This window comes from Streptomyces sp. NBC_00249 (assembly GCF_026342355.1).
Lineage (GTDB): Bacteria > Actinomycetota > Actinomycetes > Streptomycetales > Streptomycetaceae > Streptomyces.
In genome coordinates, this window is sequence record NZ_JAPEMV010000004.1 from 1 (window position 1) to 56,134 (window position 56,134).

General features: G+C 72.2%; 52 protein-coding genes, 1 rRNA gene and 1 pseudogene (1 of these 54 cut by a window edge). 23 read left to right on the forward strand and 31 right to left on the reverse strand.

What is annotated here, in order from left to right:
• Positions 1-381, reverse strand: a 16S ribosomal RNA gene (locus tag OOK31_RS18240); the annotation flags it as partial.
• Between the two features lie 903 nt (positions 382-1,284).
• Between OOK31_RS18240 and trpS the strand changes: the two genes are divergently transcribed.
• Positions 1,285-2,283 carry a tryptophan--tRNA ligase gene (gene trpS / locus OOK31_RS18245; RefSeq protein ID WP_267088322.1) on the forward strand — a complete coding sequence of 333 codons (999 nt, stop codon included), beginning with the start codon at positions 1,285-1,287 and terminating at the stop codon, positions 2,281-2,283.
• 12 nt (positions 2,284-2,295) lie between these two features.
• Here the strand turns inward: trpS and proC are convergent, their stop codons facing one another.
• From proC to OOK31_RS18270, 5 genes are all read right to left on the reverse strand, one after another.
• Positions 2,296-3,105 carry a pyrroline-5-carboxylate reductase gene (proC, locus tag OOK31_RS18250; protein WP_267088323.1) on the reverse strand — a complete coding sequence of 270 codons (810 nt, stop codon included), beginning with the start codon at positions 3,103-3,105 and terminating at the stop codon, positions 2,296-2,298.
• A 100-nt stretch (positions 3,106-3,205) separates the two neighbouring features.
• Positions 3,206-3,943 (reverse strand): ABC transporter permease, encoded by a 738-nt coding sequence (locus tag OOK31_RS18255; RefSeq protein WP_267088324.1) that lies wholly within the window; start codon positions 3,941-3,943, stop codon positions 3,206-3,208.
• Complete coding sequence (locus OOK31_RS18260) at positions 3,940-4,746, reverse strand: ABC transporter ATP-binding protein (RefSeq protein WP_267088325.1); 807 nt, start codon at positions 4,744-4,746, stop codon at positions 3,940-3,942. Before OOK31_RS18260 ends, OOK31_RS18255 begins: the two co-directional genes overlap by 4 nt.
• A gap of 73 nt (positions 4,747-4,819) precedes the next feature.
• Positions 4,820-5,272, reverse strand: coding sequence for a hypothetical protein (locus tag OOK31_RS18265; protein ID WP_267088928.1), 453 nt, complete (start codon positions 5,270-5,272; stop codon positions 4,820-4,822).
• Between the two features lie 231 nt (positions 5,273-5,503).
• Positions 5,504-5,806: a peptidase gene (locus OOK31_RS18270; RefSeq protein WP_267088326.1), complete on the reverse strand. Its 303-nt coding sequence runs from the start codon at positions 5,804-5,806 to the stop codon at positions 5,504-5,506.
• A 106-nt stretch (positions 5,807-5,912) separates the two neighbouring features.
• On the opposite strand from OOK31_RS18270, the gene OOK31_RS18275 reads away from it, so the two are divergent.
• Entirely contained in the window at positions 5,913-8,036 is a 2,124-nt protein-coding gene (locus OOK31_RS18275; protein WP_267088327.1) for a PQQ-binding-like beta-propeller repeat protein, read from the forward strand.
• A 35-nt stretch (positions 8,037-8,071) separates the two neighbouring features.
• Here the strand turns inward: OOK31_RS18275 and ilvD are convergent, their stop codons facing one another.
• The 5 genes from ilvD to OOK31_RS18300 all read right to left on the reverse strand — a co-directional run bounded on the left by ilvD (position 8,072) and on the right by OOK31_RS18300 (position 13,228).
• Positions 8,072-9,922, reverse strand: a complete 1,851-nt coding sequence (ilvD, locus tag OOK31_RS18280; RefSeq protein ID WP_267088328.1) for a dihydroxy-acid dehydratase — start codon at positions 9,920-9,922, stop codon at positions 8,072-8,074.
• A gap of 155 nt (positions 9,923-10,077) precedes the next feature.
• Positions 10,078-10,776 (reverse strand): TetR/AcrR family transcriptional regulator, encoded by a 699-nt coding sequence (locus tag OOK31_RS18285; protein WP_267088329.1) that lies wholly within the window; start codon positions 10,774-10,776, stop codon positions 10,078-10,080.
• A complete protein-coding gene (locus tag OOK31_RS18290) occupies positions 10,773-11,624 on the reverse strand; it encodes a sugar phosphate isomerase/epimerase (RefSeq protein WP_267088330.1) in 852 nt (283 codons plus the stop codon). The genes OOK31_RS18285 and OOK31_RS18290 overlap by 4 nt, the downstream gene beginning before the upstream one ends.
• A 56-nt stretch (positions 11,625-11,680) precedes the next feature.
• A complete protein-coding gene (locus OOK31_RS18295) occupies positions 11,681-12,361 on the reverse strand; it encodes a bifunctional 2-polyprenyl-6-hydroxyphenol methylase/3-demethylubiquinol 3-O-methyltransferase UbiG (protein WP_267088331.1) in 681 nt (226 codons plus the stop codon).
• A gap of 573 nt (positions 12,362-12,934) precedes the next feature.
• Positions 12,935-13,228, reverse strand: coding sequence for a hypothetical protein (locus tag OOK31_RS18300; protein ID WP_267088332.1), 294 nt, complete (start codon positions 13,226-13,228; stop codon positions 12,935-12,937).
• A 200-nt stretch (positions 13,229-13,428) separates the two neighbouring features.
• On the opposite strand from OOK31_RS18300, the gene OOK31_RS18305 reads away from it, so the two are divergent.
• Positions 13,429-14,094: an HAD family hydrolase gene (locus OOK31_RS18305; protein WP_267088333.1), complete on the forward strand. Its 666-nt coding sequence runs from the start codon at positions 13,429-13,431 to the stop codon at positions 14,092-14,094.
• Here the strand turns inward: OOK31_RS18305 and OOK31_RS18310 are convergent.
• Positions 14,075-15,265: a transcriptional regulator gene (locus OOK31_RS18310; RefSeq protein ID WP_267088334.1), complete on the reverse strand. Its 1,191-nt coding sequence runs from the start codon at positions 15,263-15,265 to the stop codon at positions 14,075-14,077. The two genes, OOK31_RS18305 and OOK31_RS18310, sit on opposite strands and share 20 nt — an antisense overlap.
• Positions 15,266-15,509: 244 nt before the next feature.
• Between OOK31_RS18310 and OOK31_RS18315 the strand changes: the two genes are divergently transcribed.
• Both OOK31_RS18315 and OOK31_RS18320 read left to right on the forward strand, forming a co-directional pair.
• A complete protein-coding gene (locus OOK31_RS18315) occupies positions 15,510-15,683 on the forward strand; it encodes a hypothetical protein (RefSeq protein WP_267088335.1) in 174 nt (57 codons plus the stop codon).
• A pseudogene (locus tag OOK31_RS18320) lies at positions 15,676-15,913 on the forward strand (hypothetical protein). Before OOK31_RS18315 ends, OOK31_RS18320 begins: the two are co-directional and overlap by 8 nt.
• A 445-nt stretch (positions 15,914-16,358) precedes the next feature.
• Here the strand turns inward: OOK31_RS18320 and OOK31_RS18325 are convergent.
• Positions 16,359-17,285, reverse strand: a complete 927-nt coding sequence (locus OOK31_RS18325; RefSeq protein ID WP_267088336.1) for a Ppx/GppA phosphatase family protein — start codon at positions 17,283-17,285, stop codon at positions 16,359-16,361.
• 62 nt (positions 17,286-17,347) lie between these two features.
• Here OOK31_RS18325 and OOK31_RS18330 point away from each other — a divergent pair, with 62 nt between their 5' ends.
• Positions 17,348-18,217, forward strand: a complete 870-nt coding sequence (locus OOK31_RS18330) for a hypothetical protein (protein ID WP_267088337.1) — start codon at positions 17,348-17,350, stop codon at positions 18,215-18,217.
• Between the two features lie 15 nt (positions 18,218-18,232).
• Here OOK31_RS18330 and OOK31_RS18335 read toward each other — a convergent pair whose 3' ends face one another.
• Positions 18,233-20,038, reverse strand: coding sequence for a hypothetical protein (locus OOK31_RS18335; protein ID WP_267088338.1), 1,806 nt, complete (start codon positions 20,036-20,038; stop codon positions 18,233-18,235).
• 243 nt (positions 20,039-20,281) lie between these two features.
• Here OOK31_RS18335 and radA point away from each other — a divergent pair, with 243 nt between their 5' ends.
• Both radA and disA read left to right on the forward strand, forming a co-directional pair.
• The gene (radA, locus tag OOK31_RS18340; RefSeq protein WP_267088339.1) at positions 20,282-21,697 is read left to right on the forward strand and encodes a DNA repair protein RadA; all 1,416 of its coding nucleotides are present in this window, start codon (positions 20,282-20,284) and stop codon (positions 21,695-21,697) included.
• Between the two features lie 159 nt (positions 21,698-21,856).
• A complete protein-coding gene (gene disA, locus OOK31_RS18345; protein ID WP_267088340.1) occupies positions 21,857-22,981 on the forward strand; it encodes a DNA integrity scanning diadenylate cyclase DisA in 1,125 nt (374 codons plus the stop codon).
• Between the two features lie 172 nt (positions 22,982-23,153).
• On the opposite strand, the gene OOK31_RS18350 is transcribed toward disA, so the two are convergent.
• Positions 23,154-23,942 (reverse strand): hypothetical protein, encoded by a 789-nt coding sequence (locus OOK31_RS18350; RefSeq protein ID WP_267088341.1) that lies wholly within the window; start codon positions 23,940-23,942, stop codon positions 23,154-23,156.
• Between the two features lie 160 nt (positions 23,943-24,102).
• Here OOK31_RS18350 and OOK31_RS18355 point away from each other — a divergent pair, with 160 nt between their 5' ends.
• From OOK31_RS18355 to OOK31_RS18385, 7 genes are all read left to right on the forward strand, one after another.
• The gene (locus OOK31_RS18355; protein ID WP_267088342.1) at positions 24,103-24,711 is read left to right on the forward strand and encodes a phosphatase PAP2 family protein; all 609 of its coding nucleotides are present in this window, start codon (positions 24,103-24,105) and stop codon (positions 24,709-24,711) included.
• A gap of 29 nt (positions 24,712-24,740) precedes the next feature.
• The gene (locus OOK31_RS18360; RefSeq protein WP_267088343.1) at positions 24,741-25,715 is read left to right on the forward strand and encodes an A/G-specific adenine glycosylase; all 975 of its coding nucleotides are present in this window, start codon (positions 24,741-24,743) and stop codon (positions 25,713-25,715) included.
• A 206-nt stretch (positions 25,716-25,921) separates the two neighbouring features.
• The gene (locus tag OOK31_RS18365) at positions 25,922-26,482 is read left to right on the forward strand and encodes a SigE family RNA polymerase sigma factor (protein WP_267088344.1); all 561 of its coding nucleotides are present in this window, start codon (positions 25,922-25,924) and stop codon (positions 26,480-26,482) included.
• 38 nt (positions 26,483-26,520) lie between these two features.
• Positions 26,521-27,171, forward strand: coding sequence for a hypothetical protein (locus OOK31_RS18370; protein ID WP_267088345.1), 651 nt, complete (start codon positions 26,521-26,523; stop codon positions 27,169-27,171).
• A 13-nt stretch (positions 27,172-27,184) separates the two neighbouring features.
• Positions 27,185-27,898 carry a two-component system response regulator CseB gene (gene cseB / locus OOK31_RS18375; protein WP_267088346.1) on the forward strand — a complete coding sequence of 238 codons (714 nt, stop codon included), beginning with the start codon at positions 27,185-27,187 and terminating at the stop codon, positions 27,896-27,898.
• Positions 27,899-27,944: 46 nt separating this feature from the next.
• Positions 27,945-29,258 (forward strand): two-component system sensor histidine kinase CseC, encoded by a 1,314-nt coding sequence (gene cseC / locus OOK31_RS18380; protein ID WP_267088347.1) that lies wholly within the window; start codon positions 27,945-27,947, stop codon positions 29,256-29,258.
• An 85-nt stretch (positions 29,259-29,343) separates the two neighbouring features.
• Complete coding sequence (locus OOK31_RS18385) at positions 29,344-30,516, forward strand: LamG domain-containing protein (protein ID WP_267088348.1); 1,173 nt, start codon at positions 29,344-29,346, stop codon at positions 30,514-30,516.
• 83 nt (positions 30,517-30,599) lie between these two features.
• On the opposite strand, the gene OOK31_RS18390 is transcribed toward OOK31_RS18385, so the two are convergent.
• Positions 30,600-31,241 (reverse strand): M23 family metallopeptidase, encoded by a 642-nt coding sequence (locus tag OOK31_RS18390; RefSeq protein WP_267088349.1) that lies wholly within the window; start codon positions 31,239-31,241, stop codon positions 30,600-30,602.
• Between the two features lie 411 nt (positions 31,242-31,652).
• Positions 31,653-34,178: an ATP-dependent Clp protease ATP-binding subunit gene (locus OOK31_RS18395; protein WP_267088350.1), complete on the reverse strand. Its 2,526-nt coding sequence runs from the start codon at positions 34,176-34,178 to the stop codon at positions 31,653-31,655.
• A gap of 451 nt (positions 34,179-34,629) precedes the next feature.
• On the opposite strand from OOK31_RS18395, the gene OOK31_RS18400 reads away from it, so the two are divergent.
• Positions 34,630-35,196 carry an SCO3374 family protein gene (locus tag OOK31_RS18400; RefSeq protein ID WP_267088351.1) on the forward strand — a complete coding sequence of 189 codons (567 nt, stop codon included), beginning with the start codon at positions 34,630-34,632 and terminating at the stop codon, positions 35,194-35,196.
• On the opposite strand, the gene OOK31_RS18405 is transcribed toward OOK31_RS18400, so the two are convergent.
• The 12 genes from OOK31_RS18405 to OOK31_RS18460 all read right to left on the reverse strand — a co-directional run bounded on the left by OOK31_RS18405 (position 35,178) and on the right by OOK31_RS18460 (position 44,393).
• Positions 35,178-35,513: an Lsr2 family protein gene (locus OOK31_RS18405; RefSeq protein ID WP_267088352.1), complete on the reverse strand. Its 336-nt coding sequence runs from the start codon at positions 35,511-35,513 to the stop codon at positions 35,178-35,180. The genes OOK31_RS18400 and OOK31_RS18405 overlap by 19 nt on opposite strands.
• A gap of 166 nt (positions 35,514-35,679) precedes the next feature.
• A complete protein-coding gene (locus OOK31_RS18410) occupies positions 35,680-36,216 on the reverse strand; it encodes an amino-acid N-acetyltransferase (protein WP_267088353.1) in 537 nt (178 codons plus the stop codon).
• A gap of 9 nt (positions 36,217-36,225) precedes the next feature.
• The gene (locus tag OOK31_RS18415) at positions 36,226-36,648 is read right to left on the reverse strand and encodes a BlaI/MecI/CopY family transcriptional regulator (protein WP_267088354.1); all 423 of its coding nucleotides are present in this window, start codon (positions 36,646-36,648) and stop codon (positions 36,226-36,228) included.
• Positions 36,649-36,737: 89 nt separating this feature from the next.
• Positions 36,738-36,905, reverse strand: a complete 168-nt coding sequence (locus OOK31_RS18420) for a hypothetical protein (RefSeq protein ID WP_267088355.1) — start codon at positions 36,903-36,905, stop codon at positions 36,738-36,740.
• A gap of 14 nt (positions 36,906-36,919) precedes the next feature.
• Complete coding sequence (locus OOK31_RS18425; RefSeq protein ID WP_267088356.1) at positions 36,920-37,564, reverse strand: hypothetical protein; 645 nt, start codon at positions 37,562-37,564, stop codon at positions 36,920-36,922.
• Positions 37,565-37,672: 108 nt separating this feature from the next.
• Positions 37,673-37,867 (reverse strand): DUF397 domain-containing protein, encoded by a 195-nt coding sequence (locus OOK31_RS18430; protein ID WP_267088357.1) that lies wholly within the window; start codon positions 37,865-37,867, stop codon positions 37,673-37,675.
• 158 nt (positions 37,868-38,025) lie between these two features.
• The gene (locus tag OOK31_RS18435) at positions 38,026-38,778 is read right to left on the reverse strand and encodes a GntR family transcriptional regulator (RefSeq protein ID WP_267088358.1); all 753 of its coding nucleotides are present in this window, start codon (positions 38,776-38,778) and stop codon (positions 38,026-38,028) included.
• A gap of 149 nt (positions 38,779-38,927) precedes the next feature.
• Positions 38,928-39,737: a type III pantothenate kinase gene (locus tag OOK31_RS18440; protein WP_267088359.1), complete on the reverse strand. Its 810-nt coding sequence runs from the start codon at positions 39,735-39,737 to the stop codon at positions 38,928-38,930.
• A 3-nt stretch (positions 39,738-39,740) separates the two neighbouring features.
• Positions 39,741-40,709 (reverse strand): carboxylating nicotinate-nucleotide diphosphorylase, encoded by a 969-nt coding sequence (gene nadC, locus OOK31_RS18445; protein ID WP_267088360.1) that lies wholly within the window; start codon positions 40,707-40,709, stop codon positions 39,741-39,743.
• A 2-nt stretch (positions 40,710-40,711) separates the two neighbouring features.
• The gene (locus OOK31_RS18450; protein WP_267088361.1) at positions 40,712-42,454 is read right to left on the reverse strand and encodes an L-aspartate oxidase; all 1,743 of its coding nucleotides are present in this window, start codon (positions 42,452-42,454) and stop codon (positions 40,712-40,714) included.
• Complete coding sequence (gene panC / locus OOK31_RS18455; protein WP_267088362.1) at positions 42,451-43,446, reverse strand: pantoate--beta-alanine ligase; 996 nt, start codon at positions 43,444-43,446, stop codon at positions 42,451-42,453. The genes OOK31_RS18450 and panC overlap by 4 nt, the downstream gene beginning before the upstream one ends.
• Positions 43,443-44,393, reverse strand: a complete 951-nt coding sequence (locus tag OOK31_RS18460; RefSeq protein ID WP_267088363.1) for a Rossmann-like and DUF2520 domain-containing protein — start codon at positions 44,391-44,393, stop codon at positions 43,443-43,445. Before OOK31_RS18460 ends, panC begins: the two co-directional genes overlap by 4 nt.
• 109 nt (positions 44,394-44,502) lie before the next feature.
• On the opposite strand from OOK31_RS18460, the gene OOK31_RS18465 reads away from it, so the two are divergent.
• Positions 44,503-45,651 carry a low specificity L-threonine aldolase gene (locus OOK31_RS18465; protein ID WP_267088364.1) on the forward strand — a complete coding sequence of 383 codons (1,149 nt, stop codon included), beginning with the start codon at positions 44,503-44,505 and terminating at the stop codon, positions 45,649-45,651.
• A gap of 490 nt (positions 45,652-46,141) precedes the next feature.
• A complete protein-coding gene (locus OOK31_RS18470; protein WP_267088365.1) occupies positions 46,142-46,609 on the forward strand; it encodes an NUDIX hydrolase in 468 nt (155 codons plus the stop codon).
• Positions 46,610-47,228: 619 nt separating this feature from the next.
• On the opposite strand, the gene OOK31_RS18475 is transcribed toward OOK31_RS18470, so the two are convergent.
• On the reverse strand, positions 47,229-47,438 hold the full coding sequence (locus OOK31_RS18475) for a hypothetical protein (protein WP_267088366.1): 210 nt from the start codon (positions 47,436-47,438) through the stop codon (positions 47,229-47,231).
• A 124-nt stretch (positions 47,439-47,562) separates the two neighbouring features.
• Here OOK31_RS18475 and OOK31_RS18480 point away from each other — a divergent pair, with 124 nt between their 5' ends.
• Together OOK31_RS18480 and OOK31_RS18485 are read left to right on the forward strand one after the other, a co-directional pair.
• A complete protein-coding gene (locus OOK31_RS18480; RefSeq protein WP_267088367.1) occupies positions 47,563-48,687 on the forward strand; it encodes a DUF5937 family protein in 1,125 nt (374 codons plus the stop codon).
• Positions 48,688-48,911: 224 nt separating this feature from the next.
• Positions 48,912-50,465: a M28 family metallopeptidase gene (locus tag OOK31_RS18485; protein WP_267088368.1), complete on the forward strand. Its 1,554-nt coding sequence runs from the start codon at positions 48,912-48,914 to the stop codon at positions 50,463-50,465.
• A gap of 52 nt (positions 50,466-50,517) precedes the next feature.
• Here the strand turns inward: OOK31_RS18485 and OOK31_RS18490 are convergent, their stop codons facing one another.
• Positions 50,518-51,459, reverse strand: coding sequence for a hypothetical protein (locus OOK31_RS18490; protein WP_267088369.1), 942 nt, complete (start codon positions 51,457-51,459; stop codon positions 50,518-50,520).
• 165 nt (positions 51,460-51,624) lie between these two features.
• On the opposite strand from OOK31_RS18490, the gene OOK31_RS18495 reads away from it, so the two are divergent.
• The 3 genes in view from OOK31_RS18495 to pgsB are tightly spaced (at most 49 nt apart) and all read left to right on the forward strand, a layout consistent with a single transcriptional unit that may run on beyond the window.
• Positions 51,625-52,932 carry a CapA family protein gene (locus OOK31_RS18495; RefSeq protein ID WP_267088370.1) on the forward strand — a complete coding sequence of 436 codons (1,308 nt, stop codon included), beginning with the start codon at positions 51,625-51,627 and terminating at the stop codon, positions 52,930-52,932.
• A gap of 49 nt (positions 52,933-52,981) precedes the next feature.
• Complete coding sequence (locus tag OOK31_RS18500) at positions 52,982-55,294, forward strand: cache and HAMP domain-containing protein (protein ID WP_323188229.1); 2,313 nt, start codon at positions 52,982-52,984, stop codon at positions 55,292-55,294.
• Between the two features lie 6 nt (positions 55,295-55,300).
• Positions 55,301-56,134, forward strand: the 5' portion of a protein-coding gene (gene pgsB, locus OOK31_RS18505; RefSeq protein WP_267088371.1) for a poly-gamma-glutamate synthase PgsB. The gene runs 732 nt beyond the window's last position; only the first 834 of its 1,566 coding nucleotides appear in the window; it begins with the start codon at positions 55,301-55,303; its stop codon lies off the right edge, out of view.

Sequence of the window (56,134 nt, forward strand, 5' to 3'; positions counted from 1 at the left end):
CCCCCCCCCCCCCCCCCCCCCCCCCCCCCCCCCCCCCCCCCCCCCCCCCCCCCCCCCCCCCCCCCCCCCCCCCCCCCCCCCCCCCACACACACACACACACACGCCCATGGAAAAAAAAAAATACAACCCCGCACCAACAAGCTGATAGGCCGCGGGCTCATCCTTCACCGCCGGAGCTTTCAACCCCCGCCCATGCGGGCAGGAGTGGTATCCGGTATTAGACCCCGTTTCCAGGGCTTGTCCCAGAGTGAAGGGCAGATTGCCCACGTGTTACTCACCCGTTCGCCACTAATCCACCCCGAAGGGCTTCATCGTTCGACTTGCATGTGTTAAGCACGCCGCCAGCGTTCGTCCTGAGCCAGGATCAAACTCTCCATGAATGTTTACCCGTAATCGGGTGCACACACACGAAAGAGCGGGCGCATCATGTCGGAATATGACCGACGCGCCACAACGTCCTCGCTGTGTTGTTGCCTGCAAGCATCACCCGAAGGCGACCTCACAGGTCTTTTTCAAAGGAACCTCATCCACCGGAGTGGACGGGGTATCAACTTCTGGCGTTGATTTTTGGCACGCTGTTGAGTTCTCAAGGAACGGACGCTTCCTTTGTACTCACCCTCTCGGGCTTTCCTCCGGGCTTTCGTTCTGTTCTGTTCTTCGTTCTTGCGTTTCCGACTCTATCAGAGTCTGTCCCGCTTGCTTTCCAGGTCCTTCGCTTTCGCGTTTTCCCTTTCCGGCGATTCCGACTCTATCAGATCCTTTCGGGCCTGACTCCCAGTCAGCGGGTTTTGCCTTCCGGGCTGTTGGGCCCTTCCGACGAGTGAGACAGTAGCGGATTCCCTGCCCCCGAAGCGAATCGGCGGCTGCGTCCTGGGACGCGGATTCCTCATTCGCAAATACGCATGAAAACGAGACGACAACATGCGTCGTTCGTTCGAACGTGTAGTGCGGGATGGCTGTCCGGGGACCGACCGGGGTCGGCGCTCACTTCGGACAACTCGAAGAACCTTACGGATCGGGCACAGGCGTGTCAACCCCAGGCTGACCCGCCGGAAACCTCATGCCGCGCTCACCCCCCGAGGGCTACGCTCGGTCCCATGACTACGCATGCGCTCACGCTCAGCCTTCGCTGGTGGGCCGCCTGACGGCGGCCGACCTTCCACGCGAGCACGCATGCGCTCACGGCCGCCGCTTCCGGCGGCCGTTTCTGTTTTCTCCCTCCCGGGAGTGGCTCGGTCGCCCGGCGCGGTGGCTCCGACACCACTTGAGGGAGAGCAGGAGACATGACGAGGATCTTCAGCGGGATCAAGCCGAGCGGGCACCTGACCCTGGGCAACTACCTGGGGGCCCTGCGGCAGTGGGTCGCGGCCGACCAGGAGCCCGAGGACGCGCTGTTCTGCGTCGTCGACCTGCACGCCCTGACCGTGGAGCACGATCCGGCCCGCCTGCGGCGGCTCAGCCGGCAGGCCGCGACGCTGTTCCTCGCCGCCGGGCTGGATCCGCGGCGGTGCACCTTGTTCGTGCAGAGCCACGTCGAAGAGCACACGCGGCTGTCGTACCTGCTGGAGTGCACCGCCGGGGACGGCGAGCTGCGCCGGATGATCCAGTACAAGGAGAAGGCGGCGAAGGCACAGGGCGCCGGCGACGGCGTACGGCTGTCGCTGCTGACGTACCCGGTGCTGATGGCGGCCGACATCCTGGCCTACGGGACGGACGAGGTGCCGGTGGGTGAGGACCAGCGGCAGCACGTGGAGCTGACCCGAGACCTCGCGGTGCGGTTCAACCAGCGGTACGGGCACACCTTCACCGTGCCGAAGGCGACGCATCCGGTGGTGGCCGCGCGGGTCATGGACCTGCAGGAGCCGACGTCGAAGATGGGGAAGTCGCACGAGAACGGGGCGGGGATCGTCTACCTGCTCGACGAGCCGTCCGTGGTGCGCAAGAAGGTGATGCGGGCCGTGACCGACAGCGGGGACGGCGGGGTCGTCTACGACCGGGCGGCGCGGCCGGGCGTGGCGAACCTGCTGGACGTCCTGGCCGCCTGCACGGGCGGGGAGCCGGCCGCGCTCGCCTCCGGGTACACGCAGTACGGGCCGCTGAAGCGGGACGTGGCCGACGCCGTGGTGGAGCTGTTGCGGCCGCTGCGGGAGCGGCACGCGGAGCTGGCGACCGACCCGGCGGAGGTGGAGCGGGTCCTGCGGGAGGGGGCCGGGCGGGCCCGGGCGCTGGCACGGCCGGTGGTGGACCGGGCGTACGAGGCGATCGGGCTGCTGGCCCCCTGACTCCCGCGTGGGTCAGCTGTTGCCGGAGGCGAGCTCGCGGCTGCGGTCGCGGGCCGCTTCCAGCGCGGCGATCAGGGCGGCCCGGACGCCGTGCTTCTCCAGCTCGACGATGGCGTTGATCGTCGTACCGGCCGGGGAGGTGACGGCCTCGCGGAGCTTGACCGGGTGTTCGCCGCTGTCGCGGAGCATGACGGCGGCGCCGATGGCGGCCTGGACGATGAGGTCGTGGGCCTGGGCGCGGGGCAGGCCGAGGAGGATGCCGGCGTCGGTCATGGCCTCGACGAGGAAGTAGAAGTAGGCGGGGCCGGAGCCGGAGAGGGCGGTGGCGGCGTCCTGCTGGGACTCGGGGACGCGCAGGGTCTTGCCGACGCCGCCGAAGATCTCCTCGGTGTGCTGGAGGTGCGCGGCGGTGGCGTGGCTGCCGGCCGAGATGACGGACATGGCCTCGTCGACGAGGGCGGGGGTGTTCGTCATGACGCGGACGACGGGGGTGCCGGGGGCGAGCCGCTCCTCGAAGAAGGAGGTGGGGATGCCCGCGGCGCCGCTGATGACGAGGCGGTCGGCGGGGACGTGCGGGGCGAGCTCTTCGAGGAGCTTGCCCATGTCCTGCGGCTTGACGGTGAGGATGAGGGTGTCGGCGCGCTTGGCGGCCTCGGCGTTGCTGACGGCCTCGACGCCGTAGCGGGTGCGGAGTTCCTCGGCGCGCTCGGCGCGACGGGCGGTGACGAGCAGCTTCGAGGCGGGCCAGCCGCCGCGGATCATCCCGCTGAGCAGGGCCTCGCCGATCTTGCCGGTACCGAGGACTGCGACTGTCTGGGTCATACCCGATTCACCTCGCCGAACTGTTCGTGCACGCGTGCATGGTTTGCGTCCTCATCCTTGCACTCGTGCGGGGAACCGCGGCGGGCTGTCCGGACTGCGGTCAAGGGGTGCGGCGGCGGAGGGTGGCGGCGCCGAGGGCGAGGACGAGCAGGGCGCAGGCGGCGACGACGACGGAGTCGCGGACGAAGTCGGCGGTCATGTCGGTGTGGGTGAGGACCTGGGTCATGCCGTCGACGGCGTAGGACATGGGCAGGACGTCCGAGATGCCTTCGAGGACGGGCTGCATGGTGTCGCGGGGTGCGAAGAGGCCGCAGAGGAGGAGCTGGGGGAAGATCACGGCCGGCATGAACTGGACGGCCTGGAACTCGGACGCGGCGAAGGCGGAGACGAACAGCCCGAGTGCGGTGCCGAGGAGGGCGTCGAGGAGGGCGACGAGCAGGAGCAGCCAGGGGGAGCCGACGACGTCGAGGTCGAGGAGCCAGAGGGCGAGGCCGGTGGCGAGGAGGGACTGGACGACGGCGACGGCGCCGAAGGCGAGGGCGTAGCCGGCGATGAGGTCGCCCTTGCCGAGCGGCATGGCGAGGAGGCGTTCGAGGGTGCCGGAGGTGCGTTCGCGCAGGGTCGCGATGGAGGTGACCAGGAACATCGTGATGAGGGGGAAGATCCCGAGGAGGGACGCGCCGATGCTGTCGAAGGTGCGGGCGCTGCCGTCGAAGACGAAGCGGAGCAGGGTCAGCATCAGGACGGGGACCAGCAGCATCAGGGCGATGGAGCGCGGGTCGTGACGGAGCTGGCGCAGGACGCGGGCGGCGGTGGCGAGGGTGCGGGCGCTGTTCATCGCTGTGTCTCCCGGGCGGCTGCGGCGTGGGCGTTCGCTTCGTCGACGAGGCGGAGGAAGCCCTCTTCGACGGTGGTGGAGCGGGTGCGGGTGCGCAGGGCTTCGGGGGTGTCCTGGGCGAGGATGCGGCCCTCGCGCATGAGGAGGAGGTCGTGGCAGCGCTCGGCTTCGTCCATGACGTGGGAGGAGATGAGGAGGGTGGCGCCGCGGGTGGCGGCGATGTCGTGGAAGAGGTTCCACAGGTCGCGGCGCAGGACGGGGTCGAGGCCGACGGTGGGTTCGTCGAGGACGAGCAGCTCGGGGGTGCCGAGGAGGGCGACGGCGAGGGAGACGCGGCTGCGCTGGCCGCCGGAGAGGGTTACGGCGAGGGCGTCGGTGCGGGTGGTGAGGTCGACGTCGGTGATGACGCGGGTGACGGCTTCGGCGCGGCGGTCCCGCGCCTCCCGGCCGGGGTCGAGGATCGCGGCGAAGTACTCGAGGTTCTGGCGGACGGTGAGGTCGTCGTAGACGGACGGGGCCTGGGTGACGTAGCCGATGCGGGAGCGGAGGGCGGGGTCGCCGGCGGGGCGGCCGAGGACGTCGAGGGTGCCGGTGACGTGGGCCTGGGTGCCGACGACGGCGCGCAGGAGGGTGGACTTTCCGCAGCCGGAGGGGCCGAGGAGGCCGGTGATGCGGCCGCGGGGGACGTCGAAGGCGATGTCGTCGATGACGGTGCGGGGGGTGCGGCCGGTGCCGCGGCGGACGGTGAGGCCGTGCGCGTGGACGGCGGGGGCAGGGGGGCCGTCCGGCGGGTTATTCATCATGTGATGAATAATGCTCCTGGCGGTGCCGGGGCGTCAATCAGCCGGGTGGGGTCGGGCCCCGTGGGACCGGGGGCTACTTCTTGCGCTTGGGGCGGCGGCGGGCGGCCGGGTTGCCCGTACGGGAGCTGCGGCGGCGGGCGAACTCGGCCGCGGCCTTCTCGTACTCGGCGCGGTGCAGCCCCTCGCCCGGGGCCTCGGCGAAGCAGCGCAGGAAGTACGCGATGAGGGAGCCGATGAAACCGATCGCCTTCAGGCCCTTGAGGGCGGCCTCGTCGGACGACGGGGCGGGGCGGCGGCTGAAGGACTCCCAGGTCTTGGCGAAGACGATGGCGCTGGCGATCGCGAACAGCACGACGACGGAGATGCTGAGGAAGGGGCCGACGTTGCCGATCTCCAGGCCCTCGTACGCGAAGCGCAGCAGGTACGCGGCGGCGACGGCCCCGAGCAGCGAGCCGGCCGCGACGGCGACACGGCGCAGGGCGTAGCCGTTGTCGTGGTCCACCCAGGTGGTGCCGAAGAACTTGATCGGCTCGGGCCGCGGGCCGGGGGCGGGCTCGGCCGGGCCGCCCTGCTGCTGGCTCGGCTGGTCCTGGTGCTGGTCCCGCTGGTCGTCGTCGCTCACAGCAGCGATTATCCCCCGGCGGGATGCGGGTGCCGGGGGCGTCTCGCGTGGCGGAACGGGTGACCTCGCCCTGGCCGGGCGGTCAGGTGGTGCGGGGGCGCCCGGCGAGGTGTGCCCGGCGGCGCCCCTGACGGGTCAGTCGCAGCGGCCGGCGACGTAGCCGTCGGTGCCGGTCTTGACGTAGGCGTCCGAGATGAACCGCCCGTTGCCGATGCAGTCCCAGATGTCCGTCGTGCCGTACGGGCCGCTGACCGTCGTGCCGGGGCACTGGCAGCGGATCGAGACGCTCGCACCGAGCGGCAGGGTGTCGATGACCGCGTAACCGGTGCCGGGACCGCTGCGGACGTTCACCCGGTAACCCGGCGCGACCTGGAACATCGGCAGACCGGCCGTGGCCGCGACGGCCTGGGCTTGGCTTGATTCGTTCTCAACCGACATGTGAAATCTCCCCCCATGGGTGTTGCACTGCGCAACGCGCGCAGGGTAGCAAGCCCTTGGATGCTCGCACGGGCCATCGACTAGGCTCCGACGGGGGTGGTGAGCGGTGCATTCGCTGCGCGCGGACTACGCGGGGTTTCCGGAGTACGCCGGGCAGTACCGGCTCGAATCCGTGCTCGGCTCCGGCGGCATGGGCGTCGTCCACCTGGCCACTTCCTCGTCCGGGCTGAAACTCGCCGTCAAGGTCGTCCACGCCCAGCACGCGGTGGATCCGGAGTTCCGGGCGCGGTTCCGGCAGGAGGTCGCGGCCGCCCGGCGGGTGAGCGGGGCGTTCACCGCACCCGTCGTCGACGCCGACCCGGACGCCGAACGGCCCTGGATGGCCACCCTGTTCATCGACGCCCCCACGCTCTCCGAGCGGGTACGGGAGCGCGTGCTGGACGCCGTCGAGCTGACGCGGCTCGCCGCCGGGCTGGCGGAGGCGCTGCGGGACATCCACCGGGCCGGGGTCGTGCACCGGGATCTGAAGCCCAGCAACGTGCTGATGGCCCCGGACGGGGTCCGGGTCATCGACTTCGGCATCTCGCGCCCGGCCGACAGCGACCTGCGCACCGAGACCGGCAAGCTGATCGGGACGCCGCCGTTCATGGCGCCCGAGCAGTTCCAGCGGCCCCGGGAGGTCGGGACCGCCGCCGACGTGTTCGCGCTGGGCGCGGTGCTCGTGCACGCCGCGACCGGGCGGGGGCCGTTCGACTCCGACAGCCACTACCTCGTCGCGTACCAGGTGGTGCACAGCGAACCGGACCTCACGGGGCTCCCGGCGCGGCTCGTACCGATCGTGGCCCGGTGCCTGGCCAAGGACCCGGCGCAGCGGCCGACCGCCGAGGCCCTGATCGCCGAGATCAGGACGGTGACGAGCCCGACGGCCGAGGACACCCAGGCCTACATCCCCCACCCCCGCCGGCCCGTGGCCGAGGAGGAGATCACCCACCGGCGGGACCAGCCGGCCGTGGCCCGCGAGGAAGCGCCGCCGAAGCGCGGACGGCGCGGGAGGACGGTCACGGCAGGGGCCCTCGGGCTGCTGCTCACCGCCGGGGCCGCAGGCGGCTACCTGTGGTTCGGGGCCGACGCGCGGACGGCCCGGCCCGCCCCCGAGGTCTCGGGGGTGTCCGCGACGGCAGGGGCCCCCGTGTCCCCGTGGTCGGTCCCCTTGGGCGGGCACACCATGTCCTGCTCGGCCGAGGACGCCGGGCTGTACTGCTCGGGGCGGGGGCTGGCCGCGGCCCGGCTGGACACCGCGAACGGTTCGACGGCGTGGGCCGTCCGTACGAACACCCCGGACCAGCCCGGCGCGACCGCCGTCACCCCCCTGCACGCCGGCGGGGCGGTCCTCGTCGCGGCTCCCGGCGGCGAAGCGCTCCAGGCCCTGGACCCGCGTACGGGTACGGAGCGCTGGCGCCACAAGCTGCCGTCGGGCACCCACGTGGTGGTGGCGGGCCCGCACGTCCTGCTGGTGGCGCCGAACGGGAGCGTCACCGCGCTCGACGCGGCGAACGGCACCCAGCGGTGGACGAAGCGTGCCGAAGCGGGATCCGGCTGGTGGGGCGGCGCCCAAGGGCAGAAGGGCGGGCCCGCCTTCTACACGTCCACCGCCGACGACGCCGGCAGGTCCACCCGGATCTCCGAGGTCGACGCGGCGAGCGGAGCGGAGCGCTGGCAGGTACGGGCGGGGGGCCGACTGCTGCCCTTCGGCACGGCACGCGGCTGCCTCTACCTGCTGGACACCGATCCCAGCGCACACGTCGGCGGGATCGTCCGGATCGACCTGGCGACCCGCACGATCCACCGGGTCCAGCTCTCGGCGCCGCTGTACGACGCACAGGCGACGGTCGAGCCGAACGGGACGGTCTACGCCTCCGGTGCGCAGGGCGCGGTCGTGGCGGTCGACACGAACAAGGAACTGTGGCGGCTGGAGACCGGCGCGGCCAGTACCTCCCGTCCCGCCTTCCTCGACGGGCGGGTGTACCTGAGCGTGTCGGACGGCCGCCTGCTGGCCGTCGACGCGGCCGTCGGGCGGCTCGCCGGACAGACGAAGGCCCGCATGGCCACCGGCCAGGCCACCATCAGCGCCACCCTCCCCGCCCCGGTCGTCTCCGCCGGCCGCGTCCACGCCTCCGCCCCGGACGGCACCGTCTTCGCCGTGGACGCGCGGAACCCCGCCGGGTGGTGAAGCGCCCGGCGGGGTTCCGTGAAGGTGCGTAGGTATCAGCCCAGGCGGCTGACGTCGCGGACCGCGCCCTTGTCGGCGCTCGTCGCCATCGCCGCGTAGGCGCGCAGGGCCGCGGAGACGGTGCGCTCGCGGTCCTTCGGGGCGTACACGCCGCCGAGGGCCGCGTGGCGGGCCGCCAAGACCTCGTCGGAGACCAGCAGCTCGATGGAGCGGTTCGGGATGTCGATCCGGATGCGGTCGCCGTCCTCGACCACCGCGATGTCGCCGCCCGAGGCCGCCTCCGGGGAGGCGTGGCCGATGGAGAGGCCCGAGGTGCCGCCGGAGAAGCGGCCGTCCGTGACGAGGGCGCAGACCTTGCCGAGGCCACGGCCCTTGAGGAAGGACGTCGGGTAGAGCATCTCCTGCATGCCGGGGCCGCCGCGCGGGCCCTCGTAGCGGATGACGACGACGTCGCCCGCCTTGATCTCCTTGCGGAGGATCTTGTCGACGGCCTCGTCCTGCGATTCGCAGACGACGGCCGGGCCCTCGAAGGTCCAGATCGACTCGTCGACGCCCGCCGTCTTCACGACGCAGCCGTCCACCGCGATGTTGCCGCGCAGCACCGCCAGGCCGCCGTCCTTGGAGTACGCGTGCTCGACGGAGCGGATGCAGCCGCCCTCGGCGTCGAGGTCGAGGGTCTCCCAGCGCTCGGACTGGGAGAAGGCGGTCGCGGAGCGCTTGCAGCCGGGGGCCGCGTGCCACAGCTCCATGGCCTCGGCCGAGGCCGTGCCGGAGCGGGGGTCCCACTTCGCCAGCCAGTCCTCCAGGTTGGCGGAGTGCACGGAGGTGACGTCCTTGTTCAGGAGGCCGCCGCGGTGCAGCTCGCCGAGGATGGCGGGCATGCCGCCGGCCCGGTGGACGTCCTCCATGTAGTACGTGCCGCCGGGCGCCACGTTCGGCGCGACCTTGGAGAGGCACGGGACCCGGCGGGAGATCTCGTCGATGTCCGTGAGGTCGTAGTCCAGCCCGGCCTCCTGCGCGGCGGCGAGGAGGTGGAGGATCGTGTTCGTGGAGCCGCCCATGGCGATGTCGAGGGCCATGGCGTTCTCGAAGGCCTGGCGGCTCGCGATGGAGCGCGGCAGGACCGAGTAGTCGTCCTGCTCGTAGTGGCGCTTGGTGATCTCGACGATCGTGCGGCCGGCGTCCTCGTACAGGGCGCGGCGGGCGGTGTGCGTCGCGAGGACCGAGCCGTTGCCCGGGAGGGCCAGGCCGATGGCCTCGGCGAGGCAGTTCATCGAGTTGGCGGTGAACATGCCGGAACAGCTGCCGCAGGTCGGACAGGCGTTCTCCTCGATGCGGAGCACGTCGGCGTCCGAGACGTTCTCGTTCGAGGCGTCGACCATGGCGTCGATCAGGTCGAGCTTGCGGACGGTGCCGTCCACGAGGGTGGCCTGGCCGGCTTCCATCGGGCCGCCGGAGACGAAGACGACCGGGATGTTGAGGCGCAGGGCGGCCATCAGCATGCCAGGGGTGATCTTGTCGCAGTTGGAGATGCAGATCAGCGCGTCCGCGCAGTGCGCCTCCACCATGTACTCGACCGAGTCCGCGATCAGGTCGCGGGAGGGCAGCGAGTACAGCATGCCGGCGTGGCCCATGGCGATGCCGTCGTCGACCGCGATGGTGTTGAACTCGCGGGGGACGGCGCCGGCGGCGAGGATCGCGTCGGAGACGATCCGGCCGACCGGAGCCAGGTGGGTGTGCCCGGGGACGAACTCGGTGAAGGAGTTGGCGACCGCGATGATCGGCTTCCCGATGTCCGCGCTCGCTACGCCCGAGGCGCGCATCAGCGCACGCGCGCCTGCCATGTTGCGGCCGTGGGTGACGGTGCGGGACCTCAGCTCGGGCATGCGATTTCACTCCCCATGAGTGCGGCTGTACGGTCAGCCGCGACTGCGGATATGGCTCGGTTACGAGGCTACGCCCACCGCCCGCGATCCGGACAGCTCGTCCGGATGCCGGGACGCGGGGCTCATCCTTCGGTCAGACCCCGCCCACGCCCGGATCACGCCTCGGTCAGGTAGCGCTGCAGCGTCGGCGCCACCAGGGCCACGATGTCCTCCGGGTCCGCCGACGCCAGCGGCTCCACCTGGACGACGTAACGCAGCATCGCGATGCCGATCATGTGCGAGGCGGCCAGCTCGGCCCGGAAGGTCGGGTCCGGGACGTCGAGGTCGGCGGCGACCCGCTCCAGCACCCGCCGCAGGATCAGCCCGCGCAGCACCTTCGCGGCGGCCTCGTGGGTGAGCGCGGACCGGATCACGGCCAGCATCGGCACCCGGGTCACCGGGTTCTCCCACACGCTCAGGAAGTACCGGGCCAGCCGCTCCCCGATGCCCTCCGGCCCCTCCCCCAGGATCGCCGGAACCACCAGCGCGGGCTCCATCGTCACCTCGACGGCCGCGGCGAACAGGTCGTCCTTGCTGCCGAAGTAGTGGTGCACCAGCGCCGGGTCCACGCCCGCGACCTTCGCGATGCCGCGCACGGACGTCTTGTCGTACCCGCGCTCCGCGAACACCTCGCGGGCCGCGAGCCGGATCCGCTCCTGGGTGCCGGGACCGTCCTCGGCCTCGTCCTGCCGGGGCCGGCCGGGGCCGCGCTTGCGCCGCGGGGGCTCGACGGGCTCGGCGGGCTCGGCGGGCTCGGCGGGCTCGGCGGGCTCGGCGGGCTCGGCGGGCTCGGCGGGCTCGGCGGGCTCCGTCATGACCGGCGCCGCTGCGGGGCCGGCTTCGTCCGGGCGGCCGGCTTCGCGAGGTGCAGACGGGTGAACTCCAGCGCCTCGGCGAGGTCGGCCTCGCGCTCGGCGGAGGACATGGCGCGCCGGGTGTTGACCTCGATGACGACGTGCCCGTCGAAGGATGTCCGGGCCAGCCCGGCGAGCAGCTCGGCGCAGGGCTGCGTACCCCGCCCCGGGACCAGGTGCTCGTCCTTCGCGGAACCGTTGCCGTCGGCGAGGTGGATGTGGGCGAGCCGGTCGCCCATCCGGTCGATCATGGCGCCCGCGTCGGTGCGGGCGGTCGCGGTGTGGGAGAGGTCGACGGTGAAGTGCCGGTAGTCGTCCTTGGTGACGTCCCACTCGGGCGCGTACGCGAGCATCTCGCGGTCGCGGTACCGCCACGGGTACATGTTCTCCACGGCGAACCGCACGTCGGTCTCGTCCGCCATCCGCCAGATCCCGGTGACGAAGTCCCGCGCGTACTGCCGCTGCCACCGGAACGGCGGATGCACCACGACCGTACTGGCACCCAGCTTCTCCGCCGCCGCCTGGGCGCGCTGGAGCTTCGTCCACGGGTCGGTCGACCACACCCGCTGGGTGATCAGCAGGCAGGGCGCGTGGATGGCCAGGATGGGAACCTGATGGTGGTCGGACAGCCGGCGCAGCGCCTCGACGTCCTGGCTCACCGGGTCCGTCCAGACCATGACCTCGACGCCGTCGTAGCCGAGGCGGGCGGCGATCTCGAAGGCCGTCGCCGTGGACTCCGGGTAGACGGAGGCGGTGGACAGCGCGACCTTCGGGGCGGGGGTGGTCGGGATACGGACTGGTTCTGCCACGGGGACAGATTACGGTCCCCCCGCCCCACCCGGGCGGCCCGGCCCCCGAACCCGGCTCAGACCCGCCGCCACACCAGCGTGTACCGCCAGAACACCCGCCGCCGCAGCCGCGCGCCGGGCAGCACGCGGCGGGCCTCGCGGACGACCTCGGCGAAGCCCGTCTCGGCGGGGCGGGTGGGGGCGGTCATGGCGACGGGCCGGGGCGCGGGACGCCCCTTGTTCTTGAGCCACCCCAGCGCGACGTTCAACGGCACCGCGAGCGCCCCGAGCAGATGATCACCCCGGGTCTCGGCCCGCGCGAGGCCGACGACGACCAGCGTCCCGCCGGGCGCGAGCTGCGCGCGCAGCTGCCGCAGGGCGTCACCGAGCGGCAGGTGGTGCAAGGTGGCCACACAAGTGACGACGTCATACGCCCCGTCGTCCCCCTCGTGCCCTTCGCGCCCCTCCAGCACCTCCAACGCCTCCCCGACGACGAACTCCACCCCCGCCCCCACCGGCGTGAGCTCCCGCGCCCGCGCGACGATCCCCGCGTCCCGGTCGACCCCCCGCACCACCCCCGCCCGCCGCGCGAGCAACCGCACCAGCTCCCCACTCCCGCACCCCACATCCAGCCCCCGCCCGAACCGCCGGGGCAGCTGCCGCAGGATCCAGGGGTGGTAGTGGGCGTTGTGATCCCAGGGGTACGCCGCGTTGAACCGCTCCAGCGCCCGCAGCACGCGGGGCGTCAATATCGCCATCCCCCCACTCCACCAGACGTCCCCGCCCAAGCCACAGCCACAGCCACAGCCACAGCCACGAGTTGCCGTGATCGGGGTTCCGGGAGCGGTGTCTCGCCTGGGCGGTCTCGGAGAGGGGTTGGGGGTTTCCCGTCAGTCTCATCGTCCTTCCGTGTCGGGCCGGCCTGTCAAGGGCGCTCCTTCGTCGCGTCGCTTCGCGATGGCCTTCGGCCACCCTTGACAGACCGTCCCGCCCCGGAAAAACGAAGACTGCCGGGAAACCCCCAAAAGAACGGGACGGGGGGAGAGACAGGAGGAGCGGCCCTGTCAGCGAAGAGACGACCTGTCTCCGGCCGCCATCCACCCATCCGGCCAGCTCACAGCCTCTTTCCGCACCAAGGCGCGGCCCTACCCGCACGAAATGACGACGAGAGGGTCACCAGCCCCCTCCAGACGCGTCAGATCGCTACGCGCTCCTCAATTCTCAGCGCCTGCGGGCCGTCTGGGGCGATGTCGGCGCCCCGGGCGGGATATCAGGCCTGTCGCCACCGCCGCGATCCGGCATTGGCTCCGGGCCTAAGTCGATCCGCTGTCTCAGTCCCCGAGGAACCACAGGTAGAGGTGCTGTCCGTCGAGAACCGTCTGGCCCAGGTCCAGAAGCTCACGCGCGAACTCATCGGTGACCACGCCCGGAGGCAGGCGCGGTACTTCCGCCAGCAGGGTGAGCACCTGGCGGCTGTTGAAAACAGTGTCCGCGTACGGCAGCAGGTGCCCCAGCATCGGAAACACCGACTGGTCGAGACCCGCCAGCTCCGGCCCCCAGGCCACACCATGCATGGCGCGAGCCTCGATCGCGCCGTCCTCGCTACGGACCTGGAGATTAATCATGGCGCGAGCCTACGGCCCCAAGATCCGCCGGACAGAACCTAACCGCTCCCAATGGCCTTCTGATCGCCGTTTCGTGCAGGTAGGGCTGAGCCTTGGTCCCGGGCGGCCGAAGAAGGGTCGTCTCATCGCTGTGAGGCCCGCCCCTCCCCGCCCGGACAACCGCCCCCCACCCCCCAGTTACCGGCGTCTAGGCTGCGCGCATGACGATTCGCGCTGTGGTCTTCGACGTCGGCGAGTGCCTCGTGGACGAAACCCGGGAGTACGGAACCTGGGCCGACTGGCTCGGCGTGCCACGCCACACCTTCGCCGCGATGTTCGGCGCCGTCATCGCCCAGGGCCGCGACTACCGCGAGACCTTCCAGACGTTCCGCCCCGGCTTCGACCTGTACGAACAGCGCGAGGCCCGCGCGGCCGCCGGGCAGCCCGAGCACTTCGACGAGAGCGACCTGTACCCGGACGTACGCCCCGCTCTCGCCCGGCTGCGCACCGACGGACTGTGGCTGGGCATCGCCGGCAACCAGACCGTCCGCGCCGGGGGAATCCTGCGCGGCCTCTTCACCCCGGACGTGGACCTGATCGGCACCTCGGACGACTGGGGGGCCAGCAAGCCGGATCCCGAGTTCTTCGTCCGGGTCGCCAAGGCGGTCCCGTTCGCCCCGGCCGAGATCCTCTACGTCGGCGACCGCATCGACAACGACCTGCGCCCCGCCGTCGCGGCGGGCATGCACAGCGCCCTGATCCGCCGAGGCCCGTGGGCCACCATCCAGTGGCAGACCGAGGAGGCGACGACCCTGCCGACGTTCCGGGTCGACAGCCTCCTCGACCTCCCGGAGCGGATCACCGACTTCAACGCGTCAGCGCACTGAGCGTCGTCCCCCACCCGTAGAGCCGATCGTCGAGGTCGCGGACGCACTGCTCGTGCTGCCACGTCACGAGCGCGCGCCGCACCTCGCGAACCCGCTCCATGCCGGTCGCGTACCAATGCGTCTCCAGCTGCTCCAGCGCACGGATCGCATAGCCGCAGGCCGCTGCGGGCATCCCCGCCGCGGCCTCGACAGCTGCCAGGTCACCGAAGACCACAGTCCGCTGCTTGTCCGCGTCGGCGGGCAGGTCCTCCAGAACGCCGAGGAGGGTCTCCCGAGCCTGCGGAAGATGCCCGGCAACGAGCTGGGTGTTCCCCTTGAACGCCGCCAGCCGGACCGGACTGAACCAGTCCATCCACTCCGGTGACGCGTGCTCCGATCCGGCCGCCAGGACATCCTCGCCATGAGCGATCAGGTTCAGGGCGGTCCGGGTCTGCCCGCACCGGGTCTCGCACTCGGCCTCGACCGCGTCGAGCCACGCCAGGAACTCGGCGGAAGCCGGCCCCCTGCGGGCATAGGTCCGGGCCATCACCATCCGTTCGAGAGCCCCGTCCCGATCTCTGCGCCATCCCGGCACAAAAGCCATGTGGGCAAGGATCGCGGCTCCGAGAAGTGAATCCTCCGCCTCACCCGCGGCCTGGAGAGCGCGCAGCCAGGTCCCCTCGGCCTGGTCGGGATCCCTCAGGTCGAAGAACTCGATGCGTCCGGCGAGCAGGAAGGACTCAGCGAGCGCCGTGGCAACGCCCTGCCGGGTCGCACCCGCGGTGGCGGGCAGAAGAGCACCACCGAGCGCGGCATGAGCGCTGGCCGCAGGATGGAGAACGGCGGGAGCGACGGTCCAGTAAAGACGTCGATGCGCCCGAGTCACGGCCGTGTAATCGGCGGCCGCACTGGCCGGCTGCGCCGAGGCGGCGTTCTGCACCAGCACGCGCGGCGCAGAGGCGGTCGACACGATCCGCGACGCACGACCAGCGCCCACCTGCCCGACAGGCGGAGTGAAGCCGAGAGACTCGATGTCCTGCCCGAGCAGCTCGGTCAGAGCCTGCTGCGCGCCTGGATAGGGCCAGGGCGGCGTGTCGGACTCCCAGCGCCGGACCTGCCGCACGTCGATGGAGATGCCCCGCCCTGCCAATGCGGTGACAAGCGCTTGCTGCGAGACGTACCCGGCCGCCATACGGGCGGCTTTGAACCGGACGTTTCCTGGTGACCTAGGCACACTCGACCTCCGTACATCCTCGGATGGACGACCACTGTCTCAGCAAGTCCGCCCTCAGGCCACCATTCATCCCATCGGAGCACCAAAGGTCCCTTAAAGGGCACGAAGAAGACCTGGAGATGTCCTAGCCCAAGTCCATGGAGAGGACGAATCTGTAGGCAGAGTCGGGCAGTCGGCCCACTGCAAGCGGCAGGGAGCGAACATGGCCAGTCGAAACACCCACAGCTGCATCCGGGACGTACTCGACGAGGACGTCCCGAACAGCCTCTGGCCGGCGCCGGCGGCCGCCTTCGCGCCCAGCCATGACCTCCTGGCCCGCGCGCATGCCGGCTGGGAGCGTTTCGTCGGCTCCTTCGAGGAGCCGTCCGATGGCTGAGCAGTACGCCTACGTGCCGCACCGGCTCCTGCGCCGTCGCGTCCGCGACATCGCCTCCGGCACCGAAGGCGAGCTGATGGCCGTGATCAACGAGAACGTCTCGGACACCGCCATCGAGCACTGGACGGAACTGGCCTACATCCGAGGACCCTCCGGCCGCGAATTCACCACTGCGGTCTCCGACGTCGAGTCCGCCGGCTGACCAGCCCCAGACGGGTCGCAGACGCTGAGACCTGCGAAGCGCGTAGCGATCGGTGGCGGCTTATGCCCGGCCCCTGACGGCCGACGGACGCCTTCGGCGAGGAGCGCGTAGCGATCTAGGGCGTCTGCCGGGGCCTGGTGTCCGGCTTTTCGTCCTCAGGTGTAGGACAGGGCCGCTCCCGGCCCCGAAAGGGACTCTGAGCTGCCCGGATGGGTGGATGGCAGCCGAAGGCAGGTCGTCTCATCGCTGACAGGGCCGCCCCTCTGTCCTTCCGCCCCGTCCCGTTCCTTTGGGGGTTTCCCGGCAGTCTTCGTTTTTCCGGGGCGGGACGGTCTGTCAAGGGTGGCCGAAGGCCATCGCGAAGCGACGCGAACGCAGTGAGCGCCCTTGACAGGCCGGCCCGACACGGAAGGACGATGAGACTGACGGGAAACCCCCAACCCCTCCCTGAGACCGCCCCAGGGTGGAAGCTCCTACGGCAAGTGGTCCAGCCTCCGCAGGATGACGCCCTCGCGCAGGGCCCACGGGCAGATCTCCAGTTCCTCCACGCCGAAGAGGTCCATCGTGGCCTCCGCCACCAGCGCTCCCGCCAGGAGCTGGGCGGCGCGGCCTTCCGAGACGCCCGGGAGTGTGGAGCGTTCGGCGGTCGTCATCGCTGTCAGGCGGGGGACCCATTCCTCGAGGGATTTGCGGGTCAGGTCGCGCTGGATATACAGGCCGTCGGCCTCCCGGGCCGCCCCCGCGATGCGGGCGAGCTGCTTGAAGGTCTTCGAGGTGGCCACCACGTGGTCCGGCGCCCCGAAGCGGGCGAACTCGCCGACCGTGCGGGCGATCTGGGCCCGTACGTGCCGTCGTAGGGCCTTCACGTCGGCCGGGTCCGGCGGGTCGGCCGGGAGCCAGGCCGAGGTGAGGCGGCCGGCGCCGAGAGGGAGGGAGACGGCGGTGTCGGGGTCCTCGTCGATGCCGTACGCGATCTCCAGCGAGCCGCCGCCGATGTCGAGGACCAGCAGCTTGCCCGCCGACCAGCCGAACCAGCGCCGGACCGCGAGGAACGTCAGCCGGGCCTCGTCCTCGCCGCTGAGCACCGGGAGCTCGATGCCGGTCTCGGCCTTGACGCGGGCGAGCACCTCGTCGGCGTTGGTGGCTTCGCGTACGGCGCTGGTCGCGAAGGGCAGGAGGTCCTCGCAGCCCTTGTCCTCGGCGGCCTGCGCGGCCTCGCCGATCACCGAGACGAGGCGTTCGACGCCGTCGGGGCTGACCGCGCCGCGTTCGTCGAGCAGCGTCGCCAGCCGCAGTTGCACCTTGTGGGAGTGCGCGGGCAGCGGGCGCGCGCCGGGGTGCGCGTCCACCACCAGCAGGTGAATCGTGTTCGAACCCACATCCAGGACACCGAGTCTCATGCGAGAAACGCTACTGGGCCGGACGCGTAGGGGTGAGGTAAGGGGCGCTTAGGCTTGGGTTTGTGCCAAATACGAAGAAGGCCAACAAGACCCGGTCGAAGAACGACAAGGGCAATGACAAGGGCAATGACAAGGCCAGCGGCAAGGCCAGCGCCAAGGCCAAGGGCAAGGCCCCGGAACCGGACGAGAAGGGTCTCGACTTCCCCCGGGCCTGGGTGGAGTTCCCCGATCCCGCCGACGACGAGCAGGTCTTCCGCTGCGACCTGACCTGGCTGACCTCGCGCTGGACCTGCATCTTCGGCAGCGGCTGCCAGGGCATCCAGGCGGGCCGCGCGTCGGACGGCTGCTGCACGCTCGGGGCGCACTTCTCCGACGAGGACGACGAGAAGCGCGTCGCGGAGCACGTGGCGCGGCTGACGCCGGAGCTGTGGCAGTTCCACGACGTCGGCAGCGAGACCGGCTGGACGCAGCTCGACGACGACGGGGAGAAGCAGACGCGCCGCTGGGACGGCGCCTGCGTGTTCCTGAACCGGCCCGGTTTCCCGGCCGGGGCCGGCTGCTCCCTGCACATCCTCGCCGTACGGGAGGGCAAGGAGCCGCTGGAGACGAAGCCGGACGTGTGCTGGCAGCTGCCGATCCGCCGTACCTACGACTGGATCGACCGCCCCGACGACACCCGGGTCCTCCAGGTGTCGATCGGCGAGTACGACAGGCGCGGCTGGGGGCCGGGCGGGCACGACCTGCACTGGTGGTGCACGTCGGCGACGTCCGCGCACGGTGCCGGGAAGCCGGTGTACGAGTCGTACCGGCCGGAGCTGACGGAGCTGATGGGCAAGGAGGCCTACGAGGTCCTCGTCGGGCTGTGCGAGGCGCGGCTGGCCTCGCTGCTGCCGATGGCCCCGCACCCGGCGGATCCGCCGCTCCCCGCCTGAGCGGTGGTGGGACCGCTACGTCCCCGGGGCCGTCGGCGCGGGGGAAACCGTTCCTTCTGATGATCCTGTCGGCGTCGGGGACGGCGTCGGGGTGCTCGGCACGGGGGTCGGGTCCGGCGGCGGTGTGGGGGTCGGGGACCCGGCCGGGGTGGTCGGGGGCGGGGTCGGCGTGGGCGTCGGGTCCGGCGGGGTCCGTGTCGGGGTCGGTTCGGCGGTGGGTGCCGGGCGGCCGCGGCCCTGGATGGCGATCACCGCTCCGGCCGGGTCCACCCCGACCCGGGCCGACCAGGCGCCGACGGGCTGGGCTTCGGCGTCCACGGTGATGCGCAGGGTGACCGATTCTCCGGGGGCCAGCGTGCCGGCCGTACGGCTCGCGCGCAGCCAGGGCGCGTCGGACCACAGGCGCCAGTCGACGGGGCCGCCGCCGGATGCGGTGAGGGTGAGCAGGGTGGTGGAGCCCTGGGTGGCGGCGGCGATGGTGAGCCGGCCGGGGGCGCCGGGGGTGCCCGGTTCGGGGGTGACGGGCGGGCCGGAGCTGATGACCTCGACGGTGACGTCGGGTGCGGCCGCGGCGTCGGCGAAGCCGGGCTCGCCGGTGGTGCGGGCGGTGTTCCCGGTGTTCTCGTACGCCGCGAGCGGGCGCCCCTCGGCGAGCGGCGGCGGGATCTGGGACTCGCTGGCGGAGATGCGGGTGCCGTCGCCGCCGACGGGTTCGCCGGTGACGGGGGCGCCCCGGTAGGCGGCCCACAGCGCGATGACGGGCGCGGCGACGACGGTGGCGACGACGGTGGTGGTGACCGCCCGGGCCCTGAAGCGGTCGCGGCGGGCCGCGCGGTCCTTGGGGTCGAGCGGGAAGCCGGTGCGGTCGAAGCGGGGGCCGGGGCGGCCGGGCCGGCGGCGGCCGGAGCGCTGCATGGCGGCGTGGACGGCGGTGCGGGGCGCGGGGACGAGGGGGAGGGCCGCGTCGACCCCGGCGGAGCCGGGCCAGGGCGCGGCGGCGTCGACGCGTTCGGCGGCGCGGCGGCAGCGCGGGCAGTCGTCGACGTGGCGGACGAGTTCGGCGCGCAGGGTGCTGGACAGCAGGACGTTGCCGTCGCCGCCGTCCCCGTCGTCGCCGGTGAGGCGGGAGACGGCCGGGCAGTTGCCGGTCTCGACGACGGCGAGGGCGGCGCGGGTGCGCTCCACTTCGCAGGCCGCGCCGGAGAGCAGTTCCCGGGCGGTGGTGGCGGGGGTGCCGAGGACGGCGGCGAGTTCGGTGACGCCGAGGCGGTGGCGGACGGCCAGTTCGAGGGCTTCGCGCTGCTCGGGGGTGGTTCCGGCGGCTTCGGGCCAGGCGAGCCGGGCCAGCTCGGTGCGCCGGTACGCGCTGACATCGAGCCCGCGGTGCGCTCCCGGCGCGTGCCCTTGGTCCGTACGCTCCGGCGTGCGCCGGGCGGAATGCGCCCCCTGGCGGGCGCGCCGCCGCTCGGCGAGCCGGCTCAGACAGGCCCAGCGGGCGAGGGCGTAGAGCCAGGCCCGGCGGTGTCCCTCGTCGGGACATCGGCCGGGGTGCCGTTCGGCGACGGCGAGGACGTCGCCGAGGACGTCGGTCGCCGTGTCGTGGTCGCACAGGACCGACAGGCAGTACGTGAACAGTCCGTCCAAGTAGGGCTCGTGCCGGAAGGGCGGGGGCTCGTCGTCCGGGCCGACCGCCGTTGCCACTGGGGCTGATGTGACCCCTGTGGCGGCAGGGACCCCCGTCGTACCCGCTGAGGGCGTGCGCCCGTGCGCCCGGTGTGCGCCGGTGCGCGATGCGGGGTGTCCCTGATTGCTGCTGTTCACTCGGCGACCGTAGGCGGCACGCCGCTGACGCCCCGGAAGCCTTCAGCAGTTTTAGCCCTTACGGGTGAACAGATCGCCACCGCGCTGACAGCGCCCCTGACGCCCGCTCCGCGGCGGCCCTCGAACGGAGGCACGGTCGGACCCCGCACGGCACCACGACCGGGCCGCACCCCGCCCCGCACCCCCGGCACCCCGCCCCCACCCCCGACGGCGTTGTCGGTGCGGGCGGCTACGGTGGGCCGCATGGCTGCCCGCACCGCTCGTTCATCCGCCAAGGACCGGCCGTCCTACCGCTGCTCCGAGTGCGGCTACACCACCGCGAAGTGGCTCGGCCGCTGCCCCGAGTGCCAGGCGTGGGGGACCGTCGAGGAGATGGGCGGCGCGCCCGCCGTACGGACCACCGCCGCCGGGCGCGTCTCGTCGCCCGCGCTGCCGATCGCCCAGGTCGACGGCCGCACCGCGACCGCGCGCAGCACCGGCGTCGACGAGCTGGACCGCGTCCTGGGCGGCGGGCTGGTCCCGGGCGCCGTCGTCCTCCTCGCCGGCGAGCCCGGCGTCGGCAAGTCGACGCTGCTGCTGGACGTCGCCGCGAAGGCGGCCAGCGGCGACCACCGCACCCTGTACGTCACCGGCGAGGAGTCGGCGAGCCAGGTCCGGCTGCGGGCCGACCGGATCAACGCCCTCGACGACAACCTCTTCCTCGCCGCCGAGACCGACCTCTCCGCCGTCCTCGGCCACCTCGACGCCGTCAAGCCCTCCCTCCTCGTCCTGGACTCCGTCCAGACCATCGCCTCCCCCGAGATCGACGGCGCCCCCGGCGGCATGGCCCAGGTCCGCGAGGTCGCGGGCGCGCTCATCCGGGCCTCCAAGGAACGCGGCATGGCCACCCTCCTCGTCGGCCACGTCACCAAGGACGGGGCCATCGCCGGCCCCCGCCTGCTGGAGCACCTCGTCGACGTCGTCCTCAGCTTCGAGGGCGACCGGCACGCCCGGCTGCGCCTCGTCCGCGGTGTGAAGAACCGCTACGGCGCCACCGACGAGGTCGGCTGCTTCGAACTGCACGACGAGGGCATCACCGGCCTCGCCGACCCGAGCGGACTGTTCCTGACCCGGCGCGCCGAAGCGGTCCCCGGGACCTGCCTGACGGTGACCCTGGAGGGTAAACGCCCGCTGGTCGCCGAGGTGCAGGCGCTGACCGTCGACTCGCAGATCCCCTCCCCCCGGCGCACCACCTCCGGCCTGGAGACCTCCCGCGTGTCGATGATGCTGGCGGTGCTGGAGCAGCGCGGCCGGATCACCGCGCTCGGCAAGCGGGACATCTACTCAGCGACCGTGGGCGGCGTGAAGCTCACCGAGCCCGCCGCCGACCTGGCCATCGCGCTCGCGCTGGCCTCCGCCGCCAGTGACGTGCCGCTGCCGAAGAACCTCGTCGCGATCGGGGAGGTCGGCCTGGCGGGCGAGGTCCGGCGCGTGACCGGCGTCCAGCGGCGCCTCGCCGAGGCGCACCGGCTCGGCTTCACGCACGCGCTGGTCCCCTCGGACCCGGGGAAGGTTCCGGCCGGGATGAAGGTCACCGAGGTCGCCGACGTGGGCGACGCGCTCCGGGTCCTGCCGCGCGGCCGGAGCCGTACGCCGGCCAAGGAGCGGGCCGGCGAGTAGCCCCGGGCCGGGGGTCCGGAGCAGGTCAGAGGACCCGTACGGGCCCCCGCAGGGCCGGTGCGGGGCAAGGCTCGGCGGGCGCACAGCGTGCGCCGGTAGACTTTGTGCTGGTCCGCCCGGCCTTACGCAGGCGGCGCAACCCGCGACCGGAGGAGTGCAGTGGCAGCCAAGGACGGGGCATCAGCTCCCGGGAAGTCCGGCGCGAGCTCCAAGCACGACGCGCTGATGCGTGCCTCGCTGAGCGCGGTCGCCCCCGGTCAGCCCCTGCGCGACGGCCTGGAGCGGATCGTCCGCGGCAACACGGGCGGTCTGATCGTCCTCGGCATGGACAAGGCCGTCGAAGCGATGTGCACCGGTGGCTTCGTCCTGGACGTGGAGTTCACCGCGACCCGGCTGCGCGAGCTGTGCAAGCTCGACGGCGCGCTCATCCTCGACAAGGACATCACCAAGATCCTGCGGGCCGGCGTGCAGCTGGTACCGGACGCCTCGATCCCGACGGAGGAGACCGGCACCCGGCACCGCACCGCGGACCGCGTCTCCAAGCAGTGCGGCTTCCCCGTCGTCTCGGTGTCCCAGTCGATGCGGCTGATCGCGCTCTACGTGGACGGGGAGCGGCGCGTCCTGGAGGAGTCCGGGGCGATCCTGTCGCGCGCGAACCAGGCGCTCGCCACGCTGGAGCGGTACAAGCTCCGCCTGGACGAGGTCGCCGGGACGCTGTCCGCGCTGGAGATCGAGGACCTGGTCACCGTCCGCGATGTCACGGCGGTGGCCCAGCGGCTGGAAATGGTCCGCCGGATCGCGACGGAAATCGCCGAGTACGTGGTCGAACTGGGCACGGACGGGCGACTGCTGTCGCTCCAGCTGGACGAGCTGACCGTCGGCATCGAGCAGGAACGCGAGCTGGTCATCCGGGACTACGTCCCCGAGCCGACGGCGAAGCGTTCCCGCACGGTCGAGGAGGCGCTGCCGGCGCTGGACGCGCTGACGCACCCGGAGCTGCTGGAGCTGGGGATCGTCGCGAAGGCCCTGGGATACACGGGCTCGCCGGAAACCCTGGACTCGGCGGTGTCCCCCCGGGGGTACCGGCTGCTGGCGAAGGTTCCCCGGCTGCCGGGGGCCATCATCGAGCGGCTCGTCGAGCACTTCGGGGGGCTGCAGAAGCTCCTCGCCGCCTCGGTGGACGACCTCCAGACCGTCGACGGGGTGGGGGAGGCGCGGGCGCGGAGTGTCCGCGAAGGCCTGTCCCGCCTGGCGGAATCCTCGATCCTCGAACGCTACGTCTGACCCCGCCCGGGTCCCGCCCCCTCGCCGGTTCCCTGGGGCTCCGCCCCAGACCCCGCGCCTCAAACGCCGGCGGGGCTGGAGTGCCCGGAGGGCACTCCAGCCCCGCCGGCGTTTGAGGCGGGAACGGTGGAAGGCCCGCCCGGGCCGCACCGCGCGAGCGGCGCGTCAAAAATCAATCGCGCTTCAGGACGAAGGACGTCTGGGCCTTCACCGTGTCCTGGACGCGGACCTCCACCACGTACGTGTCCGGCGCCGCACTCCCCGCCGGAGGCGTCTGGCACTGGTCCGCCGCGCTGAACTTCCGGTCCCATTCCACCGCGTGCTTCGTCTCGCTCTGCGCCGGCACCTTGAGGAAGGTCTCGCCGACGCAGTCGGCGGAGGACCACACCGCCTTGGCGTTGGAGGCCTGGAGGATCATCACCGCGACCTGCTTGGGGCCGAGGCCGAACTTGCAGCTGCTCCCCGACGTGTTGCGGGCGAGGAGTTCGATGCGGGGCTTCTCGTTCGTCTCGTACTCGTTCTTGACGCTCTTGACCTCCCACCGCACCACGCCCGGGGCGCAGTTGGGCAGCGGGGAGTCGGCCGGGACCTGTTCGGCGGTGCCCGAGGTGCCGCCGGAGGCGGGGTTGCCGGTGGTGGAGCCGGAGCCGGGGCCGCCGCTGCCGGGTTCGCCGTTCTTGCCGGTGCCGCCGGAGGATCCGGTGCCGGTGCCCGTTTCGGCGCGTCCGCCCGGGGCCTGACTGATCGCCGGGCCGCTGCCGGAGGGGCCGGGGGTGATGGTTTTGGTGGGTCCGGAGCCGTCTCCGCCACCCTTGCCGTTCGTACTGGAGCTGCCGCCACCGGAACTGACGACCCATACGGCGAGCAGCGCGATGAGCGCGGCGACGGACGCCAGAACTGCCCTCCGTCGCCAGTAAATGGAGGAGGGGAGCGGCCCGACCGGATTGCGCAGTGATCCCACGCACCGAACCTTACGAGAACTCGCGCGACGATCAGTGCCCCACATGCCGTGCGCCCGGCAGGTTTTGCCGATGATCATCCTGCGGGCCTACAGCGGACGGTCCAGAACCGGCCAACCCTCTGACACCACCTCGACAGGGCCTTGAGTACCGTCGGTGACCATGGACAGCTCCGGCCTCTACCGCGACATCACCGACTTCGCCCATGCCACGCCCCCTTGGGTGCAGTCGGCCTTCGAGGTCTGGACCGAGTACGGTCTCCTGCTCTTCGGTCTGCTCTACATAGCCGTCTGGTGGCGGGCCCGTGGGCAGGACAGCCCCCGCGCGGTGGCGCTCGCGGTCCTCGCGCCGCTGGTCACCGCGCTCGTGTACGTCGCCTCGGAGCTGGTGAAGTCCACCGTCGACGAGGAGCGGCCCTGCCGGGCGGTGGCGGGTGCGGCGGCTTCGCTGGTGCCGTGTCCCCCGTACGGGGACTGGTCCTTCCCGAGCAACCACTCCGCGATCGCGGGCGCGGCGGCCGTCGGTCTGGCGCTGGCGGTACCCCGGCTGGCGCTGCTGACGCTGCCGGTCGCGGTGCTGATGGCCTTCTCCCGGGTGTTCGTGGGCGTGCACTACCCGCACGACGTGGCGATGGGCCTGCTGCTGGGGGCTTCGCTGGGCACCCTCGCCGTGCTCGTGCTGGCCGGTCCGCTGGGGCGGGTCGTCGGCGCCGCGCGGGGCAGCGGCAACCGCGCCGTTGTCTGGTTCACCGGTCCGGGCCCGGCGCGCTGAGCCCGAAACGTGCCAGGATGCCGTCTGCCATGACTGCATCCCCTTCCTCCGCTTCCCCGAGCCCTTCCCCGGCCCCTTCCCCGGCCCCGGCCCCGGCCCCCGCGCAGGGCACCGCCCAGGGCTCCGCACTGCATTCCCCCGTCATCGCGTGGTTCGACGCGCACGCCCGCGACCTGCCCTGGCGCCGCCCCGAGGCCGGCCCCTGGGGGGTCATGGTGAGCGAGTTCATGCTCCAGCAGACCCCCGTCGTGCGGGTCCTGCCGGTGTACGAGCAGTGGCTCGCCCGGTGGCCCCGGCCCGCCGACCTGGCCGCCGAGGCCCCGGGTGAGGCCGTACGGGCCTGGGGGCGGCTCGGCTACCCCCGCCGGGCCCTGCGACTGCACGGCGCGGCCGTCGCGATAACGGAACGGCACTCCGGCGACGTACCGCGGGAGCACGCGCAGCTGCTCGCGCTGCCCGGGATCGGCGAGTACACGGCGGCGGCGGTGGCCTCCTTCGCGTACGGACAGCGGCACGCGGTGCTGGACACCAATGTCCGCCGGGTCTTCGCCCGTACCGCGACCGGGGTCGAGTACCCCCCGAACGCCACCACCGCGGCCGAGCGGCGCCTGGCGCGGGAGCTGCTGCCCGCGGACGAGCCGACGGCGGCCCGCTGGGCGGCGGCGTCGATGGAGCTGGGCGCGCTGGTGTGCACGGCGAAGTCACCGGACTGCGCGCGCTGCCCGGTGGCCGGGCTGTGCGCGTGGCGTCTCGCGGGCAAGCCCGCTCACGAGGGGCCGCCGCGGCGCGGGCAGACGTACGCCGGGACCGACCGGCAGGTGCGCGGCCGGCTGCTGGCGGTGCTGCGCGAGGCGGTCGGGCCGGTTCCGCAGTCGGTGCTGGACACGGTGTGGGACGAGCCGGTGCAGCGGGCCCGGGCGCTGGACGGCCTGGTCTCCGACGGGCTGGTGGAGCCGCTCGCGCAGGGCATGTACCGGCTGCCGCAAGGACCGGCCCGCAGCTGACCGGCGACCCCCGGGAAACGGCCCGAAGCTGACTCGCAGATTCCGCTTCGGGCCGGGAAACCCCAGCTCACGGGCACTGTTACACAACCTACGGGTGTCCGTGCGCCCACCGAAGGCTGACCCGCACAGTGCCGTGACAACGCCTCCGTACCTTCGGATCCGTAAGGCAGCGGATGAGCGGTGGACGGCAGCGGAGGCGGTCAGAGATGGCGCACGGCGAGGTACTCGAATTCGAGGAGTACGTACGCACCCGGCAGGACGCGCTGCTGCGCAGTGCGCGACGCCTGGTCCCGGACCCCACCGACGCCCAGGACCTCCTGCAGACCGCCCTCGTGCGCACCTACGGCCGCTGGGAGGGCATCGCCGACAAGTCCCTCGCCGACGCCTACCTGCGCCGGGTCATGATCAACACCCGTACCGAGTGGTGGCGCGCCCGCAAGCTCGACGAGGTCCCCACCGAGCAGCTCCCCGACGCCTCCGTCGAGGACGGCTCCGACCAGCGCGCCGACCGCGCCCTGCTGATGGACATCCTCAAGGTCCTCGCGCCCAAGCAGCGCAGCGTGGTCGTGCTGCGACACTGGGAGCAGATGAGCACCGAGGAAACGGCCGCGGCGCTCGGTATGTCGGCGGGAACCGTGAAGAGCACCCTGCACCGCGCACTGGCCCGGCTCCGGCAGGAGCTGGAGAGCCGGGACCTGGACATGCGCGCGCTGGAGCGCGGTGACCACACCATCCGTTACGAGGGGCGGGAGCGGTGCGCGGCCTGAACGGCCACAACCTGAGCGGCAGAGGATCTCTGGTGCTGATGTCGGCGGGGACCGTCCTCCTCGTCGGCACAGTGCTGTTCGCGGCCGCATGCTCCACCGGCGGTACGGGCCTGCGCGACGGCGGTCCCGCCCGGACCGAGACGGTGGCCCGCAGCAGCCCGCCCACGGGCACCGCCGCCACCGGGACGGCCGCCCCCGGCCACTCCCCCGCCACGGGCACCGCGAGCCCGCTCAAGAAGATCGACCCGGTGGCGCTCCTCAAGGCGGACCCGAAGGTCAGCACCGAGGTCAAGCGGGACCTGAAGCCCTGCACGGGCAACGAGTACCCGGTCGACGTGAGCTACGGCAAGGTCACCGGGAACACCGCCGTCGACATCGTCGTCAACGTCCTGTCCTGCGCCGACGCCCTCGGCCGCGGCTCGTACGTGTACCGGGCGGACGGCGGCAAGTACGAGAATGTGTTCTCGGACGAGCAGCCGCCCGTCTACGCGGAGATCGACCGGGGCGACCTGGTCGTGAACAAGCCGGTCTACGGGAAGAGCGACGCGCTCGCCTACCCCTCCGGCGAGGACGTGATCACGTACCGCTGGAACGGCGAGAAGTTCACCGAGCAGGACCGGGTGCACACCGAGTACAGCAACGTGGTCGACGGCGGGAGCCAGCCCGCTCCGGCCATCACCAAGAACTGAAGTGAGGCTGGGCATGGCCGAGACCCATGTGCTGTTCGTGGAGGACGACGACGTCATCCGCGAGGCCACGACGCTCGCGCTGGAACGCGACGGGTTCGTGGTCACCGCCATGCCCGACGGCCTGTCCGGCCTGGAGTCCTTCCGGGCCGACCGCCCCGACATCGCCCTGCTCGACGTGATGGTCCCCGGCATGGACGGCGTCAGCCTGTGCCGCCGCATCCGCGACGAGTCCACCGTCCCCGTGATCATGCTGTCGGCGCGCGCCGACTCCATCGACGTGGTGCTGGGGCTGGAGGCCGGGGCCGACGACTACGTCACCAAACCCTTCGACGGCTCGGTCCTCGTCGCCCGCATCCGCGCCGTGCTGCGCCGCTTCGGCCATGCAGGCGGACCGCAGAACGGCTCGGGGAACGGCTCCGAGGCGGACGGCTCCGGCGAGCGCGGGGTGCTGTCCTTCGGCGACCTGGAGGTCGACACGGAGGGCATGGAGGTCCGCAAGGCCGGCGCCCCCGTCGCCCTGACCCCCACCGAGATGCGGCTGCTGCTGGAGTTCTCCTCCGCGCCCGGCACCGTCCTGTCCCGCGACCGGCTCCTGGAGCGGGTGTGGGACTACGACTGGGGCGGCGACACCCGCGTCGTGGACGTCCACGTCCAGCGACTGCGCACCAAGATCGGGCAGGACCGCATCGAGACGGTCCGCGGCTTCGGCTACAAGCTCAAGGCATGAGGTGCTGACCCCATGAGAACCGCTACCGCATGAGGACCGCTACCGCATGAGGCGCTTCACCCTGCGCACGGGGATCCGCTGGAAGATCACGCTCGCCATCGCCGCCGTCGGCGCGCTCACCGCCGTCGCCCTGAGCCTGGTGGTGCACAGCGCTGCCCGCGTGTCGATGCTGGAGAGCGCCCGCGACCAGCAGCTGGAGCGCGTGCAGTTCATCGCCCGCAACGCCGACGCCGGGCGCAAACCCCCCATGGGCGCCAAGCTCAACGACCCGGAGCTGCCCACCGAGCTGCGGCACAAGGTCCAGTCCGGGCGCCGGGGCACCTACATCCAGGACACCCCCAAGGGCATCCCCGAGGTGTGGGCCGCCGTACCCCTGGGCAACGGGCAGGTGCTGTCGCTGCACCTGCCGTTCCGGGAGAGCGTGAACATGGTGCGCGACCTGGACCGGGCCCTGCTCGTCGGCTCCCTGGCCGTGGTCGTCGGCGGCTCGGCGCTCGGGGTGCTCATCGGCGGCCAGATCTCCAGCCGGCTGCGCAAGGCGGCCGCCGCCGCGCAGCGCGTCGCGCACGGCGACCCCGAGGTGCGCGTACGGGACGCCGTGGGCGGCGTCGTACGGGACGAGACCGACGACCTCGCGCGGGCCGTGGACGCCATGGCCGACGCCCTCCAGCAGCGGCTGGAGGCCGAGCGGCGGGTGACGGCGGACATCGCGCACGAGCTGCGGACCCCGGTGACGGGCCTGCTCACCGCCGCCGAGCTGCTGCCCCCCGGCCGCCCGACCGAGCTCGTACGGGACCGCGCGCAGGCGATGCGGGCCCTGGTGGAGGACGTACTGGAGGTGGCCCGGCTGGACAGCGCGTCCGAGCGGGCCGAGCTGCAGGACGTGGCGCTGGGCGAGTTCGTCAGCCGCCGGGTGTCCTCGCTGATGCCGGAGGCCTCGGTACGGGTCGTCGCGGACGAGATCGTCAGCACCGACCCGCGCCGGCTGGAGCGGATCCTCGGCAACCTCCTGGCCAATGCCGCGCGCTACGGACAGCCCCCGATCCAGGTCGACATCGAGGGCCGGGTCGTCCGCGTCCGGGACCACGGGCCGGGCTTCCCCGAGGCGCTGCTGCGCGAGGGTCCGAGCCGTTTCCGCACCGGGTCCACGGACCGGGCGGGGGTCGGCCACGGGCTCGGCCTGACCATCGCGGAGGGCCAGGCGCGGGTCCTGGGCGCACGGCTGACCTTCCGCAACGTGGCGGCGCCGGGCGGGGCCGAGTACGAGGGCGCGGCCGCCGGGGCGGTGGCGGTGCTGTGGCTGCCGGAGCACGCGCCGACGGCGACGGGAAGCTTCCCGATCGTCCAGCTGCCGGGCTGATCCCGCCCCGCGCGGCGGCCGGCCGCCGGGGCGGGTCCTCGGCCGGGCGTTCGCACGGCGGGCCCCATGTTTTAGCATCCGTGCCATGACTGACGGTACGGATCGCCCGCACAGCCCCCAGCCCGACCCCGCCTCCGGGAGCGGCGGCGGCTACGGATTCCCGCCCGGGCAGATATCCGGCGGGTACGGGTATCCGCCGCCGGGCCAGCCCGGCCCTGGCCCGGCCCCGAACCCGTACCAGCCCTCCGAGCCCGCCGAGGGCCAGGGCTTCGGCCCCCCGCCGGGCGCGCCCGAGCCGGGGCTCGCGGCCTCCCCCGAGCCGTTCCCGCCCGCACCGGAGACGTTCTCCGCCGGCGCGCAGCCGGACTGGCAGGCGATGGCCGACCGGACCGAGGCGCAGCGGCGCAAGCGCCGGATGCTGACCTTCGGGATCGGGGGGCTCGCCCTGGTGCTGGTGGCGGCGGGCACCTGGTTCTTCGTCGTGGACGGCTCCGGGGACCGCGACAAGCCGCAGGCCTCCGCCTCCGGCTCGCCCAGCCCCTCGGGCGGCCAGGAGGGCTCCCCGGACCCCAAGCCCTCGGAGGACGACTCCCCCACGGTGGCGGGCGAGCCGAACGTGCTGCGCGACCGCAGCGGCCGGACGGGCATCGCGCTGGGCCCCGGCGCCTCGCTGGGCGAGGTGACCCAGCGGACCGAGGTCCGGTTCAAGGGCGCGCCGGACTCCTACGCGCAGGCCGCCGAGGCCGCGGTGGACGTCACGAAGAGTTTCAGCGTCTCCACCCGCGCCTACAACGTGTCCGAGAGCGGCTCGCGGATGGCGGTGAGCCAGGGCGACGGGGACTCGTACTCCTTCGAGCTGGGCTTCGAGGTCGTCGGCGGCAAGAAGGCCTGGGTGTTCCGGGTGCAGACCGGTGACAAGGGCCAGGCGGCGACGGCGCAGCAGGTGGTCGCCGACAACGTGGACACCACGCGGAAGTGGGCCCTGCTGACGGGGACCTACGACGCGCAGAAGAAGACCATCGCGCTCTGGGTCGACGACAAGCAGGCCGGTACGGCGCAGGTCGCCGGCATCTGGAACGGCCCCGGCCCGCTCCAGCTGGGGCGGGCCCGCCACCACGGGATCTGGAGCGCCCCCTGGGACGGCCCGCTCGACCACATCCGGATCTTCGACCAGGCGCTGGAGCAGCCGCAGGTCACGGGCCTGAAGAACAACAAGCTCGACAAGAAGACGAAGCCGACGCACTCCTGGCTGATCTGACCGTACGGCCGCACGCACACGCACGAGGGCCCCGGACGTCGATGACGTCCGGGGCCCTCGTGCGTGGTGCGCGGTACGGCGGATCAGACGGAGACGCCCGCGTTGCGCAGGAAGGCCACCGGGTTGACGGCCGAGCCGTAGTTCGGGGTGGTGCGGATCTCGAAGTGCAGGTGCGGGCCGCTGGAGTTGCCGGTGTTGCCGGACAGGGCGATCTGCTGGTCGACGGAGACCTTCTGGCCGATCTTGACCTGGATCTTCGAGAGGTGCGCGTACTGGGAGTACGTGTTGTTCGCGTGCTTGATCACGACGGCGTTGCCGTACGCGGGGCCGTCGCCGCCACCGTTGGGGCCGGCCTTGACGACGGTGCCGGCGGCCGCGGCCTGGACCGGGGTGCCGACGGGGACGGCGAAGTCCTGGCCGGAGTGCTTGTGCGACCACATGCTGCCGCCCTTGCCGAAGGTCGCGGAGAGCGTGTAGCGCTCGACCGGCTTCGTCCACAGCGCGGCCTTCGCGGCGGGCTTCGCCGCGGCCTTCGCGGTGTCGGCCTGGGCCTGCGCCTGGGCCTGGGCCTGGACGGCGACCAGCTCGGCGGTGGAGGACAGCGTGCTGGGGGCCTCGTCTGCGAAGGCGGCGGTCGTCCCCGCCCCGAGCGCCAGGACCGCACCGAGACCGGTGGCGACGAGGGCGGTACGGGTACGACGGGTGCTGACGCGCTTCGCGGACATGCGGGAGACCTCCGGGGCCGGGGACAAGGACGTGTGCGGGCAAGAAAGGACCCGGCGCTGCGGCGTGAAGCCGTCGGTGCCGGGCTTGCTCATCTTTGGTAACCCGCGTCCCCTGACATCCACAAACATCCCTTTTACTACCGGGGCTCGTAGGAGAGCGACGGCCCTCCGGCCGGTTGACGGCTCCCCGACTGGGGCGAGGGGTGGACAAATCGGGCGAGAAAATCTACGAGAGTTCCTAGTAGGTCCGTTTTGCCCTGTGCCCCTTGTCACCGGCCCGGGACCTCCGACCCCCCGCTCCCGGGACCAACGCCCCGCCAGGCCCCCAGCGGCCCCGGGCACGGCAAAGGGGCGGCCCCGGGACTCGAAGTCCCGGGGCCGCCCCTTCGTACTGCTACCAGCGGCTAGCGCCTACGCACCCTTGGAGAGGTCCGGGCCGGAGCCCGTCGCCTCGATCGGGGGGAGGTCGGGCAGCGCCGACTTCTCCTCGCCGCGGAAGGTGAACTTGGCTTCCTCGCCCTCACCCTCCACACCGACGACCACGATGTGACCGGGGCGCAGCTCGCCGAAGAGGATCTTCTCCGACAGCAGGTCCTCGATCTCGCGCTGGATGGTCCGGCGCAGCGGGCGCGCACCCATGATCGGGTCGTAGCCGCGCTTGGCCAGGAGCATCTTCGCCTCACCGCTGAGCTCGATGCCCATGTCGCGGTCCTTGAGGCGCTCGTCCACCTTGGCGATCATCAGGTCGACGATCTGGATGATGTCTTCCTGGCTGAGCTGGTGGAAGACGACCGTGTCGTCGACACGGTTGAGGAACTCGGGCCGGAAGTGCTGCTTGAGCTCTTCGTTGACCTTCGCCTTCATCCGGTCGTAACCGGTCTTGACGTCACCCTGGGCGGCGAAGCCCAGGTTGAAGCCCTTGGAGATGTCCCGCGTACCCAGGTTGGTCGTCATGATGATGACCGTGTTCTTGAAGTCCACGACCCGGCCCTGGGAGTCGGTCAGGCGACCGTCCTCCAGGATCTGGAGAAGGGAATTGAAGATATCCGGGTGCGCCTTCTCGACCTCGTCGAAGAGGACGACGGAGAACGGCTTCCGGCGGACCTTCTCGGTCAGCTGGCCGCCCTCTTCGTAGCCCACGTAGCCGGGGGGCGAACCGAAGAGACGCGAAACCGTGTGCTTCTCGCTGAACTCCGACATGTCGAGGGAGATCAGCGCGTCCTCGTCACCGAAGAGGAATTCGGCGAGCGTCTTGGACAGCTCGGTCTTACCGACACCGGACGGGCCGGCGAAGATGAACGAGCCACCGGGACGCTTCGGGTCCTTCAGACCCGCACGGGTGCGGCGGATGGCCTGGGAGAGCGCCTTGATGGCGTCCTTCTGGCCGATGACGCGCTTGTGGAGCTCGTCTTCCATGCGCAGGAGGCGGGAGGACTCCTCCTCCGTGAGCTTGAAGACGGGAATGCCGGTCGCGGTCGCGAGGACTTCGGCGATGAGCTCGCCGTCGACCTCGGCGACGACGTCCATGTCGCCGGCCTTCCATTCCTTCTCGCGCTTGGCCTTCGCGGCGAGCAGCTGCTTCTCCGAATCACGGAGGGAAGCCGCCTTCTCGAAGTCCTGGGAGTCGATGGCCGACTCCTTGTCGCGGCGCACGCCCGCGATCTTCTCGTCGAACTCGCGGAGGTCCGGCGGCGCGGTCATCCGGCGGATGCGCATCCGGGAGCCGGCCTCGTCGATCAGGTCGATCGCCTTGTCCGGCAGGAAGCGGTCCGAGATGTACCGGTCCGCCAGCGTCGCCGCCTGGACGAGGGCCTCGTCCGTGATGGAGACGCGGTGGTGGGCCTCGTAGCGGTCGCGCAGGCCCTTGAGGATCTCGATCGTGTGGGGGAGGGAAGGCTCCGCCACCTGGATCGGCTGGAAGCGGCGCTCGAGGGCCGCGTCCTTCTCGAGGTGCTTGCGGTACTCGTCCAGCGTCGTGGCACCGATGGTCTGCAGCTCACCACGGGCCAGCATGGGCTTCAGGATGCTCGCGGCGTCGATCGCGCCCTCGGCGGCACCCGCACCCACGAGGGTGTGGAGCTCGTCGATGAACAGGATGATGTCGCCGCGGGTGCGGATCTCCTTGAGGACCTTCTTCAGGCGCTCCTCGAAGTCACCGCGGTAGCGGGAACCGGCGACCAGGGCACCCAGGTCCAGGGTGTAGAGGTGCTTGTCCTTGAGGGTCTCGGGCACCTCGCCCTTGACGATCGCCTGGGCGAGGCCCTCGACGACGGCGGTCTTGCCGACGCCGGGCTCGCCGATGAGGACCGGGTTGTTCTTGGTCCGGCGGGACAGCACCTGCATGACCCGCTCGATCTCCTTCTCGCGCCCGATGACCGGGTCGAGCTTGGATTCGCGGGCAGCCTGGGTGAGGTTGCGGCCGAACTGGTCGAGGACGAGCGAGGTCGAGGGGGTACCCTCGGCCGGGCCGCCTGCCGTGGCCGACTCCTTGCCGCCTCCGGTGTAGCCGGAGAGCAGCTGGATGACCTGCTGCCGGACCCTGTTGAGATCGGCGCCCAGCTTCACGAGGACCTGGGCGGCGACGCCCTCGCCCTCGCGGATCAGGCCGAGCAGGATGTGCTCGGTGCCGATGTAGTTGTGGCCGAGCTGGAGGGCCTCTCGGAGCGAAAGCTCCAGGACCTTCTTCGCCCGCGGGGTGAAGGGGATGTGCCCGGACGGGGCCTGCTGGCCCTGACCGATGATCTCCTCAACCTGCTGACGAACAGCCTCGAGCGAAATCCCGAGGCTCTCCAGGGCCTTAGCGGCGACACCCTCACCCTCGTGGATCAAGCCCAGGAGGATGTGCTCGGTGCCGATGTAGTTGTGGTTGAGCATCCGGGCTTCTTCCTGAGCCAGGACGACAACCCGCCGCGCGCGGTCGGTGAACCTCTCGAACATCGTTTATCGCTCCTCAGAGCGGTCGGGCAGTTCGGGGTCGGTCCCCGCCCTGTCCTTCCGCATGCTAGTCCCGCGGGGCGGGACAGCTCATTCCAACTGCCGACATCCGTCCGCGGCTCACCCCCACGTCGGTGAGGAAAACCGGCTGTAAGAGCCGACAACTGCTCCAACCCGATGGTGCGAGACGATGTTCCCGCAGGCCAGGCAGATACCCGTCACACGTGTACGCCGATGGCGAACGGAAGGCGCTCAAATCAGCGTGTCGCCCCGATCCACTAGGAATGTCTTACCCGTAAGGACTGACACTCCATGCCGGTGGGCACGGTTCCCTCCGCTACGGGCGAACACGCTCGTGTCCCGAATGTGGGACTCCGCTCCGCGGATGTTTACGTTCCGCAATGGAGCGGACGCACCGCGTAACCCCGCGGTGGCGGGCGGAGTTGCTCGGTGCATGGTCTCCAGCACCGCAGGCGCCCTCGTCCCCTCGCCCCGCGTCCCGTCCGGGGAGGCCGGCGCGTACGCCTACTCCTGGTACGAGCGGGTGCTCGGCTGGACGCTGGCAGGGGGGCCGCCCGTCCAGCTGGTCACCGGGATCCGGTTCGACGTGCTGGAGCTGCCGGCCGATGCCGGTGCGGCGGTCCTGCGCAGGCCCGTCGCGACCGGCCCGGTGGCCGTGCAGGGCCGCCGGACGCTGTTCCTGGTGGCCCCGGGGGCCGCCGAGGAGCTGGACGGGCTGCTGGACTGGCTGGAGTGGGGCGGGGTGGGACTGGACCTGACCGCCCTGGGTGCGGGCGGCTCGATCACCGCCCCCGCGCCGCCGGGCTGCGCCCGGCCGCGGAGCCCGCAGGGGGCCGCCGTGTGGCTGCGGCCCCCCGAGCCGGGGTGCGAGGCATCGCTGCCGGCCCTGCCCGGTCCGGGGCGGGACGCCGGTACCGACCTCGTACGCCTGGTGGCCGCGGCGGCCACGGAATGCCACCGCGCCCGCCTGGGGCGGCGTACTCAGTCCCTGTTCTCGTAAGCCTCGCGGATCTCGGCCGGAACGCGGCCGCGGTCGTTGACGCTCATTCCCTTGGACTTGGCCCACGCGCGGATCTCGGCGGTGTCCGGGTTCCCGGACGTGGCCGCGCGGGCGCCCTTGGCGCGGCCGGCGGAAGCGCGCCCGCCGGTGCGGCGGCCGCCCTTGGTGTAAGGGTCGAGCAGCCCGCGAAGCTTTTCAGCGTTGGCGGTGGTGAGGTCGATCTCGTAGGTCTTGCCATCCAGAGCGAACGTCACGGTCTCGTCCGCCTCGCCACCGTCGAGGTCGTCGACAAGAAGGACCTGAACCTTCTGTGCCACCGGATTTCCTTTCATCGAAAATGCAGTACGCGGAAAGGAAACCGCTTTTGCCTGGAAAACACAAACCCCCGGGGGAAGGTTCAGGGCCTCAACAGGGCGGGAAACGTGCGCGATTCGGACATAGGCCACAGGCGGGCCGGGCCCCGGAAAAGCCGCCCCCGATCGATCAGAGGTGCAGAAGCATCCGACTGTTGCCCAAGGTGTTCGGCTTCACTCGTTCGAGACCGAGGAACTCGGCGACGCCCTCGTCATAGGAACGCAGGAGCTCCATGTAGACATCGGTCTCCACCGGGGTCTCGCCGATCTCGACGAACCCGTGCTTCGCGAAGAAGTCCACTTCGAAGGTCAGGCAGAATACCCGGCTCACCCCGAGCCTGCGGGCCGTCTCCAACAACTGGTCCAGCACCCGGTGCCCCACGCCGGCGCCCTTCAACTCGCGGTCGACGGCGAGAGTGCGTACTTCGGCGAGGTCTTCCCACATCACGTGGAGAGCTCCGCAGCCCACCACCTGGCCGTCGGACTCCCGTTCCGCGACCCAGAACTCCTGGATGTCCTCGTAAAGGACCACCGGGGCTTTGTCGAGGAGGATCCGCTGCTGCACGTACTGGTCGAGCAGGCGGCGCAGGGCCGGAACATCACGGGTGCGCGCACGGCGGATCGTCACTGCATTTGCTTCTGCGGTTGCGGTGGAAAGCTCTCCCATACCCGGACGTTATCGCCCCGGCTCCGTCCGGCGCGCGCCGGAGTCCCCTTCCGCCTCGGCCTGGGTCTCGTCGTCGTGCTGGACGATCCGCACGGCGTCGCGGAGGGCTTCGCGCTGTTCCTGCGACATCATCCCGAAGAAGGCCACGAGCGCGGCGGCGGGGTTGTCGCTGGTCGACCAGGCTTCGTTCATCAGTGCGGCCGAGTACGCCGCCCGCGTGGAGACCGCCGTATATCGATAGGCGCGGCCTTCCGCTTCCCGGCGGACCCAGCCCTTCTGATGGAGATTGTCCATAACGGTCATGACCGTGGTGTACGCGATGGACCGTTCCTGCTGGAGGTCTTCCAGGACTTCCCGAACGGTGACCGGGCGGTTCCACTGCCACACCCGCGTCATCACTGCGTCTTCGAGTTCTCCCAAGGGGCGAGGCACAGCAGCACGATAGTGCGGGTTGGGATGAATTGCCCGACTATTCGGCCGCAACGCGCGGCCAATACCCGGGCGGCCTCACCCGCCCCCGGTTACTTCTGGGTCTGCTGGGCGGCCTCGGCTCGGGCGATCACGGCGTCGACGGCCGCGTCCTCCTTCGCCTTGTTGGCACCGCCCTGACTCTTCACGATCGTCACGACGAGAGCGATGAAGAACGCGGCCATCACGACGGGGGGCACGAGCGCGGAGACGTAGTCCATGCCCCCCAGCCTAGCTATCCGACGGCGCGGCCCGCCGCCGGGGGCGCGGCCGGCTTGCGGCGCGGCGGGAACACCTCGCCCGGCGTCGGGACGGGGCGCGCGGGCCGCTGCGGATGCGGGGGCTCCTCGGGGGAGGGCTCCGGGCGGGGCCGCTCCGGGCGCGGGGCGTCCGCGGCGCGGGGTCCGCCGGCGGGGCGGGGCTCCTCGCGGCCCCCCGCCAGGGCCAGCAGCCGGGTGCGGGGCGCGGGGGCGGCGGCCGACAGGCGGCGGCGTACGGAGCGCTCCGCGACGCCCTGGGCGCGCTCCAGCACGGCGGCGGCGACCGGGTTGGCCCGCAGGGCGCGCAGGGCGGCGAGGTCGTCGGGGACGGGCTCGTACCCGGCGGCCAGGGCGTCCTGGAGGAGTTCCAGGTAGCCGGAGAGGCTCCCGGGCAGCGCGCTTCTGTACCGGTCGAGATCCGCGAGCAGGAAGGCTCTGAGCCGGCCCGCCTCCGCGGCCGCGTCGTCCACCGACGCCGCGAGGCGCAGGCAGTCCTGCACCTCGGCGGGGGTGAGGGGGGCCGTGGAGGACTGGAGGGCGTGGGCGAGGAGACGCCTGAGCACGAGCAGCTCGGCGGCGCTGAACGCCATGCCGCCGCGGGATCCGTAGGGCGTGGGCATGGGGCGAAGATACGCGCTAATCGGACAAAATCCCCTGAGGGTGGGGGATTGCGGCGCGGCGGACGCCCGCGCGGGGCCCTCCCCCCGGCTGCCGCCGGGGCGGCCCCGTCAGCCGCTCTCCTTGACCGCCTCGACGAAGGCGGCCCAGGCGTCGTGGGTGGTGGCCATCACGAGGTGCGCGGGGTCGGCCCGGTCCGCCACGCGGACGAGCGTGCCGGGCGCGGCCGCCACGTAGACGCAGGCGTCCCCGCTGCTGGCGCAGTAGGAGGACTTCCGCCAGTCGGGTCGGGTGTTCGCGGTCATGGTGTCTCCTCCGCAGTGGACGAGGTCGCGGTCCTTCTCCAGCGCGACGCTAGCGCCGGAAGGCGCGGACTCCGGCCACATTCGGGAAAAAATCGGCTCGGAATGTCTGACGCCGCCGCGCCCCCGGTGGTTGCCCCGGCCTCCGGGCGGCCGGCCGGTCATTCGACGGGGAAGGCGTACGCGATCTCGTAGCGGGAGTCGGGGATGACGAGGTCTGCGGTCTCCACGGGGCGCCCGTCGGAGTCGATGTAGGTGCGTTCGACCTCGGTGATCAGCGCGCCGAGGCTGATCCCGAGCAGGTTGGCCTGGTTCTGGTCGGCGCGGGAGGGCCGCGGGACCTCCACCACCGAGGCCACCGTGATGCCGATGGACCGCATCCGCGCCACCACCCCGGCCCCGCGCAGGTCGCCCTCCTCGGGCATGACCACCGGGGTGCCGGAGGTGATGGCCAGGGGCTCCCATGACTCGGAGAGTTCGGCGGGGCTGCCGTCGGCCATGAACTCGTAGCGGGTCATCACGCACGGGTCGCCGGGGGCGATGCCGAGGCGGGCCGCGATCTGTTCGGGGGCCGGGAGCTGCGGGAAGGTGCGGGAGTCCCAGGAGGCGGCGATGCCGTGGGCGGCGGCCTCGGAGCGGAAGGTGTTGCCGGCTCCCGGGACGCGGCGGCGGGTGCGGAGCATGCGCATGCGCCGGCGCGGGATGCGGACGTAGGTCCCGGAGCCGGCCCGGCCCTCGAGGAAGCCCTCGATGATCAGTTGCTCCATGGCGCGCTGGGTGACGCTCTGCCCGACGGCGTACTCCTCGGCGAACCGGGCGCGTGAGGGGAGTTTGTCGCCGATCGCCCACTCGCCCGCCTCTATGCGGGCCCGGAGCGATTCGACCACCTGCAAGTACGGTGATTTACGGGGCATTTGAGCCGTCCTGTGCCGTCTCGGCTGCGCCGCCTGGGCGGCGTGTGCGTCCAACGCGGACAAGCTAACCGATCAGGTTGAAGCTGATGGTTCGGCCTGGCGGCGGGTGACGGCGAAGGCCCCCGCTCCGAGGGGCGGGGGCCTTGCTGTCACTCGAAGTTGGGCGCGTTGCGCTCGTAGACCAGGCGCAGCCCGATCAGCGTCAGCCAGGGCTCGTGGTCGTCGATGGCCGAGGCCTCGCCGAGGACGATCGGGGCCAGGCCGCCGGTGGCGATGACCCGGACGTCGGCAGGGTCGCCGCCGGGGCCCGCGAGCTCCTTGGCCATCCGCGCCACGATCCCGTCGACCTGCCCCGCGAAGCCGTAGACCACGCCCGACTGCATCGCCTCGACCGTGGACTTGCCGATGACGTTGCGCGGGCGGGCCAGCTCGATCTTGCGGAGCTGGGCGCCGCGGACGCCGAGCGCCTCCATCGAGATCTCGATGCCCGGGGAGATCACCCCGCCCACGTACTCGCCCTTCGTGGACACCGCGTCGAAGGTGGTCGCCGTACCGAAGTCGACGACGATCGCCGGGCCCCCGTAGAGCTCGACGGCGGCGACCGCGTTGATGATGCGGTCCGCGCCGACCTCCTTCGGGTTGTCCATCAGGATCGGCACGCCCGTCTTGATGCCGGGCTCCACCAGCACCGCCGGGACGTCGCCGTAGTAGCGGCGGGTGACCTCGCGCAGCTCGTGCAGGACGGAGGGGACCGTCGCGCAGATGGCGATGCCGTGGATGCCGTCGCCCAGTTCGCTGCCGAGCATCGGGTGCATGCCCATCAGGCCCTGCATCAGGACGGCCAGTTCGTCGGCCGTCCTGCGCGGGTCGGTCGAGACGCGCCAGTGCTCGACGATCTCGTCACCGTCGAACAGGCCCAGGACCGTATGGGTGTTGCCTACGTCGATGGTGAGGAGCACGGGTTACACCGCCGCGCGCAGGTCGAGGCCGATGTCCAGGATCGGCGAGGAGTGCGTGAGGGCGCCGACGGCCAGGTAGTCCACGCCGGTCTCCGCGTAGGCGCGGGCGGTCTCCAGGGTGAGCCGGCCCGAGGACTCCAGGACGGCGCGGCCGGCGACGATCGTGACGGCCTCCTCGGTCTCCGGGACCGAGAAGTTGTCCAGCAGGATCAGGTCGGCGCCCGCGTCCACGACCTCGCGGACCTGGTGCATCGTGTCGACCTCGACCTCGACGGGGACCTCCGGGAAGGCCTCGCGGACGGCCTTGAAGGCCTGGGCGACGCCACCGGCGGCCACCACGTGGTTGTCCTTGACCAGCGCCGCGTCCGACAGGGACATGCGGTGGTTGACGCCGCCGCCGCAGCGGACCGCGTACTTCTCCAGCGAACGCAGGCCGGGGGTGGTCTTGCGGGTGTCGCGGACCCGGGCCTGGGTGCCCTCCAGGACGTCCGACCAGCGGCGGGTGGCCGTGGCGATGCCGGACAGCCGGCACAGGATGTTCAGGGCGCTGCGCTCGGCGGTCAGCAGGTCGCGGGTGCGGGCGCGTACGGACAGCAGCAGCTGCCCGGCCTCCACCTTGTCGCCGTCCTCGGCGTGCCGCTCGACCTCGAAGGCCTCCGTGCAGACCACCGAGAACACGGCCTCGGCGATGCGCAGTCCGGCCACGACCCCGGCCTCGCGGGCGACGAAGTCGGCGACGGCCTCGGCGTCCTCGGGAACGGTCGCGACGGTGGTGACGTCGACACCGCCGTCGAGGTCCTCGGACAGCGCCATGTGCGCGATGTCCTCGACCTCGATGGGGTCCAGGCCGGCGTCGACGAGGAGCTGGGCGAGCGCCGGGTCGAGGCCGGTCTCCTCGCCGTCACCGCAGCCGCAGTCGTCGCCGCAGCCGCCTTCGTTCTGCTCGATCAGGGGGAGTTCGGAGGTGCTCACGATCAATTCTCCAGGCTGAGGGGGTGGTGGACGGACGGGAAGTCCGCGGAGTCGGTGGGGGTGACGACCAGGGCCCGCCGCTCGGTCCGCGAGAGCCGTACGACGAGGTGGCGGCGCCAGGCGGCGTCGTCCCGGTCGGGGTGGTCCTCGCGCCAGTGGCAGCCGCGGGTCTCCGCGCGCCGCTGGGCGGCGGCCACCAGGACGCGGGCCACGCACAGCAGGTTGGTCGCCTCCCAGGTGTCCACGCCGGGGACGGCGGTCTTGCCCTGGGACTCCAGTTCGCCCAGAGCGGTCGTGTAGAGGGTCTCCAGCGCGGCGGCCGCCCCGGCGAGGGACTCGGCGGAGCGGAGCACGCCCGCGCCGTCCGTCATGATGCGCTGGACCTCGTAGCGGGCCTCGGCGGGCTGGAGCGGGCCGGTGGCGGGCACCGGTACGCCCGGGCCGCTGCCGGCGGGCGGGTCGGCCACGATGTCGGCGGCGATCCGCTCGGCGAAGACCAGGCCCTCCAGCAGGGAGTTCGAGGCGAGCCGGTTCGCGCCGTGCACGCCGGTGCAGGCGACCTCCCCGCAGGCGTACAGACCGGGGACGGTGGTGCGGCCCTGCAGGTCGGTGCGGACGCCGCCGGAGGCGTAGTGCGCGGCGGGCGCCACCGGGATCGGCTCGGTGACCGGGTCGATGCCGTGGGAGCGGCAGGCGGCCAGGATCGTCGGGAAGCGGTGCTCCCACATCTCGGCGCCGAAGTGGCGGGCGTCGAGGTACATGTGCTGGGCGCCCTGCTCCTGCATGCGGCGCATGATGCCCTTGGCGACGATGTCGCGCGGCGCCAGCTCCGCCAGCTCGTGCTGGCCGACCATGAAGCGGACCCCGTCGGCGTCGACGAGGTGCGCGCCCTCGCCGCGTACGGCCTCCGACACCAGCGGCTGCTGGCCCTCGGCGTCCGGGCCCAGGAACAGCACGGTGGGGTGGAACTGGACGAACTCCAGGTCGGAGACCTCGGCCCCGGCGCGCAGGGCGAGGGCCACGCCGTCACCCGTGGACACCGACGGGTTGGTGGTGGCGGAGAAGACCTGGCCCATGCCGCCGGTCGCGAGGATCACGGCGGGCGCGTGGACGGCGCCGACGCCGTCGTGCTGGCCCTCGCCCATGACGTGCAGGGTGACGCCGGCCGTACGGCCCTGCGCGTCCTGGAGGAGGTCCAGGACCAGCGCGTTCTCCACGGTCCGGATCCCGGCGGCCTGGACGGCGTCGACCAGGGCCCGGGAGATCTCCGCGCCGGTGGCGTCGCCGCCCGCGTGCGCGATGCGGCGGCGGTGGTGGCCGCCCTCGCGGGTCAGCTCTATCTCGCCGGTCTCGGCGGAGGTGTCGAAGACGGCGCCGGTGTCGATGAGCCGGCGCACGGCGTCCGGTCCCTCGGTGACGAGGAGCCGGACGGCCGCCTCGTCGCACAGGCCCGCACCCGCGACCAGGGTGTCGTCCAGGTGCTGCTCGGGGGTGTCGCCCTCGCCGAGGGCGGCCGCGATGCCGCCCTGGGCCCAGCGGGTCGAGCCGTCGTCGAGCCGGGCCTTGGTGACCACGACCGTACGGCGGCCCGCGGCGGCGCAGCGCAGCGCGGCGGTGAGGCCGGCCACGCCCGAGCCGACGACCACGACGTCGGCCTCGAGGGCCCAGCCGGGCGCGGGGGCGTGCAGCCGTATGCCGGTGCCGGCGGCGCCTGCCTCCGGGATGCCTCTGCCTGTGGTGCTCACGCGTGTGCTCCGAATTCCAGTGGGATGTTGTCGATCAGCCGGGTCGTGCCCACCTTCGCCGCGACGGCCAGGACGGCCCGCCCCGTGAAGTCGGGGCCCACGTCGGCGAAGTCCTCGGGGTCCACCAGCGCCAGGTAGTCCAGGAGCAGGGGCGGGTCGTGGCGGCCCGCCTCGTCCAGGACGTGCCGGGCGGCGGCCCGTACGGCGTCCGGCAGGCCGGAGCCCGCGGCGGAGACGGCGTGCGCGTCGGCGGAGGCGCGGATCTCACCGAGCCGGGCCAGGGCGGTGGCCCGCCCCTCACCGGCCGGGGCGGCCTCGGCGCGGGCGCGCAGCGCGGCCTGCGCGGCGAGCCGGTCGCGGCCCGCGAACAGGGCCCGGGACAGGGCGAGGGCGGTGCGGCGTTCGAGGGGCGTCAGGTACCGGTTGCGCGAGGACAGCGCGAGCCCGTCGTCCTCGCGGACGGTCGGGACGCCGACCACCTCGACGGGGAAGTTCAGGTCGGTCACCATGCGCCCGATCAGGGCCAGTTGCTGGGCGTCCTTCTGGCCGAACAGGGCCAGGTCCGGGCGGGTGAGGTGGAGCAGCTTGGCGACGACGGTGAGCATCCCGTCGAAGTGGCCGGGGCGGGTGGCGCCTTCGAGACGGCCGCCCATCGGGCCCGCGGTGATCCGCACCTGCGGGTCACCGCCCGGGTAGACCTCGTCGACGGCGGGCGCGAACACGGCGTCCGCGCCGGCCTCCGCGCAGATCCGCAGGTCCTCGTCGAGGGTGCGGGGGTAGCGGTCGAGGTCCTCGTTCGCCCCGAACTGGAGCGGGTTGACGAAGACGGTGACCACGACCTGGCCGTCCGGTCCGGCCTGCTCGCGGGCGGCGCGGACGAGGGTGGCGTGGCCCTCGTGCAGGGCGCCCATCGTCATCACGACGGCCCGGCGGCCGGTGCGCGGGAGCTTCTCCAGCTCGTCGGCGGTGTTCAGCAGGAGCGGGCCGGTCATCGCTCGCCACCCTCCGGTTCTGCGGTGTCCGCGAGGTCGGTGTCGGCGAGGACACCGAGCAGGTCCTCGGCGAGCTCGGGCTTGAGCAGACCGTGCGCGAGGGCGCGGTCCGCGGTCGTACGGGCCATCGCCAGGTACCCGGCGACGGTGGCGGGGGCGTGCTTGCGCAGCTCCGAGACGTGCGCGGCGACGGTCCCGGCGTCACCGCGGGCGACAGGGCCGGTCAGGGCGGCGTCCCCGGAGCGCAGGGCGTTGTCGAGGGCGGCGCCGAGGAGCGGGCCGAGCATCCGGTCGGGGTGCTCGACGCCGGCCGTGCGGAGCAGCTCCATGGCCTGGGCGACCAGGGTGACCAGGTGGTTCGCGCCCAGGGCCAGAGCCGCGTGGTAGAGCGGACGGCTCTCCTCCGCGATCCATTCGGGCTCCCCGCCCATCTCGATGACCAGGGCCTCCGCGGCGAGCCTCAGCTCCTCGGGAGCGGTCACGCCGAAGGAACAGCCGGCCAGGCGCTGCACGTCCACCTCGGTACCGGTGAAGGTCATCGCGGGGTGCAGGGCCAGCGGCAGCGCGCCCGCCCGGCGCGCGGGGTCGAGCACGGCCGTCCCGTAGCGCCCGGAGGTGTGCACGAGGAGCTGGCCGGGACGGATCGCGCCGGTCTCGGCGAGACCCTCGACGAGGCCCGGCAGGGCGTCGTCCGGGACGGTCAGGAGCACCAGCTCCGCCCGCTCCAGCACCTGCGCGGCCGGTACGAGCGGTACGTCGGGCAGCATCCGCGCGGCGCGGCGTACGGACGCGTCGGAGACTCCGGAGACGGCGACGGGACGGTGCCCGGCCTGCTGGAGCGCGCGGGCCAGCGCGGGGCCGACCCGGCCCGCCCCTACGACGCCGACGGTGAGCCTGGCGGGGCGGCCGGACGGATCCCGGGAGTCCGTCTGATGGGGTGCGTTCACGCGGGGAATGCCTTCCGTTCCAGTCCGCGGGGGGTACCGGACGATACGCCGCCATGCTAGCCCCTGGGGCCCGTGGCCGGTCGGTGGCGGCCAGGGGCATGATCACCCCATGAGCGATGACGCAGAACGGACGAAGCGGCTGGTGGCGGCGTGGCGCGGGGCCGCCCGGACCCTCAACCGGAGCATCCGTGAGCCGAGCCTCGGCGAGCTGCTGGCGGACCTGGCGCAGGCCCCGTACGGCCCGGACGGGACGCACGCCCTGTACGACATGGACGCCCCGGGCGACCTGTACGGCGACGGGATCGTCGCCGAGCTGGAACGGCGGGTCGCGGAGCTGCTCGGCACCGAGGACGCCGCCTTCTTCCCCACCGGGACGATGGCCCAGCAGGTCGCGCTGCGCTGCTGGGCGGGCCGCACCGGGAACCCCGTCGTCGCCCTGCACCCGATGAGCCACCCGGAACGCTGGGAGGGCGGCGCCCTGTCGACGGTGTCCGGGCTGCGGACCGTCCACCCCACGACCGACCCGCGACCGGCGACCGCCGAGGAGGTCGCCGCCACGCCGGAGCCCTTCGGCACCCTGATGCTGGAGCTGCCGCTGCGCGACGCGGGCTTCCTGCTGCCGACGTGGGAGGAACTGGAGGCGGTGGTGGAGGCGGCCCGGGAACGGGAGGCGGTCGTCCACTTCGACGGGGCCCGGCTGTGGGAGACCACCACGCACTTCGGCCGCCCCCTCGCGGAGATCGCGGCCCTCGCCGACTCGGTCTACGTCTCCTTCTACAAGTCCCTCGGCGGGCTGAGCGGCGCCGCCCTGGCCGGCCCCCGCGCCTTCGTCGAGGAAACCCGCGTCTGGCGCCACCGGTACGGGGGCCAGGTCTCCCGCCAGTTCCCGCAGGCCCTGTCCGCACTGGCGGGCCTGGAACGCGAGCTGCCGAAGCTGCCGTCCTACGTGACCCAGGCCCGGGCCGTCGCGGCCGCGCTGCGCGAGGCCTTCACGGAGGCGGGCGTCCCGTGGTCCCGGGTCCACCCGGAGGTCCCGCACACCCACCAGTTCCAGGTGTGGCTCCCGTACGACGCGGACCGCCTCACGGAAGCGGGCGCCCGCCTGGCGGAGGAAACCGGCACGGTCCTCTTCCGCCGCTGGCACCCGGAGAACCCGCCGGGCCTGTCGGTGACGGAACTGGAAATCACCGCCCCGGGCCTGACGTGGACGCCGGACGACGTCCGCGAGGCGGTGGTGGGGTTCTTGGAGCGGCTGTAGGAACTTCCACCCTTGGACGGCCTCGGAGAGGCGTTGGGGCTTTCCCGTCAGTCTCATCGTCCTTCCGTGCCGTGCCGGCCTGTCAAGGGCGCTCACTGCGTTCGCGTCGCTTCGCGATGGCCTTCGGCCACCCTTGACAGACCGTCCCGCCCCGGAAAAACGAAGACTGCCGGGAAACCCCCAAAAGAACGGGACGGGGGGAAGGACAGAGGGGCGGGTCTCTCAGCGATGCGGCGGGCCGCCTCCGGCCGCCATCCACCCATCCGGGCAGCTCAGAGTCCCTTTCCGGGCCAGGGGGGCCGTACCTGCACGAAATGACGATCAGAAGGCCATCGGGCGCAGGTAGGCGCACCAGATCGCTACGCGCTTCGCTCGTCTCGGCGTCTGCGGTCCGTCCGTGGCTGGTCATAGACTTCTATTGCCCGGGGCGGACGGTGGTTTGTCCGGCACGGATGGAGCCGGGGCCGCGACATCAGGGGGACCGGCAACGATGCCCAGGCGTGACTACGAGGACGACCCTGACGCACCACGGGCGAACAGCCTGGTGCCGGCCGCCTCCACCATCGTCGTGGACCAAGCCGGCCGACTGCTGTTGCAGCGCCGCACCGACAACGGCATGTGGGCCCTGCCCGGCGGAAAAATGGATCTCGGCGAATCCATCGGCGACTGCGCGGCCCGCGAAACCTACGAGGAAACCGGAATCACCGTCGAAATCACCGGGATCGTCGGCACGTACACCAACCCGGGCCACGTCTTCGCCTACGACGACGGCGAAGTACGCCAGGAGTTCTCCATCTGCCTGCTGGCCCGGCCCACCGGCGGGACCCTCCGCACCTCGGACGAGTCCTTCGAGGTCGCCTGGTTCACCCCCGAGGCCACCGACGACCTCTCCATGGTGCCGAGCATCCGCAAACGCATCAACGACTGGCGAGCCGGAAACGGACCCGTCGTCCGATAACTCCACCAGGAGCCCAAGACGGCCGTCAGCCGCTGAAATGCGAGAAGCGCGTAGCGATCGTGGGCAGCCTGTGACCGGCCACGGGCGGGTCGCAGACGCTGAGAATTGAGGAGCACGTAGCGATCTGACGCGTCTGGAGGGGGCTGGTGACCCTCTCGTCGTCATTTCGTGCGGGTAGGGCCGCGCCTCGGTCCCGGGAGGGACTGTGAGCTGCCCGGATGGGTGGATGGCGGCCGGAGTCGGCCCGCCGCATCGCTGAGAGACCCGCTCCTCTGTCCTTCTGCCCCGTCCCGTTCTTTTGGGGGTTTCCCGGCAGTCTTCGTTTTTCCGGGGCGGGACGGTCTGTCAAGGGTGGCCGAAGGCCATCGCGAAGCGACGCGACGAAGGAGCGCCCTTGACAGGCCGGCCCGACACGGAAGGACGATGAGACTGACGGGAAAGCCCCAACCCCTCCCTGAGACCGCCCCGCCGGGACGCTGCCGTCGTGGGCCCCGGCCGGCTGTCCCCGTCCGCCCAGGGACGGACGCCGGGCCCCCGACCCCGCCAGGGAGGCGGGTGGGCAGCCACCGCCCCACCCCCCGGGGTCGAGGGGGAGATAGCGCGCCCGCACCGGGAGCCCTCAGCACCGCCCCGCCGGCCTGAAGAGGCGGGCCAGGGTCCAGCGCCAGTGGTGGGTCGCCGGGCGGCCCGCCAGGACCGCGCGGAACTGGGATTCGGCGCGGACGGCGCGCAGTACGGCCACGTCGTCGCGGCCCGGGGGCGGGGGCATGGGGTCGCCGTGCTGGGCGGCGCGGTAGGTGTCGATGAGGTACTGCTCGATGGCGGTCATGTCTCCACCCTGAACCCGTCGGCGGCGCTCGGCGCGACGATTGACGTTCCCCGTCAATCGACGCCTCCCACCTGCGGCGCAGTCGGATTCACCACCCTGCCGCGGAAGCGGTCATGATGGGGCGGTGAGCGTCACCATCGACATCGCCGGGCTCCCCGCGGAGCAGATCGGCTTCGCGCCGTCGCCCCTCGCCGAGCTGTGCATGGCCCTGCACGCGCTCTCGCAGCCGGCCCACCACCCGGGGCTGCATTCCTGGACGACCGCCACTACAGCTTCGCTCGACCCCAGCCTGGCCGACCGGCTGCTGGAGGCCGACTTCATGTGGCGGAGTTCGTTCTCCGACATCTTCATGGCTTTCGCCGGTGTCCCCGGCGGTACGGGCCGTCCCGCCGGGACGCTGGCCGAGGAGCTGGACGTACTCGACCGCCTGGACGACGAGCGCTTCGTGATGGCGGCCCTGGAGCACTGCTGGCTGGCGCTCTACAACGAGGGCGGCTGGCCGTCGCCGCTGGACAACCCCGCGGCCCGTGCCAAGGCGCTGGAGACGGCGGCCGCGCGCGGACCGCGCCAGCTGGAGTTCTCGCTGCGGCTGCTGGACGACACGGCCGGCGTCCGGGTGTGGCTGCGGCGGCTGCTGGAGGACTGCGACGAGGCGTTCTTCGCGGAGACCTGGCGGCGGATCGGGCCCCGGCAGAGCGCGGACGCCCGGCACAAGGCGGAGGTGCTGCGGCACAGGGGGCTGGGGGCCGCGCTGAAGGAGGTCTCCGCCGCGCTGAGCGTGGACGAGGCGCACACCACGATCACCGTGGACAAGATGGTCAACGGCCAGGCCACCGCCACCGATCCGCGGATCGGTGCCGGGCTGGTCCTCGTCCCGACGAACTTCGGGTGGCCGCACCTGCTCGTGCTGCACGCGCCCGGCTGGCGGCCGGTGGTGCACTACCCGTTGGACTCGCCCGAGCTGGCCTCCTCCCCCGGTTCGGTGGAGCTGATGCAGCGACGGATGGAGGCGCTGGCGCACCCGATGCGGATGATGCTGTGCCGGAGTCTGGCGCGGGCCCCGTACACGACGAGCGAGCTGGCGACGGTGCACGGGATCACGGCGCCGGAGGTGTCCCGGCACCTGGCCGCGCTGAAGAAGGCCGGGCTGCTGCACACCCGCCGTCAGGGCCGTTATGTCCAGCATCAGTTGGACCTGTCCGTGGTGGCCCGAATAGGCACGGATTTCATCGAGGGCATCCTGCGCTGAGCCCCGCGCCGAGTCCTGCACTGAGTGCTGCACCGAGTCCTGCGCCGAGCGCTGCCCTCCACACCGGACGGTGGCCTGATTTCGACGGCGCGTAGGCACCGATATCCGGATTTCACAAACCGGAAGCAGTGAAAACTCTGGCGCGTCCGGCCTGTTGGTGCCTAACGTGCGCCCACCACTCCCCCACGCACCGTGCGCCCCGCACCTGCTGTGAAAGGACTTTCATGCCCTCTCGCCGTATAGCCGCAGCCACCGCAGCGCTGGCTGCCGCTGCCCTCGTCTCCCCGCTGCTCCTCGCGGGTCCCGCCGGCGCGACCGGCAGCCCGCAGAGCGATGCCGCCCGGGGCGACGCCCTGGCCAGGAAGTTGGTCAAGGAGGCGACCGGCAAGGGTGCCAACAACCACCTGAAGGTCTTCCAGTCGATCGCCGACTACAACAAGGGCACCCGCGTCGCCGGTTCGAAGGGCCACGTCCAGTCGGCCCAGTACGTGGAGGCCGTGCTGAAGGCCGCCGGGTACAAGGTCACGCGCCACGAGTTCGACTTCGTCTACGTGGAGACGATCGCCGAGACGTTGAAGGTGAACGGCGCCGGGGGCCGTGACATCCCGGTCAAGCTGATGACGTACACGGCGAGCGGCCCGGAGGGCGGCATCACCGCCCCGGTGGCCGTCGTGCCCGTGGACGCGGACGGTACGACGGGCTGCGAGCCCGCCGACTTCGCCTCCGGGACCTTCACCGGCAAGATCGCCCTGGTCAAGCGCGGTGGCTGCACCTTCGCGCAGAAGCAGGCGAACGCGGCGGCGGCCGGCGCGGCCGGCGCGGTGATCTACAACAACACGCCGGGCGCCCTCAACGGCACCCTCGGCGACGCGAACGCCGGCAAGATCCCCACCGGCGGGATCAGCCAGGCGGACGGCGAGAAGCTCGCCGCCGACGCCGCGGCCGGTCCGGTCTCGCTGAGCCTGGACATCCGCGAGTTCCGCGAGAACCGCAAGACGTACAACGTGGTCGCGGAGACCCGTGGCGGCGACGAGAACAACACCGTCTTCCTCGGCGCGCACCTGGACTCGGTCGCGGCCGGCCCGGGCATCAACGACAACGGTTCCGGTTCGGCGGGCATCCTCCAGGTCGCGCAGCGCCTGGCGAGCAGCCAGAGCAAGATCAAGAACAAGGTCAAGTTCGCCTGGTGGTCGGCGGAGGAGTTCGGTCTGCTCGGCTCGGAGGCGTACGTGGCCTCGCTGACGCCGGAGCAGAAGAAGCAGATCAAGCTGTACCTGAACTTCGACATGATCGCCTCGCCGAACGCCGCCTACTTCGTCTACGACGGCGACGACTCCGACAAGGTCGGCGCGGGCCCCGGCCCGGAGGGTTCGGCGCAGCTGGAGAAGCAGATCACCGACTTCCTCGACGGGCAGAAGATCCCGCACGAGGGCAGTGACTTCACCGGCCGTTCGGACTACGGCCCGTTCATCGAGGCGGGTATCCCGTCCGGTGGTACGGACACCGGCGCCGAGGGCATCAAGACCCCTGAGCAGGCCGCGAAGTTCGGCGGTCAGGCGGGTGTCGCCTACGACGTGAACTACCACGGCAAGGGTGACGACATCAACAACATCGACCAGAAGGCGCTCGACATCAACGTCGACGTCATCGCGAACGCGGTCGGCCACTACGCCTTCGACCTGGCCCCGCTGACGCAGCCCGTCCCGTCGAAGCCGACCACGGGTTCGGGCAACGGCGGCGGCCTGCGCCCGGGTCACGACCACGACGTGCAGGAGTAAGCAGCCAGGAAGGCGGAGGGGCCGGCACCCACGGGGGCGCCGGCCCTTCCGGCTATGTCCCCGCCCAGCCTGCGGTGACGTACGCGATCGCGTACGCGGTCTCCCGCATCCGGTCCGGGTCCGCGCGGACGGAGCGGGCGAGTTCCAGGTGCAGGAAGCACGTCCCGTGCTCGGCGGCGAGGCGGCCCTGTTCGTTGGTCCGGCCCGCGAGGCGGCAGTCCGCGGACCGGGCGGCGGACCGGCAGGGGCGTACGCCGCGCGCCTGGAGCTGCTCGGCGAGCCGCCCGGCGTCGGCGGCGGCCGTGGTCCCGGCGCCGGTGGAGACGACGGCGTCGGCTCCGGGGACGGAGGAGTCGGCGAAACCGTGCAGCTGGATGCCGGGCAGGCCGCGCCGGGTCAGCTCCGCGATCACGGCGTGGAAGACGGAGTCGGTGCGGTGCGCCATGTCGGCGACGTCCCGGGAGGCGCCCTCGTCCGCCTCACCCCCACCGGACTCGGCCTCCGCGCCCGGATCCGGGTCCCCGCCTGAATCGGGACCCTCCCCGCCCCCGCCCCCCGCCTTCCGGTGGGCCCCCGCCAGGACCATGACCCCGCCCAGGGTGGAGCGCAGCACCTCGGCGCCGAGGCGTTCGGTGTCCTGGTCGGCGACCGGGTGCGGGATCTGCACCGACCAGCGGGGCGGCGCGCCGAGGTCCAGGTAGATCCGGCCCCAGCCACGGCCACCCGCTCCGGCACCCGCTCCGGCTCCGGATCCCGGCCGGGCGTCGGCGACCTCCGCGAAGCGGCGTCCGCCGGCCCCATCGGTGAAGGTGTCGAGCCGGTATCCCACCTCGGCCAGCCGAATCCCGGCCTTTTCCGTATTTCCGTCGAACAGGGCAGAAACCCCCTCGACCAGGGCGGTCCGCTCGGCCTGGTCCGGGCCGCGATATCCCCCCGCCGGGCCGAATTCCGCGGTGAAGCCCGTCACGCGGGTGAGCAGATCCGTGTCGTGCACCACAGGCGCCGGGACCTGCGAGGGCTCGGTGGCGCGGATTTCGCCCGATTGATTCAAGCCAAACCCGGCATAAGCCGCCACCATCATGATCATGCCGCAAATAGCCGCAATGATCGTTATGGCTTGTGTGGATTTCGGACTCGTCACTTGGCTGAAAATAGCCCAGTGAATAACCGCCCCGCCCGATCGGTCTCCGCCAGGACCCTCGCCGCGCTGATCGCCCTCCCGCTGGGCCTCGCGCTCGCGGGCTGTGCGTTCCTGGGCGCCGGGGACCGCGGCAGGGCGGCCCCGGGCAGCGGCGCGGGCACCGGCAGCACCAAGGAAAACAGCACCGGCACCGGCACCGGCACGGCCGCCGCCCGGGCGAAAGGCGGCGGGCGGTCCTTCACCGTCGCCGCCGCGGGCGACATCCTGATCCACCCCCCGCTGACCGAGCAGGCCGCCCGGGACGCGAAGGCCTCCGGCCGGCCCGGCTACGACTTCGACCGGATGATGGCCGGAATCAAGCCGGTCATCAGCCGGGCCGACCTCGCGATCTGTCACCTGGAGCCGGTCCTCGGCGAACCCGCCGGCCCCTTCCGCGCCTACCCGGACTTCCTCGTCCCCCCACAGGTCGCCCGGACGATCAAGGGCGTCGGCTACGACACCTGCTCCACCGCCTCCAACCACACCCTCGACCACGGCCCCGAGGGCGTCTTCCGCACCCTGGACACCCTCGACCGCGAGGGCCTCGCCCACACCGGCTCCGCCCGCAGCAAGGCGGAGGCCGACAAGCCGCTGGTCCTCGACGTCAAGGGCGTCAAGGTCGCCCAGCTGTCCTTCGCCTTCGGCTTCAACGGCAACCGGATCCCCCCGGACAAGCCCTGGCTGACCAACCCGATCAGCTTCAAGGCCGTCGCCGCCGCCGAGGAGCGGGCCCGCGCCGCCGGGGCCGAGGTCGTGATCCTCTCCCTCCACTGGGGCCGCGAGCACCAGCCCGACCCGAACGAGGCGCAGCTGGAGCTGGCCCGCCGGATCGCCCGCGAGACCGGGATCAACCTGGTCGTCGGCCACCACGCCCACGTGGTGCAGCCGATGGAGAAGATCGGCGGCACCTGGGTCGCGTACGGGCTCGGCAACCAGATCTCCCGGCACGACGTGCCCGGCGGGCTGACCGAGGAGGGCGTCATCGGCTGGTTCGAGTTCACCGAGCGCGGCGGCGCGTGGGAGGTCCAGGCGCGCTTCGCGCCGACCTTCACCGACATCCCGCCGAAGCCCCAGGGCACCCCCGGATCCGGCCTGCCCGGCGCCGTGCCGGTGCCCGCCCGCGACCACCGGCTGGTCGACGTGGCCGAGGCCCTGCGCGGCGGCGCGAAGCTGCTGCCGGAGCAGCGGGCCCGCTACCGGCTGGCCTTCGAACGCACCCAGGGCACCCTGCTCAACCGCGGCGCCGCCAAGGACGGACTGCGGCCCCTGCGGGAGCTCCCCGGCTGACCCCCCGCCTCCTCCACCCGTACTCCCCCCACCCAGGAAGGACCCCGCTGTGGCCGCATCGCGCACCGCACGGCGGCGCAAGGCCCGCCGTAGGGCCGACATGTCCCTGCTCGGTGGCATCAGGCCCCCGGTCACCGTCCTGTCGGTCCTGCTGCTCGCCCTCGCGGGGTTCACCTCGCTCAGCCTCGGCAGCCTGCGCGCCGACCGGCTCCCGGAGGCCGTACTGACCTCCCAGCAGCACTTCGCCGAGGACGGTGCCATCGCCCTGCGCGCCTCCCTGGACGAGAGCGTCACCGACCTCGACCGGGCCGCCTCCCTCTTCTCCTCCGGCAAGCCCCTCGCCCCGGACGCCGTCCTCGAACGCATCGGCAGCGTCTACCAGAAGTGGCGCGGCACCGCCGTCGTCGAGATCGGCTCCGGCAAGCTGCTCGCCGCCCGCGGCGAGAACCTCCCGCTGACCGCCGTCGACCACGGCAAGCTCGCCGACGAGGACGGCCTGGCCCCGCGCATGGTCCGGCTGGCCAACGGCGAGACCCGGCTGCTGACCCTCTCCCTGCTGTCCTGGAAGGACCAGCCGCAGCAGCTGCTGGTCGCCTCCAGCAGCCTGCGCTTCCCGGGGATCAGCCTGGGCAAGTTCCGTTCGGTGGCCGTCGTCGGCTCCGACGGCACGGTGCTCAGCAGCGACGGCATCCCCGAACCGGAGATGGCCTCCACCGACGCCCAGCGCGCCGGGGCCACGCGCGACACCAAGCAGCTCGCCTCCCTCTCGAAGGCCGCCGCGAAGAAGACCGCGCCCCACCCGCTGACCGTGAAGGAGCCCGGTTCCGGCGGTTTCCCCGGGGTCAGCGGCAGCCTGCTCGGCGGCGAGTCCGGCGGCAAGCGCACGGCCGCCGGCTACGCCCGGCTCGCCGGGCCCGAGGCGGGCGTCCACACCGACGCCACCGGCCTGGGCCTGACCGTCGTCGCCATGGTCGACGTCGCGCAGAACAAGGCCCGGGCCTCCGACGCCTTCGCCGGGCTGGTCCTCGCCGGGGCCCTGCTGCTCGTCGGCGCCCTGGTCGTCGCACTCCTCGTGGCCACCGTGCAGCGGCCGCTGATCAGCCTCTTCCTGGAGAGCCGGCGCCTGACCCGGGGCGAGCTGACCCGGCCCGTGCCCGTACCGCGCGGGGCGGAGGCCGCCCGCATCGCGACCTCGCTGGAGCGGCTGCGCGTGCAGCTGCTGAGCGGCGGCGAGACCCCGGCCGGCTCGCGCACCCGCCGTGTGCGCCGTACGGGGGCCCGTACGCTCGTCGCCCTGTGCGGGGTACTGCTGCTGGCCTGGTGCCTGCCGCTGGGCCTGATCGTCAACCGGGCCGGCGACGACGTGGTCGTACCGCAGCAGCTCGTCGACGACCAGCGCGAGCGCACCGACACCCTGAGCGACCGGGTCCGCCGCGCCCTCAACGAGGGCCAGGCCGACCTGCTGTCGGTGGCCGCGCTGATGGGCTCCGACAGCACCCCCGAGCACATGACGTCCGTCCTGGAGCACACCGCGCGGGAGCACGTCCGCTACGCCTCCCTCTACGTCCTCGACGCGGACGGCAAGGTCCTCGCCCGGGCGGGCGGCGACCCCCAGGACGCCGGGGGCAAGGGCCCGCGCAAGGAGCCCGTCGCGCTGCGCGGGGGCGGCCATTCGCCCGTCGTCGTCGCGACGGCCCCCGTCCCCGGCCGGGAGGGCGCGGCGGTCGTCGGCGAGTTCCGCATCGACTTCCTGAACTCCCTGCTCAAACGGCCGGGCCTGGGCGAGATCCGGGTCGTGGACTCCCAGCACCGGATCATCGCCTCCAACGGCGGCTACCGCGCCTTCGAGAAGCTCGACGACGAACGGCTCGACGCCCTCGTCAAGAGCTCCGCCCTCACGGTGGGCACCACCCGGCGCCCCCACGGGGTCCTCTACCGCAGCGGCGGCGACCACGTCGTCGCGGCGGCCGCGCCCTTCGTGGGCGGCGGCGCGGCCGAGCCGCTGGACTGGACCGTCGTCAGCTGGCAGTCCGCGAAGGGCCTGGCCATCCACGAGTACGACGTGCAGAACCGCACCGTCCTGGCGGGCCTGCTCGGCTTCGCCGTCGGCGCGGCCTGCCTGGGCTGGCTCCAGATCGTCGTGGTCGCCCCGCTGCGCGAACTCGCCCGGCGCGCCGAGGCCCTCGCCGACGGCGACCGCCGCACCGTGCTCTACCCGCGCCACCACGACGAGCTGGGCGCGGTCACCCGCAGCCTGGAGATCCTCCGCCAGCAGCTCCAGCAGCAACAACAGCAGCGCAGACAGGGCGCCGGCCGCAGCGCCGGGAAGCCGAAGCCGTCCGCCCCGGCCGGAAGGAACTGAACCGCCGTGCTCTTCCTCTACTGCGTCCTGCTCGTCTGCTGCCTGATCATGCTGGTGGCGGGCGTCGTCGAGCAGCGCCGCCACTTCGCCAGCCTGGACCGGATCCCCAACCGGGTGTTGGTCAACGGCATCCGCGGCAAGAGCTCGATCACCCGCCTGTGCGCGGGCGCCCTGCGCGGCGGCGGCCTCACGACGGTCGCGAAGACCACCGGCACGGCGGCCCGGTTCATCCACCCGGACGCCACGGAGGAGCCGGTCTACCGCAAGTTCGGCATCGCCAACGTGGTCGAGCAGATCGGTATCGTGCGGCGCGCGGCCGCCTACCGCCCGGACGTCCTGGTCATGGAGTGCATGGCCGTCATGCCGGCGCTCCAGGAGATCAACCAGTCGAAGCTGATCCAGTCGACCATCGGCGTCCTGTGCAACGTCCGCGAGGACCACGTCGCCGAGATGGGTCCGACGCTGGACGACATCGCGCGTTCCCTGTCGCGGTCGATGCCGCACGGCGGGATCTGCGTCACCGCCGAGAAGGAACGTTTCGACGTCCTCCAGCTGGAGGCCGACGCCCGCGACTGCGAGCTGGTCTACGCCGATCCGGACACCGTCTCCGACGAGGAGCTGCGCGGCTTCAGCTGGTTCACCTTCAAGGAGAACGTCGCCATCGCCCTCACCGTCGCCGAGCTCCTCGGCGTCGACCGGGCCACCGCCCTCAAGGGCATGTACGAGGCCCCGCCGGACCCGGGCGTCCTGTCGGTCGAGCGGTACGTGGCCCCGGGCGGGAAGCGGCTGCGCTTCGCGAATGTCTTCGCGGCCAACGACCCCGAGTCCACGCTGATGAAC

Excerpts from the sequence above, each read along its gene's own strand:
- OOK31_RS18270 (WP_267088326.1), bottom strand. The coding sequence starts at position 5,806 with ATGTCGGTTGAGAACGAATCAAGCCAAGCCCAGGCCGTCGCGGCCACG.
- OOK31_RS18470 (WP_267088365.1), top strand. The coding sequence starts at position 46,142 with ATGCCCAGGCGTGACTACGAGGACGACCCTGACGCACCACGGGCGAAC.
- OOK31_RS18390 (WP_267088349.1), bottom strand. The coding sequence starts at position 31,241 with ATGTCCGCGAAGCGCGTCAGCACCCGTCGTACCCGTACCGCCCTCGTC.
- OOK31_RS18315 (WP_267088335.1), top strand. The coding sequence starts at position 15,510 with ATGGCCAGTCGAAACACCCACAGCTGCATCCGGGACGTACTCGACGAG.
- trpS (WP_267088322.1), top strand. The coding sequence starts at position 1,285 with ATGACGAGGATCTTCAGCGGGATCAAGCCGAGCGGGCACCTGACCCTG.
- OOK31_RS18370 (WP_267088345.1), top strand. The coding sequence starts at position 26,521 with ATGTCGGCGGGGACCGTCCTCCTCGTCGGCACAGTGCTGTTCGCGGCC.
- proC (WP_267088323.1), bottom strand. The coding sequence starts at position 3,105 with ATGACCCAGACAGTCGCAGTCCTCGGTACCGGCAAGATCGGCGAGGCC.
- OOK31_RS18260 (WP_267088325.1), bottom strand. The coding sequence starts at position 4,746 with ATGATGAATAACCCGCCGGACGGCCCCCCTGCCCCCGCCGTCCACGCG.
- OOK31_RS18300 (WP_267088332.1), bottom strand. The coding sequence starts at position 13,228 with ATGATTAATCTCCAGGTCCGTAGCGAGGACGGCGCGATCGAGGCTCGC.
- OOK31_RS18295 (WP_267088331.1), bottom strand. The coding sequence starts at position 12,361 with ATGGCGATATTGACGCCCCGCGTGCTGCGGGCGCTGGAGCGGTTCAAC.
- OOK31_RS18400 (WP_267088351.1), top strand. The coding sequence starts at position 34,630 with ATGGTCTCCAGCACCGCAGGCGCCCTCGTCCCCTCGCCCCGCGTCCCG.
- ilvD (WP_267088328.1), bottom strand. The coding sequence starts at position 9,922 with ATGCCCGAGCTGAGGTCCCGCACCGTCACCCACGGCCGCAACATGGCA.
- OOK31_RS18325 (WP_267088336.1), bottom strand. The coding sequence starts at position 17,285 with ATGAGACTCGGTGTCCTGGATGTGGGTTCGAACACGATTCACCTGCTG.
- OOK31_RS18395 (WP_267088350.1), bottom strand. The coding sequence starts at position 34,178 with ATGTTCGAGAGGTTCACCGACCGCGCGCGGCGGGTTGTCGTCCTGGCT.
- OOK31_RS18435 (WP_267088358.1), bottom strand. The coding sequence starts at position 38,778 with ATGCCCCGTAAATCACCGTACTTGCAGGTGGTCGAATCGCTCCGGGCC.
- OOK31_RS18355 (WP_267088342.1), top strand. The coding sequence starts at position 24,103 with ATGGACAGCTCCGGCCTCTACCGCGACATCACCGACTTCGCCCATGCC.
- OOK31_RS18305 (WP_267088333.1), top strand. The coding sequence starts at position 13,429 with ATGACGATTCGCGCTGTGGTCTTCGACGTCGGCGAGTGCCTCGTGGAC.
- OOK31_RS18465 (WP_267088364.1), top strand. The coding sequence starts at position 44,503 with ATGAGCGATGACGCAGAACGGACGAAGCGGCTGGTGGCGGCGTGGCGC.
- OOK31_RS18425 (WP_267088356.1), bottom strand. The coding sequence starts at position 37,564 with ATGCCCACGCCCTACGGATCCCGCGGCGGCATGGCGTTCAGCGCCGCC.
- OOK31_RS18475 (WP_267088366.1), bottom strand. The coding sequence starts at position 47,438 with ATGACCGCCATCGAGCAGTACCTCATCGACACCTACCGCGCCGCCCAG.
- OOK31_RS18365 (WP_267088344.1), top strand. The coding sequence starts at position 25,922 with ATGGCGCACGGCGAGGTACTCGAATTCGAGGAGTACGTACGCACCCGG.
- OOK31_RS18385 (WP_267088348.1), top strand. The coding sequence starts at position 29,344 with ATGACTGACGGTACGGATCGCCCGCACAGCCCCCAGCCCGACCCCGCC.
- OOK31_RS18430 (WP_267088357.1), bottom strand. The coding sequence starts at position 37,867 with ATGACCGCGAACACCCGACCCGACTGGCGGAAGTCCTCCTACTGCGCC.
- OOK31_RS18485 (WP_267088368.1), top strand. The coding sequence starts at position 48,912 with ATGCCCTCTCGCCGTATAGCCGCAGCCACCGCAGCGCTGGCTGCCGCT.
- OOK31_RS18420 (WP_267088355.1), bottom strand. The coding sequence starts at position 36,905 with ATGGACTACGTCTCCGCGCTCGTGCCCCCCGTCGTGATGGCCGCGTTC.
- cseB (WP_267088346.1), top strand. The coding sequence starts at position 27,185 with ATGGCCGAGACCCATGTGCTGTTCGTGGAGGACGACGACGTCATCCGC.
- OOK31_RS18360 (WP_267088343.1), top strand. The coding sequence starts at position 24,741 with ATGACTGCATCCCCTTCCTCCGCTTCCCCGAGCCCTTCCCCGGCCCCT.
- radA (WP_267088339.1), top strand. The coding sequence starts at position 20,282 with ATGGCTGCCCGCACCGCTCGTTCATCCGCCAAGGACCGGCCGTCCTAC.
- OOK31_RS18310 (WP_267088334.1), bottom strand. The coding sequence starts at position 15,265 with ATGGCGGCCGGGTACGTCTCGCAGCAAGCGCTTGTCACCGCATTGGCA.
- OOK31_RS18410 (WP_267088353.1), bottom strand. The coding sequence starts at position 36,216 with ATGGGAGAGCTTTCCACCGCAACCGCAGAAGCAAATGCAGTGACGATC.
- OOK31_RS18285 (WP_267088329.1), bottom strand. The coding sequence starts at position 10,776 with ATGACGGAGCCCGCCGAGCCCGCCGAGCCCGCCGAGCCCGCCGAGCCC.
- OOK31_RS18255 (WP_267088324.1), bottom strand. The coding sequence starts at position 3,943 with ATGAACAGCGCCCGCACCCTCGCCACCGCCGCCCGCGTCCTGCGCCAG.
- panC (WP_267088362.1), bottom strand. The coding sequence starts at position 43,446 with ATGACCGGCCCGCTCCTGCTGAACACCGCCGACGAGCTGGAGAAGCTC.
- cseC (WP_267088347.1), top strand. The coding sequence starts at position 27,945 with ATGAGGCGCTTCACCCTGCGCACGGGGATCCGCTGGAAGATCACGCTC.